This window comes from Bifidobacterium asteroides, from assembly GCF_003202695.1.
Lineage (GTDB): Bacteria > Actinomycetota > Actinomycetes > Actinomycetales > Bifidobacteriaceae > Bombiscardovia > Bombiscardovia asteroides_G.
In genome coordinates, this window is record NZ_QGLL01000006.1 from 115,343 (window position 1) to 173,013 (window position 57,671).

The following is a 57,671-nucleotide window of genomic DNA, read 5'->3' on the forward strand; positions in this document are numbered from 1 at the left end:
GAAGAAGCGCATGGCATGGCTCTTGGTGTGGCGCAGCACCTGCAGGCAGGTCTCGCGGGATTTGCCGCTGCGCATGCCCAACGTGCCATAGCAGACCGCATCGGCCTTGCTGGCCAGCCCGGCCAGGTCATCCGTGTATTCCAGATGATCCCAGGCCACATCAGGCTTGAAGACGTACTGGGGGATGCCCTCGGTCAGCTGGACCTCGACGGTGCTGGTGGGGTGGTCGTTGTGCTGCAGGACCGCATCGACCCCGGCCTTGTGAACAGCCTCCTCAAGCTCCCGGCCCAGGTCGTCCCGGCCCACGGCGCTGATGGCATAGCCTTCCGCTCCGTTCTTTGCGGCGTGATAGCTGAAGTTGACCGGTGCGCCTCCGGCCCGTTTGCCTGTTGGCAGGACGTCCCAAAGGATTTCGCCGATGCTGAGGACCACGGGTTTACTGGTCATGGTGTTCCTTTCCTGACGACGGGTGATGCGCCCGCCTTGTGCTTATTGATTTCACAGCTGTGCGACCCATGCTGGCCGGGTGCTCCAAAAATTGGCTGGCTGCTACCGCCGCAGCGCCGGTCAGTGTCGCATCTGCTGGAAGGCGGGAGAGCAGGATCTGCGTGTGCTCGCGCAGGCCAGGCAGGGCGCGCTGGGACACCATGGTCTGAACCCGTTCCAGCAGGCGGGTTCCGGCGGCGGCCACCATGTCTCCGATGATGATTTGGGCTGGATTGTAGGCGTTGACGATGGTCACACAGCCGTAACCCACGTAATCGGCTATCTGATCCACTAGGGTCCGTGCGGCTTTATGGCCCGAACGCGCCTGGTCGAACAGGCACGCGCAGGCTTTGGCGTGGGTCATGGCTTTGACTCCGGGGAACTGAATCTGCATATCCGGCTGACACATGCGGCGGTGGATGGCTACTGTCGAGCAGTAGCATTCCAGGCAGCCTCGGTTGCCGCATTCGCATGGCAGGCCGTTCAGATCGATGCTGACATGGCCGATCTCGGTGGCTGCTCCCTGGCTGCCGTCCACCAGGGCGCCTCTGTCAATGACTCCAAGCCCCACGCCTTCGCCCACCAGGAAGTAGGCTATGCTGGATGCGCTTATGCGGGGATCGAAGAGACTCTGGGCCAGCGCGCCGGCTCGGGCATCCTGCTCGATAAAGGTGGGTACGCGGAAGGCCTGGCCGAATTCATGGATGAAGTCCACGCCACGCCAGCCGGGCATGTTGGTGACCAGGGCGATGCGGCCGATCTCGCGCAGGTAAGGACCCGGCACGGCCATGCCTACGGCCACGATGGCAGGGTTTGTCTCCAGCCGTCTTCCCACTCGGGTTCTGACCTCGGCCACGGCTCCGGGGATGTCATCGGGGTCGACTGGGGGCAGCTCTTCCGAGTCCAGCAGGCGGCCGCTGATGTCGAAGAGTCCAATGCTGATCAGACTGCGGGCGAACTTGACTCCGATGACCTGGTAGCGGTCGGCGTTCAGGGTCAGGCCGATTGATCGACGGCCACCTTCTGAGTCCAGGCTGCCGGTCTCGCTGATCAGACCCAGGCTGATCAGACGGGCCACGAGCTTGCTCACTGCCGCCGGTGTCAGATTGAGTTCCCGGGCCATCTGTGCTCGCGAACTGGTGCCCCGCCGGTGCAGGTATTGGACGATGCGTGACTGGTTGAGCTCGGAGAGGGCCTTTGGCGTGCTGGCGTATGGGCTGCTTCGCATATCGGCCTCCTCCTTGAGCGCTACTGTCACGCGAACTTCGCATACTTCATCAACGGCGTTTATATATTAACATCGTTTAATCCCTGTGCAACTGGTTCGACACTGGTAAAGGAACTGATGGAGGATAGCCGTCGGCATTTGCCTATATCTGTAGCTGGATCTGTAGCTGGGGAGGGTTGTGCTTTGTGAAAGTAGGATGTGCCGACGAGAAGGGCCTCGACAAGCCCATGGCATCTGAGGATCTGACCGATCGAGTGCAGAGCGATCGACTGCTGGTCTTCGACTGTGCTGCTCCATACCCCATCCCGTAGGGCTTTGGACCGGGCGTACGCGCACCTATTGCGGACAAGCCCTGGCGATGGTGCAGACGGATCGGTCGGCCTGTGCAGGCGCCATTGCAGCTTGAGCTCAAGGCTTCAGACGGTAGTCATAGGGCTACCACTCAGATTCGCTTCATGAGTCTGCGCAAGCCCCATCTATATAATTTAACGAAATGATAAAAGCAATCTCTCTTTCTGCCCCTGTTGTTCGGCAGACAGAAACTGATTTCCTCCCCTGCGAACGCCGTAACGGCAAATGCATGAGACAAAGGAGCATTTCGGACGGGTCTGCGGGAGGGCGACAAGATTGAATACGAGGGCTGCCAGAGCATCAAGGAAGGCCTGGGCTTGCGCTACTACGACAAGAACAAGGCGGCGGCCGGCAAGCACATGAAGGACCGGCCGCGTTTCGCCGTGGCCTGGTGGCGCACCTTGTAACCAGGGTCTGGTGGATCCCTTCGGCGATCCCACCGTGCGAAGGCCCTGCTACCGCTACACCGATCCCATGGATCAGGCGCTGGCCAAGGTGGACTATGCCTTCGAGCTCTTCACCAATACGACTACGACGCAGCCATCACCATCAGCTTCCTGCACACTTACGATCTGCAGGATAATTTCAAGCTCAGCATCGAAGACAACCACGCCAACCGGGCCATGCATACCTAGCAGCATGAGGTCCGCGTGGCTCTCGATGCCGGATGCATGGATGTCTTTAAGGCAGAAGCATACATGTTGCACTTCATAGTCGGCATCCCTGCCTCCCTGGGCTGTTCATCCGCGAGAGCATGGCGCTTCCGGTTCGATGGCATTTGCGGCAACCGCTGAAATTGTGTGTCCCGGCCCCGGTATCATGGTCGCATGTGAACGTAAACAGTCAAGCCTGTGAAACGTTTGCTGCCAAGGCCACCGAGGAGGATGGAGTCGTCATGTTCATACCACGGTATTATGAGGATCCAGCTACGCTGCATGTGGGGACTGAGCCCAACCATGCCTACTGCGTGCCGGCTAGCGTCTCCTTGGACACGCGTGGCGATCGGCGCAGGGACTCTGACCGGTACCTGGACCTGGATGGGGATTGGGATTTTCGTTATTATGCCAGCATCGACCAGCTGGATGCCGATGTCCAGTCCGCCACCGAGACCAAGGACCCTGTCTTTTTCGAAGCCGACTACTGCCCTTCCAGGGATGCAGGACTAGGGGTATACAAACCAATCCATGTGCCAGGAGTCTGGCAGACTCAGGGCTACGACTACCCCCAGTACACCAACGTGCGCTATCCATTCCCCTTCGATCCGCCCAGAGTGCCTGCTGACAATCCCTGCGGCATCTACCTGCGCGACTTCGATTACGAGCCTGATTCCTCAGCGCCCCGGGCCCTGCTCAATTTCGAGGGGGTGGACTCCTGCTTCTATCTTTGGGTCAACGGGGATCTGATTGGCTACAGCCAGGTCTCGCATGCCACCAGCGAGTTCGACGTGACCGACCATCTGAGGCAGGGCCGTAACCAGCTGGCCGTCCTGGTGCTTAAGTGGTGCGACGGCAGCTATCTGGAGGACCAGGATAAGTTCCGTATGAGTGGCATCTTCCGCGATGTCTACATCCTGCGTCGACCTAAGGTGCGTTTGCGTGACTTGTTCGTCCACACCGACCTGGATGAGGGGCTGGAACATGCCAGTGTAACCCTGGACCTGGATCCGACCGGCGTATCAGGCCATGACGATGCCGCTCTAGACGTCCAGGCTCTGCTGACTGATCCCGATGGAGTTGAGGTAGCACGGGCCGAGCTTGCAGGTTGCAAGGGGCCTGCGCAATTGCTCATGGAGGTCGACCATCCCCGCCTCTGGAACGCCGAGGACCCTGAACTCTATCGGCTGACGCTGTCCACTAAAGCCAGTGCTCCTGGCTCCGGCGATTCGGATGAGGTTATCACCGAGTACATCGGTCTGCGCACCATCAGCCTGGACGGCCAGGTGGTCAAGGTCAACGGCAGCCCCATCAAGATCCATGGGGTCAACCGCCACGACGGGGATCCGCGCACCGGATTCGTCATCGACCAGGAGCAGATCATGCGTGACCTGACTCTGATGAAGGAGCACAACGTCAACGCCATTCGCACATCCCATTACCCCAACAGCCCCCAGTACTACGCCCTCTACGATCAGCTGGGCTTCTACCTGATCGCCGAGGCCGATCTGGAGGCCCATGGCATCGAAGGTCTTTACCACGGTCCGGATTGGAAGGAGCCCGATTACTGGAACGGTCGCATCGCTGACGAACCGCGCTTTACCGATGCCATCGTCGACCGGGTCCAACGCAGCCTGGAGCGGGACAAGAACCACCCTTCGATTCTGATCTGGTCCATGGGCAACGAAAGCGGCTATGGCTGCGGCATCGAGGCGGCGCTGGCCTGGACCAAGTCTCGGGACCCCTCCCGTCTGACCCACTACGAGTCGGCCATCCACGGCTCGCCCCGGGAGGATCTGGACTACAGCAATCTGGACATCACCTCGCGGATGTATCCCACCATCAAGCAAATCGAGGATTATTTCACGCCGGAGGGTCCTCATGGCATCAGCAGCCACGGGGACGACGGGGACGGAGGTCGTCGACCATACTTCCTATGCGAATACAGCCATGCCATGGGGCTGGGTCCCGGGGATCTGGAGGACTACTTCCAGGTCATTCAGGCGCATCCAGGGCTCCTGGGCGGCTGCATCTGGGAGTGGGCCGACCATGCCATCGACCAGGGCAGGGACCGCGAGGGCCATCGAATCTATGCCTACGGGGGGGACCACGGCGAGTACCCCCATGATGCCAACTTCTGCATGGATGGTCTGGTCTATCCCGACCGGCAGCCCCACACCGGCCTCAGGGAGTTCAAGAACGTCTTCCGGCCAGCCCGTCTTGTCGGCTACGATCCGCAGACCCGGCTGCTCACCCTCCATAACTATCTGGACTTCACCTTCCTGGATGATTACCTGAGCCTGAAGTGGATCCTTCTGTGTGATGGGGAGCCGGTGGCCTCCGGGTCGCCGGAACTGGATAGGGGAACCGGCCTGCACATCGCCCCCCATGCTGAGGGTACCGTAGGCTTGCCGCCCATGGATCCGCCCGAGCGCGGTCGTCTGACCCTGCTGGTGGAGTATGCCCTGGCCAAGGCCGATCCGGTGCTTGCCCAAGGGCATCCGCTAGGCTTCGATCAGCTTGAAGCCGCGGACATGGGAATGCCTGAACGCCCCAACGGCGTGGCCAGAGTCATCAGTGCCGATCCTGGCAACGGAGCCCGGGGCGCCCACCGGCCAGTGGTCAGGCAGACGGATGCCCGCTTCGATGTTGAAGGGTCTGACTGGCGCTACGTCTTCAACCGCCGCACCGGCATGGTGGAGTCCATGAGCATCGACAACCGTTCCCTGCTGACCGCCCCTATGGAGGTCAACCTCTGGCGGGCGCCCACCGATAACGATGCCACCATCAAGGAGGAATGGCGCAAGGCCGAATACGATCGGGCTAGCACTAGGGCTCTCTCCTGCCAGCTGCGGACTGATCAGAGCAAGGGGCTGACCACAATCAAGGCGGGGCTTTCCCTAGTGGCCCCCTACATTCAGCCCATGGGCAGCATCCTTGCCACCTGGACCCTGAGCGACCAAGGTGGGCTGGATCTGAGCATGGAGCTGCATCGGAATCCTGAGTTCCCCTACCTGCCTAGGTTTGGTCTGCGGCTCTTCCTGCCCCGGAGCCTTCAGCAGGTTACCTACTGCGGCTATGGGCCCTACGAGAGCTATCGGGACATGCATCGTGCCAGCCACTATGGTGTGTTCCATGACACCGCGTCAGGCATGGTCGAGCACTACCTGCGTCCCCAGGAGAACGGCTCCCGCTATGGCTGCGACTACGTCCTGGTGGAGGATGACCGCTCCCTGCTGCAGGCGGCGGGGGAAGGGCCGATCAGCTTCAATTGCTCCCCCTATACGCAGGAGGAGCTGACCGCCAAGGGGCATGACCATGAGCTTGAGGAATGCGGCTCGACCGTGCTCTGCTTGGACTATGCCACAAGCGGCATAGGCTCCAACAGCTGCGGACCTGAGCTGGATCCCGCCTACCGCTTGGACGAAACCGACCTGGTCTTCGGACTGCATCTGCGAGTCCGTTCCAAGTGAAACAGAGACTGGCGGGGTCTTTCATCCCCATCAGCGCAGATATTGCTGGTAGACCTGCTCGCATGGGGCTCGCGTCAGTGTGGTCTCGATGTCCACCGGCCAGCCGTGGGGGGCATATAGCCGTGATGGCCTGGGCGTTATCAGGCTCCGTCCGGCCCCAAGGGGGCAGCTCTTGTAGGCCTGCGTCGCTTCATCGATGATCCGCTGGATTTCTTCGAGAACTAAACCATCCGAAGAATCCGTGGGTCGGCGGTAGCTATATCAGCGCAGGCGGTAGTCCTTTCATTCATCGAATAGTTGTATAGCCCATATGATGATTGGCTTCGCCAAGGTTCAATGGTCAACCCGAGACTGGTCGGGATTGACTGGCAGCTCACTGCCATTGACCCTGAAGAGAGCGTGGGCATCTCCGCCATGCAGACGTTTCAGATAGGTTTGCGCTCGGGCCATGCGTTCCACAGTAGTCTGGGCCAGCGGGGCTGGAAGCCGATTGGGGTCGAACCAGCCGACTGACAGGCTCTCCTCGTCGCCCACAAAGGGGTTGGCATTGCCGCTGGGATCAGGTCGGCAGATGAACAGATGATCCATGTACATGGTCCGATCCCCATTGGCATAGGTGACCGCCTCCCGGGAGGATGTGACCGCCGCCAAGGCAGTGACGATCACATCCACCCCGGTCTCTTCCCTCACCTCGCGAATCACGGTGTCGGCCGGATCCTCGCCTGGCTCATTGATCCCGTAGACCAGGGCCCACTGTCCGGTGTCGGAGCGTCGGCCCAGCAGGACACGGCCCTGGTCATCGCGGACGAAGGCCGTCACGCCGTTCAGCCAGAGCAGGTCATGACCTATGGACTTGCGCAGTCTGAGGATGAAATCAGGGGTGGGCATAGTCAGTCCCGGTCCGGGTCGGCGAGCGCAGCCCGCTGTGCCATCCAGGCTTCCACATCCTCTACGGTCTTGGGGATGCCTGCGGACAGCCACTGGGGACCCTGCTCGGTCATGAGCACGTCGTCCTCCACGCGCACGCCGATGCCACGGAACTCCGGGGGCACCAGCAGGTCGTTCTCCTTGAAGTAGAGTCCAGGCTCGATGGTGAAGATCATTCCCGGGGTAATGGGTGCACCCTGGTAGGACTCGTAGCGGGCCTCGGCGCAGTCATGCACGTCCAGACCCAGGTGGTGGGCGCAGCCGCAGGCGTGCCAGCGACGGTGCTGCTGGCCCTGAGGGGAGAGGGACTCCTCCACGCTGACCTTGAGGATGCCCCACTCATGCAGGGTCTGCGCCAGCACACGCATGACGGCATGGTGGATGTCCGAGTAGGTGGCCCCGGGCTTGGCTGCCTCGAAGCCGGCCTGCTGGGCCTTGAGCACGGTCTGGTAGATCCGCTTCTGCAGGGGGCTGAAGGTGCCGCCCACGGGGAAGGTGCGGGTGATGTCGGCCGTGTAGAGGCTGTTGACCTCTACACCGGCGTCGATCAGGAGCAGATCGCCCTTCTGGACGGTTCCGTCATTGCGCATCCAGTGCAGGATGGGGGCGTGCTTGCCCGAGGCGATGATGGACCCGTAGCCTACGTCGTTGCCCTTCTCGCGTGCGTTGGCGTTGAAGACGCCCTCCAGCATCCGCTCGGAGCGGGGACGGCCCGTCACTTGCGGCAGATGGGTCAGAATTCGGTCGAATCCGTCCTTGGTGGCGGCGATGGCCTTGCGCATCTCGCCCACCTCGTAGGCGTCCTTGATCATGCGGGCTTCGGAGGTGAACTCCTCGAGCTTGTCGTCCGCCTCCTCATTGCGGTCCGGACCGCCGATGCCGTTGGCCTTGCGGGCGGCCTCCACCTGGTTGAGGACCTCCTGGTCGGCGGTTCGGATCACCCTCAGCTTGACCGCTCCCTGGTCCGGTCCCAGGTCCTTGGCGATGGCATCGGGGAAGGTGGCGATGTCCTTGGTGGGGATGCCGGTCATGACGGCCAGCTCCCGCAGCCCGGCCCGGGGGCCTACCCAGTATTCCCCGTACTGGGAGGACCGGTAGTAGTCGCGGGTGGACTGGTCGGCCCGGGGATGGACGAAGAGTTCAGGGGTATGAGTCAAGCCCTTGGCGGCCTCAGGACTGTCGGGGTCCACCGGGTCCAGAACCAGGATGGCTCCGGGCTCATAGTCCTCGCCCAGGCCCGTGTAGTAGGCGAAGGTGGTGTCTGGGCGGAAGGCGTAGTCGTTGTCATTGTTTCGCGTCTTGTAGGAGCCAGCGGGGATGACCAGCCGTTCGCCGGGGAAGCGCCGACCAAGCTCACGCAGGCGGCGCTCGGTGTATTTGCTGGACTCCAGAGGCTCGATCTGAGGCTCTTGGGCCTGCCACCCGGTGGTCATGAACTTCTGGAAGGAGGGGGAATTGGGACGCAGGGTGCGGTTGTTCACCCGGTCTTCCATGTTCTGCTCATCCAGATCCACATTCTTGGGATCGGCGTCTCCTTGTAGATGCTCCTGTGCGGATGCGGTCACGTCCAGCCTCCTTGAAATTCCGGTTCTGACTATGTTGGTTCCATGCTAGTGCGTTCTGCCGATGTGACAGTCAGCTGTTCTGGCCTTCAATCGGGGCTGGTCGCGCTTAGAATGGGCGGGAAGCATCCACCACCAGCAGGAGGCGAAGGCAGAATATGTCATTCGAGCACCCCAACAGCAAGGGTCAGGACATCCGTGATGTCGAGCGTGCCATCATGGCGCGTCCCGCAGAGCATGACAGCGCCAACCTGGACCTGGACAGGATGGGGATGATGCTGGACCTGCTGGGCCACCCCGAGCATAGCTTCCGGGTCATCCACGTCACCGGAACCAACGGCAAGGGGTCCACGGCGCGGATGGCCGAGGCTTTGGTTCGTGCCTACGGTCTGCGCACAGGGCTCTACACTTCGCCCCATCTGGAGCGGATCAACGAGCGCATCGCCATCGACGGTCAGGAGCTTTCCGACGAGGACTTTGTGGATCTCTACCAGCAGATTGAGGATTTCATTGCCATGGTGGATGACCGCTTTGCCCAGCAGGGCAGAGCTCCCATGAGCTTCTTCGAGGTTCTGACCGCCATGGCTGTCTGGGCCTTTGCAGATGCCCCGGTGGACGTGGCCATCGTCGAGGTGGGGATGGGCGGCCGTTGGGATGCCACCAACGTCCTCGATGGTGACGCTGCCATCATCGGGCCGGTGGACATGGATCATATGCAGTGGCTGGGGGATACGGTCGAGCAGATAGCAGGGGAGAAGGCCGGGATCATCAAGCCCAAGTCCACGGTCATCGTCGGCGCCCAGCCTCATGAGGAGGCCGTCCTGCCCATTATCGAGCAGGCCGTGCGCGAGCAGGGCTCTCCCACCCTGCTGAGGGACGGCAACGAGCTGGAGGTGGTCTCGCGCATGCCCGCAGTGGGCGGTCAGGTGGCTACGCTGCGCACGCCCCAGGGGCTCTACAAGGATGTTCCCATTGACAAGTTCGGCGAGCACCAGGCCCACAACGCCCTGGCAGCCCTGGCCGCGGCCGAGACGGTCATCCCCGTCAACGGGGCACTGGACCAGGATCTGGTGGCCGAGGCCCTAAGCCAGGTGCGCATCCCCGGACGGATCGAGCAGGTGCGCACCTCGCCCACCATCATCATCGATGGCGGGCATAACCTGAACGCGGCCCAGTCCCTGCGGGCGGCCATCGAGGAGAACTACGACTTCAGGCAGCTGGTGGGCGTGATTTCCATGATGGCAGACAAACAGGTGGAGGACTATCTGGGCCTGCTGGAGCCCGTACTGGACAGCGTTGTAGTCACCGAGAACTCCTGGAAGGGCCGGGTCATGCCGGCTGAGGATCTGGAGCGGGTCGCTGTGCGGGTCTTCGGGCCTGACCGGGTGGTCCGGCGTGACCGGATGCCCGATGCCATCCAGACGGCTGTCGATATGGTCGACAGCGAAGACCAGACCGGGGTGGGCTATGGACGCGGGGTGCTGATCTGCGGCAGCTTCGTTACCGCTGGGGATGCCCGCACACTGCTTGCTGAGCGTCCCAATCCCGACCTGGCCAAGCCTAAGGCGGAGCGCGCCTGATGTACCTTAAGGAGCTGACCCTCAAGGGCTTCAAATCCTTCGCCTCAGCCACCACCTTGCGCTTCGAGCCGGGCATCACCGCTGTGGTGGGCCCGAACGGATCAGGCAAATCCAACATCGTTGACGCTCTGGCCTGGGTCATGGGAGAGCAAGGGGCCAAGAGCCTGCGCGGCGGTTCCATGGAGGACGTCATCTTCGCGGGCACCTCTTCCAGACCTCCATTGGGACGGGCTCAGGTCACCCTGACCATCGACAACACCGACCGGACCTTGGACATCGACTACACCGAAGTGACCATCAGCCGGACCATCTACCGCAACGGCGGGTCCGAATACGCCATCAACGGCTCCGACTGCCGCCTGCTGGACATCCAGGAGCTGCTCAGCGACACCGGTCTTGGACAGCAGATGCACGTAATCGTCGGCCAGGGGCGGCTGGATGCCATCCTGCGGGCTGATCCGGCAGGTCATCGGGCCTTCATCGAGGAGGCGGCCGGCATCCTCAAGCATCGCAAGCGCAAGGAGCGTGCCCTGCACAAGCTGGCCAACACCGAGGCCAACCTGTCACGCTTGGATGACCTGATCGGCGAAATTCATCGGCAGTTGGGGCCGCTGGGCCGACAAGCCAAGGTCTCCCGTCGGGCTGACATGATCCAGGTCAGCCTGCGGGACGCTCAAGCCCGCATCCATGCCGACGACGCCCTGACCTCGCAGAAGAAGTTGGAGGATCTGCGCTCGAGGATGGTTCAGACCCGGGGGCTGCTGGCCCGGGGGCAGGAGGACCTGACTAGGGTCAAGCTGCGCATCGAACAGCTGGAGGGGCTGGATCGACAGTCCAGTCCGGCCCTGGACGCCGTCAACCAGCAATGGAACGACCTGACCAAGCTCGGTGAGCGTGCCGGGTCTCTGGCATCTTTGGCCAGGGAGCGTAGCCGTTCGTTGGAGGCTGGCATGGTGACCGATCAGGGCCAGGATCCCGGAGTGCTCAGGCGGCGGGCCGACGAGCTCAAGGGCCAGGCCGACCAGGAGGAGGGTCAGGTTGAAGCCGACCGTATCTCCTTGGATGGCTGTGTCCAAGCCCGTGCGGATCTGGAGCGGCGGCTGGCCGCTCACCGGCAGACCATGACCGAGCTGCGGCAGGCAGCCAGAAAGCGGCAGGCTCGACTGGGAGACCTAGCGCAGCTGGTGTCCAAGGAGGCATCGGCCCTGGATCTGTCCAAGCAGCGTGAGCATGATCTGGCTGGTCAGCAGGATCAGGCCAAGGAGGAGATGGAGAGGGCCCGAAGCCGGGTGCACGACTTGGATAGTCGGGAAGAGAGCCCTGACCGGGATGGCAGACAGGCTCTGGATCAGGCAGGTCAGGTCAGGGATCAGGCCCGCAGCAGGCTCAACGAACTTGAGGAGCGTGAGCGTCGAATCCAGTCCGATGCCATCTCGGCTCAGGCCAAGGCCGATGCTCTGGCGGACACGCTGGATCATCGTAGTGGCAGTGAGTCCTTAGCCCAGGACGAGGATCCTTCTCTATTGGGCGTGCTGACTGATTTCATTCGAGTGGAGGAGGGCTGGGAGGAGCCCTTGGCTCAGGCCCTGCACGACTATGCTTCGGCTCTGGTGGCCAAGGACGACCTGACGGTAGACCAGACCCTGGAGCGGGCCCGCCAGGATCGTCTGGGACGAGCGGCACTGATCTCGGCATCGGGCCCGCTCAAAGACTCATCCATAAGGGCTGGGGAGGGCCCCTGGCGCTCCGCTGCTGACTTGGTGGTCCTGCGGGAGCATCAGGCTGATTCCGATCGAGCTCAGGAGGTGCTGGCATCTGTCCGCTGTCTATTGGCTTCAACCGCTGCCGTCGACGATGCAGATCAGGCCCGCCATGCCCTGGCGGACGGATGGCAGCAGGCATTGACCCGCCTGGGAGATCTCTACGATCAGATAGGTGCTGTAGGCGGGTCTGCCCCTGCCACCAGCGATCTGGCGCTGACTGCGCGGCGGGATCGGGCCCTGGCGCAGGTGAAAGCCCTTCAAGAGGACTCCCGGTCCCTGCAGCCGCAGACAGAGGCAGCTCGTACCGCTCTTGAGCAGGCTGAGCAGAAGCTGCAGGAGGCGCGCAACTATTGCACCGAGGCTCGGGTCAAGGCCGAACAGGCCGCCCGGGAGCTGGCAGACGCCCGCAAGGAATCGGATCGAGCCCAGGCCGTAGTCAAGGATCTGGACAACCGGCTGGCCCAGGTGCGCGACCAGGTGCGCACCCACGAACTCAAACTAGAGGATCTCAAGGCCGGTCTGGCGCGAGCCCAGGAGGACAGCGGGTCTGATCCTGATGACCCGGAGGGCACGGAAGACCGACAGCATGAATTGGAGACGGCCTTGGACCAGGCCCGCGCCGCCGAGATGGAGGCCAAGCTGACCTGGACCGAGAGCGACCGAAGGCACGCATCCCTGCTGCGCCAGATTGATCTGCTGCGGGATCAGGCTGACCAGGCCGAACGCCGTCGTCAGCGAATAGCCGAAGAGAACCATCGTCGGAAGGCTGGCATGGCTTCTCTGGGGCTGATTGCGCTCAGGGCCGACCTGCTGGCCCAACTGATCAAGGGGAGGATGGAGCATGCGGCCCGCCGCCGTGATCAGCTCAGGGCCAATGCTTCCGCCCACGACAAGGAACTGACCGACCTGCGCGCCAGCAGGGACGCTCTGGAACCCAAGGTGGCCAGTCTGCGACAGGATGAGCACGGTCTGGATCTGGAGCGGGAGCGCCTGGCCGGTGAAGACGGCCGCCTGCGCCAGCGCATCCAGGATGACCTGGGCATGGAGCCGGAGGAGCTCATCCGCGAATACGGCCCTGATCGTCCGGTTCCTGTTCTGGATGACGAGGGCAATCCGGTGCCTCTGGACCAGAGTGCGAAAGACGAAGATGAAGATTCGTCAGCTTTCAAAACGGTGCCTTACCAGCGTGGGGAGCAGGAGAAGCGGCTGGCCAAGGCCAAGCGAGACCTGGCCGCCCTAGGCAAGGTCAACCCGCTGGCCACTGAGGAATACGAGGCCTTGGAGTCCCGCAACCGCTACCTGCACGAGCAGCGTCAGGATGTAACAGGGTCTCGGGACGATCTGATGGCCCTGGTCAAGGATCTGGATTCGACCATGGTCACGGTCTTCAAGGAGGCATTCGATGACACAGCACAAGCCTTCGAGCGCATCTTCGCCATCCTCTTCCCAGGAGGTCGAGGAAGGCTGCGGCTGGAGGATCCGGACGATCTGCTGACCACCGGCGTTCTGGTCGAGGCCAGCCCGGCTGGCAAAAAGGTCCGTCGGCTCTCACTGCTTTCGGGCGGTGAGCGGTCGCTGACGGCCTTGGCTTTGCTTCTGGCCATCTTTACGGCCCGCCCCAGTCCCTTCTATGTCATGGACGAGGTCGAGGCCGCCCTGGACGATGTGAACCTGACCAGGCTGCTCAAGGCCTTCGAACAGCTGCGCGAGCATGCCCAGCTGATCATCATCACCCACCAGCAAAGGACCATGGGCATCGCTGACGCCCTCTATGGGGTCACTATGCGAGGGGATGGGGTGACGGCTGTCATTTCCCAGCGGCTGAAGGATCCGGATCCTTCGGGTCGCGAAGAGCCCGAGCGCGATCAAGAGTGACCCGGGCCAGAACTGCTTGGGAGTCCACAATGGGCAGCTGCGGCATGGGATAGGCCTCGTTGAGCACTGATAGTTCGGTGCAGCCCAGCAGGATTGAGTCGCAGTGGTAGTCATCCAGGAAGGCATCGAGGACGCCCAGGTAGCGATCCCGGTCCAGACGGCCTTCCTTGACGTCGTCGTAGATCAAGGCGCTTACACGGTCCTGCAGGGCCTGGTCCGGATCCACCAGCAGATAGCCGGCCCTGTCGGCAGGGCCCTGGTAGATGGCGGCGTGACGGGATCCCTCGGTGCCCATGTACCCCATGCGCGGATGGGTTTGCGCCGGATATTGCTTATTCGCCCAGTCAATGGTGGCCTGAGGCATATCCAGAATGGGCACTGGGGTCAGGGCCTGGAGCCTAGGCAGTATCTGGTGGGCCGTGTTGCAGGCCATGACCATGAAGGAGGCGCCCATGGCTGTGGCCTGACGCACATCCTCGGCCAGATAGGGGAAGGGATCATCCTTGCTGCGGCCCAGAATGAACTCGGTGCGGTCGGGCACGGTGGCGTGATTGAAGACCACATAGTCCAGAAAGTCCTGATCCCTGCGTGCCCCGGTCATACGGTCCAGCACCCGGACGAAGCTTTCAGTGGCCAATGTACCCATGCCGCCCAGAACGACGAAGAAGTTTTTCATGCCAGTGTCCCCTTGTCACGGAAGTAGCGCCGGTAGCGACGCCGATAGATTGAGAACATGTGACGGATCAGCGCCCAGCGTTTGAAATTGAGATCATTGTTGTACTCCAGGGTGGTGCCCCAGTCCCCGCGCCGGATCATGGCCATGGCCTGTCGCTTGTCCTCGGAGTCTGCGCAGTATTTGCGGAAGATGTCCCTGGGAATCTCCATCCATAGACGGTGTCCGCGGCCGAAGACGGTGCGTCCGTTGAAGGGGGTGTCCAGGACCAGATCGTCCACAAAGCAGCGGGCCAAGTTGAAGCCGTTCAGGGTGACCACGTAGCTGCTGCGGCCTTGGCGCAGATTGATCTCGAAAAGCTTGTAGACGCCATCGCGCGGATCATACTTCATGTCGAAATTGGCTACGCCGCTGTAGTGGATGTCCTCGAGGAAGGCCTTGATCCGGTCGAAGATGTCCTGGTTGTAGTCGGGCATGATGGCCGCATAGTTGCCTATGGCTTCGGGCGTGGGATCCTCCAGCAGGGGATGGCCCAGGAACATCATGCGCACCCGGTGGTGACGGTCCACGTATGCATTGAGCACCCTCATGTTGTCATCGCCTCCGGGCACGAAGTCCTGGATGACCATCTGCGAAGTGTAACCGGCCTGGTAGGACCTGCGGATCATGGTGTCCAGCTCATCCGGGTCGCTGAATATAAAGGCCTTTTTTCTCCCGGGGAAATGGATGTTCAGCCACTCGTCGCTGTCGGCTGCCTTCATGGCCACCGGATAGTCGAAGGGCAGATTCCGGTGGCGGCCGGCTTTCACGTCCTGGGCGTCCACCGACACTGTCTTCGGGTGGGGCAGGTCATAGCGATCGCAGAGCTCGTAGAAGGAGGATTTGAGCGAGAGGGACCGATTCAGCTCCTGGTCGATGGCGTTGAAGGCGAATCGCTCCCGCAGAGACTCGCCGAACTTGTCCAGCAGGTTGGCATAGCTGTCCCCGCAGGGCAGAAGGAGCAGAGCGGCCCCTGGATGCTCCCGGTGATAGGCGTCAGCCCATTTATTCAGGGCGGGCACGAAGACCTTGGGATTGGTGAAGTCGGGAACCAGGTGCACGTCGAGGATCCGGCTGTACTTGGTGGGGGAGAGCTGGTAGTGGCCGAATACGGTGGATACCAGGCCGTAGGCCTCATGGAAGGCCCGCGCCATCCCGTAGGCGTTGATGTCGGTGCCCAGTATGACCGGTTGGAACTCTTTCATATCTCTGAAACCACCTACCATATGCTCGTGCACCCCATTCTGCCGTGGGGCATTCGGCTTTCCATATTAGGGAACAGTCGGGATCGTCAGCTGCGGGCTGTGCCTGTAGCTCCCAGGTCGTAGCTTTCCGTACCCAACAGACGTGCCACAATGTGGTCGTCGCCCTCATACGGCACGTGGCTGCCGTTCTTTTTGAACCAGCGTTCCTCACCCTTGCCGATGACCAAGGTGATTCGCAAACGATCCTCCGGCCTGCCAGGATCTCCCAGGGCCTGCTTTATGGCCTGGGCCCTGTCCGGCACAATACTGGCCTCCAGTTCCGGGTTGGTCACGAAGCCCAGCATCTGCCTGTCCACCTGGTTCGAGCTTTCTCCCTCCTCGTCGTCAGCGGTCAGGATCAGCCGGTCGACGCGGTCCTGTGCAGCGCTGACGATGCCCTTCCTGCGGTCGATGGCTTTGCCGCCTGCAGAGCCGGAGACCAGGGTGATCAGGGGTCTGCGATTGCCGTAGCGCTCGTTCACGAAGTCCAGCAGCGCCGTGACCGAGGCCTTGTTGTGGGCGTAATCGACATAGACCACCCGGTTGTCGGCCTTGAAGCGTTCCATTCTGCCGGCTATCCTCACCCTCTCCATGGCCTGGAGGACGTTTTCGTCAGGTTTCAGACCCAGCCGAATCAGCATGGCTAGGGCTGCGGCCGCGTTCAGGGCGTTGAAATCCCCATCCATGGACAGGCTGACAGGCATCGCGACTCCGCCCGAGGGCCCTATCAGATAGTCGTCGCCCCCTCCAGGAGCCTTGCGGACCAAGACGTCGTCATGCTTGGAACCATCGCCGAAGGTGGTCACTGGAATGCCGACGAGCTGGGCATCCTGACGGATCAGGTCGGCTCCGCAGGCTTCGGCTCCCAGGACCAGCTGCCGGCTGTTGTAGGTTATGCGGCGCTTGCAGTAGAAATAGTCCTCGAAGCTTGGATGTTCGATGGGGCTGATGTGGTCGGGGGATATGTTCAGGAATGCTCCCAGGTCAAATGTCAGCCCGTAGACGCGATCCACCTTGTAGGCCTGGGAGGAGACCTCCATGACCAGGTAGCGCATGCCGGCGTCTGCCGCCTGGCGCATCATGCGGAAGAGGTCCAGCGACTCGGGTGTGGTCAGCTTGGACTCCTGGTAATGGCGGCCGTCCAGACAGTTGTCCACTGAGGAGAGCAGGGCCGCTCGGCCTGCGGAGATCCTGCCCAGCATGGCGTGCAGGAAGTAAGCGGTGGTGGTCTTGCCCTTGGTGCCGGTGATTCCTACCAGGGTCAGCTGTTTCTGGGGGTAATCGTAAAAAGCGGCAGCGAGCAGGCTCATGGACTTGCGCACGTCGTTGACGATGATCCCTGGCGCCCTGGTGTGGGCGGACAAGTCCTCCTGGGCCACATAGGCAGCCGGTCCCTCGGGATCGCAGACATCCAGATATTCAGGCAGGAAGTGGCCCTTGCAGAAGAGCAGACTGCCAGGTCCAGCCTGGCGGGTGTCGTAGGTGATGTCAGTGAAGGGCTTGGATGACTGGGCGTTCTCTTGTGTGTTTAAAGTCCATTGATCGCTCTGGATTACCTCGCGTAGCTGACCATGTTCGCGCAGCAGCTCCAGGGTTGAAGCCATCGTCAGCGCCATGCTGTCTTCTCCCTTGTCTGTTGGTTGTCGCCTGAGCCGTCCCGACACGATTGGTGACCTGGATCGAGACCAGACCCAAGTCTAAACCGCCTTGAGGCCAAGGCAGGAGAATCCGGCGACCCTTGACTGAATGGACAAAAGCGGGCGGCGGGTCGGCCTCGGAGCCGAGCCTCAGAGCCAGGAGTCGGTGACTGGACGGCGGCCTTGGGAGAGCAGGTATTGGTTGAAGTGGTCCCGCCACTTGGCCTGTGCCTGCCGCTGCCAGTCCATAAGGGAGTCCATGGTGATTCGCGCCACCTGGGGGAAGAGGGTGGTCATGGGCTTGATCAGGTCCACGGCCGCCACGGTATCCGCCGTAGCATCATGGAAGTTTCCATGGGGGATGACACCATAATACTCGCTGGTCAGCTCCAAGGTGCGGCGGCCCGACCGGTGGGAGATCTCCCTGTCCAGGACCAGAGGGTCCACTACCAGCAGATCCCCCTCGCCCAGGGGCTTGACTGATCCTGAGCACCAGTGGGCTATGTCCCCGTCCAGCATATGCACGTCGAAGGGGGCGTTGTAGGCCAGCAGGGGGATGCGCTTGTCCTGGGCGCGGGCAATGAACCCGGCCATCTGCGCGGTGGCCAGCTCGGGTTCCATGCCCTCGGCGGCCAGCTGCTGGTCGGTGAATCCGTTGACCCGGCTGGCCCCTTTGCTGATATGCCGGTGCGGGTTGACAATCCAGGTGGCCACCACATCCCCTGAATAGCCCTTGGCCGGGTCGCGCAGAACCAGGCTGGCCGAGACGATGCCGTCCTTGCCTGGTTTGGTGCCCGTGGTCTCGGTGTCGAACCCCAGAAGCCAGGAGTCTCCTAGGCGAGTCGACCCCTCCTGTTGCGGGGCGGACTGAAGTGCCTGTTCCATGCTGGTGTGCGCAGTGTCTTCCATAAATGTGATTTCCTCTCAGTCATCATGGTAACCGAGGGCCGGCCGACTAGCGACCGGGTCGAAACCGTCACGGGCGAGGGGGGATGGCACAATAGGGAGTGTGGCAGATACCAGCGAGCTCGAAAGCAGAAAACGTCAATTCGAGGCCCTGGCCATGCCTGCGGTGGATGTGCTCTATCGCCAGGCCATGCGCCTGACCAACAACCCCGACGACGCCCAGGATCTGGTCCAGGACACCTTTGAGCGAGGATTCAAGGCCTTCGACCGCTTCCAGCCCGGCAGCAACTTTGAGGCTTGGATGACCACCATTGAGCGCAATGCCTATTTCAACCAGTACCACAAGGCCAAGCGGCGCCCGCAACGGGCCAACGACTCAACAGGCGAGTACAACGACTGGGACATCTATTCGGCCTCGGAGCATGGATCCGAGGGGCTCAAATCCGCCGAGCAGGAATACATGGAGACCTTTGCTCCCGAGGAGATCATGGCCGCCCTGGACCGGCTCAGTCCGGAACGTCGACGGGTCTTCATCGACGCAGCCATCGACGGCAAGAGCTATCAGCAAGTGGCCGACGAGGAGGGCATCAAGATCGGTACGGTCATGAGCCGGCTGAACCGGGCGCGATCACAGCTGCGCCAGGAGCTGGAGCGGTATGCCAAGGAGCGCGGCTACCAGCACGAGCACGAGGCTGTGGACAAGCCCTCAGCGGAACGTCATAGACCGGTTGAGGCCGGACCTAGTATAAAAAAATAGAGATCAGCAGCAAGGGGCATCGAGGGCCCCGAGGATCAAATATCAGGAAGCGGGCAGGAGCATGGACCGACGCGTGGAGATGAGTCACTACGCCTACGATGATGGAGGCGCTGTCAGGGTGACCCACACCAGCCTGCGCATCTATCAGGATGCCTCCTGCGTGAATCCCAGTGACTGCTTCGATCCGGAATCCTGCTGCGACGAGCGCGAGCGCATGGTCATCGAGGAGCTGCGTCGGTATCTGCGCCCTGAATGCGCACCGGAGTGTCTGCTGGATCGGCTCAGGCATATGTTCGATCAGATGGATGAACTGGAGCAGGGGACGCCGGATCGCAGTATGGACAAGTAGGTCCAGTCGGTTTCCTTGGCAGGTCAGGAGTCCTGTCAGACTATTGCAGAGATCATGGTCGTGCTTATGCAGCCATGGTTTTTATTTATATATGCAAGACCCCGGCACCATTGGTGCCGGGGCAGACGATCAGGTATTCGGCCTCTTGCCGTGGTTGGCGGCCTTCTTGCGGCGATCCCTGCGCTTGCGTCCGCGCATGCCCATGATTGGTCTCCTTTGCTACTGATAATCCGATAAACCTTGTCGATTATCGCACACCGGGCTGACTGTTGTCGACCAGCTAGGCCTTTCAGATCTGTTGCGCCCGGTATCCCACCTGGGTGGTGTAGACGGCAGCAGGCTGCAGAATGACCAGGTTCCGGCCTGTCCGGAAGGCATTGGCGTAGGCGGTCATGGGTTCCACGGCAACGCCGGCCGGGCGCATGTCGGCGTAGAAGCCGGTCCCAGTGCAGACCTGCCAGGAGGTGATGGTGTCATCGCCCCAGAGCTGAATGCGGATGCCGTCCGGCCTGGTGAACCAGGCCGAACAGGTCCCGTCGTCATCACGTTCCACATCGGTCCAGGCATCGTCGAAGGCTGCATCTTCACCCAGCACAGTGCCTTGACGCAGATCAGTTCGTCCCTGGACGGGTTCGGTGCCGGTAGGCAGCAGTCTGTCCGGATCGACCACCACATGGGTGCTGCAGGGGATGGTCAGGGTGCAGGGGGCGTTGTCCTTCTGGATCTGGTCGCCGATGCCCTGCTTGCCGTTGGACAGCCAGGGGTGGATGCCGAAGGCCCAGGGCGCGGCCTCGTCACCCAGATTCACGGCTCGGGTGGTCATGGTCAGCCCCAGGTCGTCCAGGGTGTAGGTAACAGTGACCACGACATCGAAGGGGTATCCGGCCATATCGGGCACCCGCCAGGATAGGCTGACGGAGTCCTCAGCCAGGACCTGCAAGTGCCAATAGGCGCGGTATCCGTAGCCGTGAATGGCGGTGCGCCGGTCGTGCTCGTCGATGGGCAGAGTGTAGGTGTGGCCCTGGAAGTCGTAGGTGCCGTCCTCGATGCGGTTAGGGAAGGGGACCAGGACGTTCCCGTTGCTGCATGGTACGGTTCCATCCGGGTCGAATGAGGCAAGCAGATCCTTTCCCCGGTATTTCAGGACACGCAGGATGGCTCCCAGCTCGGTCACCACTGCTTCGTAGTCCCCGTGACGGATGCTGTACTGCTGTCCGGTCCGGGGCACGGCCCCGCCCATCATCTTGTTCGTGTGCATGCTCCCACTTCCATAGTGCCGTTGATGCTTGGTACGCCACCATCCTAGCGCCTGAGCGGTCTTGGCTTCTTGGTGAAAGAGTGGCAGATGGGCTTCCGGGTTCCGCCCTGGCTTTCTACCATGGTATTGCAGCGTCCGGGACCGTCCGGATTGACATCGATAAGGAGCGGCAGTGTCAGGATTTCGGACCACCGTGTGCGAACAGCCGACCCAGCAGGGGCAGGGGCGCGTCGTCTTGGCTGATCCGCGCGGGTTCTGCGCAGGGGTGGACCGGGCCATCCAGACTGTGCAGACCATCCTGGATGCGGACAACCCCCACCAGGGACTGCCGCCGGTCTATGTGCGACGGCAAATAGTCCACAACCGGCATGTGGTCGAGGATCTGACCCAGCGAGGGGCCGTGTTCGTGGACGAACTGGACCAGATTCCCGAGCGGGCTGTTCGTGCCGGGGTGCCCGTGGTCTTCTCGGCTCATGGAATCGCTCCCTCGGTGGTCAAGGAGGCCCAGCGGCGGGGGATGCGCGTGGTTGACGCCTCATGCCCCCTGGTCAGCAAGGTCCACAGGGAGGTTCAGCGCTTCGTGCGGGACGGCTACTCGATCATCTATATAGGCCATCGGGGGCACGACGAGGCTATTGGAGTCATGGGGGAGGCCCCGGACCGGGTTCACCTGGTGGAGCATGAGGCCGATATCGACGCTTTGAACTTCGGGCCGGACACGCCGCTGGTCATGCTGACCCAGACCACCTTGAGCCTGGATGAGACCGCCGATCTGGCTACGGCCCTGCGTCTACGATTCCCCTGGATAGAGGAGCCGCCGGGATCCGACATCTGCTACGCCACGCAGAACAGGCAGCAGGCTGTCAAGATGGTGGCGGGCCAGGCGGACTGCATGATTGTAGTGGGGTCGGCCAACTCCTCCAACTCGGTGCGTTTGGTCGAGGTGGCCCGTCAGGCCCTGGAGGTCCGCTTTCCAGGTCAGGGCGGGCAAAGGGCTCATCGGGTAGACGATGCTGGTGAGCTCGATCCCGCCTGGCTGCAGAGCATGGATTCCGTGGGGCTCACTTCGGGTGCTTCGGTTCCCGAGCATCTGGTTCAGGCGGTGCTGGAGACCTTGGCCTCTCGGGGGTTCACCCAGGTGACTAGAGCCCGGGCAGTCGAGGAGCATATGCATTTCGTCCTGCCTGCCGCCCTGCGCTCTGCACGGGTGTCCAGGAAGGTTGGGCCAGCCACAGGGCTGACGAACTCTTCAGTCAGTGGCTAGAGGCGCGGTTTTGGCCTTGAGAACCCGTATCAGATCTTGCGGATCCAGTCCCAGGCTGATGCCGCGCTTGCCGCCGGAGACCATGATGGTGTCGAATTCCAGTGCGCCCTGGTCCAGCACGGTCATGTGTGCGGTGCGCTGGCCGAAAGGCGATATGCCACCCAGGACGTATCCGCTCTCCCGTTCGGCCTGGGCCTTGTCGGCCATGCGTGCCTTCTTGGCTCCTACGGCGGCTGCCAGGTGCTTGAGGTTCAGGTGGCCGGTCACCGGTACAATGCCGATGACCCGCTCCTTGCCCGTGTCAGCCATTAGGGTCTTGTAGACCATGCGCGGATCCAGGCCCAGCTTTTTGGCCGCCTCGATGCCGTACCCCTGGTCCATATGGTCGGCGCTGTGATGATACTCGTGAATGGTGAATGGAATCCCCAGACGATCCAGCTGGGCCATGGCCGGAGTCGCAGCCTCCGAGTCCGCCCTTTTCTTCTTGCTCATGACTCCATGCTAAGGTACTGACCGTTTACATAGGCTTTTAGGGGGTGTCTTTAGCGCCACTTGCGCGGAAAGGGTAGTCCATGACCGCAGTCAATGCCTGGCTGCTCGATGCGGTGACGGGCGGATGGGGGCTGGCCGTGCTTTTCCTGGCCGCCTTTTTGGATGCCCTGATCATTCCCATACCCACGGAGCTTATGGTCCTGGCCACGGCTTCAGCCTTTCGAGCTTCTGGTCGACCCCTGCCCGTATTGGTCTTCCTAGTATGCGCTTTAGCTTTTGCGGGCGGCGATGCCTGCACTTATGAGCTGGGGCGATTGGTCCCGCTGAATCGTCTGGCCGTCTTTCGCGGGGCAGCAGGCAAGGCAGTGACTTCCTGGGCTCACCGGGCTCTGCTGCGGGGAGGTGGCTTCTTCACGCTGGCCTCGCGTTTCGTGCCCTCGGGCCGGACTGTGGTCAATCTGACTGCCGGGGCGGCGCGGTATCCGCTGAGCCGTTACCTGCCCCTGGCTGCACTGGCCGGTCTGCTCTGGTCGATCTATATGTGGACCTTGGGATATCTGGCTGCCTCTTGGCTGGAAAACAATCCTCTGGCCGTCATGGCCATCGGTTTTCTGGCAGGCATGGTCGTCGGCCTGGTCTGCGACCTGGCCATGCGGGCGCTCACCCGGAGGCGCTGATCACAGCAAGGGGTCCGTCCCCCGTAGGGAACGGACCCCGTAATCGCTATATCCGGAAGAACCGGCTGGATGCTCAGTCGCCCAGTTCGGCGAAGTAGAGCAGGGTGCGGATCATGTTGCTGGTGAAGCCGTACTCGTTGTCGTAGAAGGCAACGGTGCGGACCAGCTGATCGTCCCCGTGGGTGTTGACATCGGTCTGCGTGGGATCGAAGATGCCGCCGTGGGTGTCGCCGATCACGTCGGAGGAGACAATGCCCTCGTCGTTGTAGCCGAAGTAGTCCTTGCCCTCGAAGGCCTTCTTGGCGGCGTCGTTGATCTCGTCGACGGTGACCTTCTTGTCCAGGACGCAGGTCAGCTCGGTGACGGAACCGGATGGAACGGCCACACGCTGCGCATGGCCCTGCAGCTTGCCGTCAACAGAGGGAACGACCTTGCCGATGGCCTTGGCGGCACCAGTGGAGTGCTCGATGGTGTTGATGGCGGCGGCGCGAGTGTTGCGCGGCTTGTTGCCCTTGGGGCCGTCCAGCAGCATCTGGGAGCCGGTGTAGGCATGGATGGTGGTCATATAGCCGATGCGGATGCCGAAGTTGTCATCCAGCATCTTGACCATAGCGGCCAGAGATCCGGTGGTGCAGGAACCGGCGGAGATGATCTTGTCGGAAGGCTTCAGGGTCTCCTGGTTGACGCCGTAGACCACGGTGGGCGTGGTGTCGTCCTTGGCAGGGGCGGAGATCAGAACCTTCTTGGCTCCGGCATTCAGGTGGGCCTGGGACTTCTCGGCCGAGGTGTAGAAGCCGGTGCACTCCAGCACGTAGTCGACGCCGTCGTTCTTCACCCATGGGATGTTATTGGCATCCTTCTCGGCGTAGACCGGGTACTCCTTGCCGTCCACCACGATGGCGGTGTCGGTGGAGGTGACCGAGACAGGGGTGCCGTCGTCGTGACGGAAGGTGCCCTGAGTGCTGTCGTACTTGAGCAGATAGGCCAGAATGGCCGGGGTGGTCAGATCGTTGATGGCGGCAACCTCGATGTTGGAGGCGTCGCCGCCACGGGCCTGGAGCTCAAAGATGCGCCGGAAGGCCAGACGACCGATACGTCCGAATCCGTTGATGCCAATCTTTACTGTCATTCAATTCTCCCTTGGAGATTGGCCGTATACAGCACAAAAATTACCGGACCGTATATGGCCGATTACTGATAACATCTCATAGTTTATAGAACCCTGTGTACTTATAGCAAGCGATTACACGGGTTGTGCCGAGGAAAAAACGAACAAAATTATTGGTAGGTTTTGTTGTTTGTTTGCACAACAAAACGATCAAGAATTGTGAGAATTTTCGTTCGTATCGGCCAGCCAATCCTCCCACTGCTGCTGACGGAATCCGACTAGGACATGCCGGCCATCCAGCAGGATGGGACGCTTGACCAGCATGCCATCGGTGGACAGCAGCTGCAGAGCTTGCTTCGTATCCATCTGCGGCAGGCGCTTGCTCAGCCCCTGGCTGCGATAGGCCTGACCCGAGGTATTGAAGAATCGTCGGATGGGCAGGCCGCTCATGTCCAGCCAGTCGGACAGTTCCTCCTGGGTGGGGCGGTACTCCTTGATGTCACGCTCGGTGAAGTCCACATTGTGATCACGCAGCCAGGCGCGGGCCTTGGCGCAGGTGGAACAGCGGCTGTAGCAGATGAAGAGCGGGTGTTCGACTGTCGGGATCGCTGATTGCGCGGTTGATGCTGCTGTCATAGGTCTTCCTTTCCGGATAGGGCTTGCAGGTCAAGCGGGCTCAGGCCAACCGCTGGGAGGGCCGGGTCTCCAAGGATCCCAGGTTGGCCTTGGGTTCCAGACTGGTGCTCCAGACTGGCGCGGGTGCTGAAGTGGGATAGGTGACGAACACCGTTCCCTGCTTCAGGGCTATGTGGGCCGGTCTGCCGGGCAGGAACTCGTTGCTGACGCCGTTCACCTGCTGGTTGGTCATGGTCATGTCGTCCGTCTGGTATTTGAGGCCCTGTTCGACTACGCCCAGAGCCTGGTCGTCGGCCGACAGGACGGAGACCATGGACCTGGGCGGGCATTCCCAGGCGGGAAAATCCAGACTTCCGGAGCCAAGGGCCGTGACCAGCATTCCCTGGCCCCAGAGTTCGGCCCGGCCTCCGCTGGCGGCAATCAGATGGATCAGATTCAGGTTGGCCAGCGTATGATCCATGCGTCCGCCCAAGCCGCCATATATAAGGAATTGTCGGCAACCGCGCTGCCAGCCAACCTTGACTGCTGCCAGCAGGTCCGTATCGTCCTTTTCAGCAGGCAGGACGCGTCGAGGGATGTCGGTGCGCAGCCTTCGGCTGCCAGCGGGCAGGGAGTCGAAGTCCCCCACGACCAGGACGGGCTCGTCCCCGTGCTCCAGAGCCGGCTCAAGTCCACCGTCCGCCGCGATAACCAGGGCCTGTCCGCCGCGAGTCGTCTCTTTTCCAAAGTACTGGCCGGCGCCCCAAATCCGGCAGAGCGGCGCTTGACCCGCTTGGCTCGTACGGTCCGGCTGACCGACATCCTGCATAAGATTCTTCTTTCTGCGCTCGTCCTTTGGAGGCGCCTCCATCATCCCAGACCAGCCAGACTGACCAGGAAGGCCAGCCAACCCTGGACCAGGGCCATGTAGGTCAGGGTGCCGCAGGCAATGCTGACCATCATGTTCCGCCAGTGTAGGTGGACTAGGGTCGTGACCAGCAGAGCCAGTGCCTCATAGATCCCGTGGTCGCCTCCGACCAGGTTGGTGTGCCTGAGCGAATAGACCACCAGCAGACCCATGACAGCGGCTGGCAGCAGACGTCCCAGCCTGGTCACCAGTGCCGGCGGCCGACGCCCCTCCGGCCAGATTATGAAGGGCAGGAATCTGGTGGCCATGGTTCCCAGGACCACAATGCCTATGGTGATCAGTTGCTGTGCAGTGGTCATGAGGTCTCCTTGCGGCTGCGGAAGTCCAGCAGGATAAAGACGATCAGTATGACCGTCATGGATGGAATGATGAATCGATCGGGTCCGAAGACCAGCAGGCAGGCCAGCGAGGCCAGCAGACCAATCATGGCCGGCAGGCGGGCTTCAGCCTGCCGCCACTGCTCCAGAAAGAGGACTAGGAACATGGCGGTCAGCACGAAATCCAGCCCCCTGGTGTCGAAGTTCGCCAGGTTGCCCAGCACAGCGCCCAAAGTGGCGCCTCCAACCCAGTAGATCTGGTTGAGCAGGGTGACGAAGAACAGGTACCAGCCCTTGTCGGTTCCTGCCGGGTGAGGCTCAGCGGATTCCAGAGCGAAGGTCTCATCGCACATGCCGAAGATCAGGTAAGGCTTCTTACGGCCCGTTCCTCGAAAGACCGGCAGCATGGCCAGGCCGTAGAAGAGGTGCCGCGCATTGACCATTAGGGTCAGCATCAGTGCGCCCCAGGGGTTGAAGGTGGACATGAGCAGATCCACGGTCACGAACTCCATGGATCCGGCGTAGATCAAGGCGCTCATAGCCAGCGGATAGATCACCGGGAATCCGCGGCTGGTCATCAAAAAACCGTAGGAGATCCCCAGCACCAGGAATCCGGCCATGATGGGCAGGGTCCGGGGAAAGGCCGCAGCCAGAGAGCCCAGAATGGTCCCGGAGGGCTTCGCATCTTCATCTGCGTCTTCCTGCGCTGGCTGCATGATCTGCCTCCTGGCTTCGATTTGGAGATGGTCACATGATAATCGCCTCTTGCGGTGCAGGAGCAGGCTGGTCGACAATGTGAGAAGGCTGTTAAGACGCGACAGGGGCGGAATAGGTGCTCTTCGGCCCATGTTGAGCCCAGTGAAAGGCGCTGGTATGTGAGGAGGGATCATGGACGAGAACAAGATTTCGACCAGCAACCCGGCCACAGTCGTCCTGGCGGGGGGATGCTTCTGGGGCATTGAGCGGTTCTTCCAGGAGGTGGACGGGATCATCGACACCCAGGTGGGATATGCCCAGTCCACAGTGCCCGACCCCAGCTATGAGCAGGTCTGCAGCGGTGTCACCGATGCCGTGGAGAGCGTGCGGCTGACCTACGATCCTCAGATGGTCAGTCTGCGAACACTGACCCTGCTTCTGCTGGATCTGATTGACCCCTTCTCGGTGGATCGGCAGGGCAACGACCGAGGCAGGCAGTATCGCAGCGGCCTCTATTGGGATCCCGAGCATCGCGAGCAGGAGGAGCCCGTCTTTCGTCGCGCCTTGGAGGAGCTGGAGCGCAGGACCGGCCGTCAACCCGCTGTGCAAGTGGAGGCTCTGATCAACTTCTATCCGGCTGAGCAGTCCCACCAGGACTATCTGCTCAAGCATCCCGACGGATATTGTCACATCCCTTTGGATGCCATTGCCAACGCTGCCTCCCGCCAGCGCTACATCGAGCGCATCTGGTCCCTGGACCCTGAAAGCTACGAGGTGACTCAGCATTCGGCTACCGAACGGCCCTTCGCCAACGCCTACGACGGAGAGTTCCGCCCGGGCATCTATGTGGACGTTGTCAGCGGGCAGCCGCTCTTCTCCTCGGCCGACAAGTATGACTCGGGCTGTGGCTGGCCGGCTTTCACCAAGCCCATTGACCCTCAACTGCTGGTCAACCGCAAGGACTACAAGTTGCTGGGCCGGCCTCGGATCGAGGTACGGACGGCACAGACCGGCATCCATCTGGGGCATGTCTTCGACGATGGCCCGGCTGACCGTGGCGGGCAGCGCTACTGCATGAACTCCGCCGCCCTACGTTTCGTGCCGCGGGACCGGATGGAGGCAGAGGGCTACGGAGACTACCTGCCCCTAGTGGACGCGGCAGCACGCTGACAGTTCTGCTTTCGGCGGCATGCCGGAGTCTCCAGTCCATGGGAGTTCCGGTCTAGTCCACGCATAAGGTCCTCTTGTTTTTTTCTGCTGTCCATTTGGTCTATTGTGGGCTGATGGTGGACCAATAAGGAGCTAGGCCAATGTGCGGGATTGCTGGGTTCGTTAACGACGCCTCTGCCGAGGAAAAGACGACCGTGCTTAAGCGGATGACGGACATCATCGCTCACCGTGGCCCTGATAACGAGGGTCATTTCGTCGACGGACGGGTGGCCTTGGGCTTTCGGCGCCTCAGCATTATCGATTTGCAGGGCGGAGACCAGCCCATCTTCAACGAGGATTCCTCCATGGCCATCACCATGAACGGGGAGATCTACAACTACCGCGAACTGCGCCGCCAACTGATCGATCTGGGCCACAGTTTCTCCACCGAGTCGGACACCGAGGTCATTCTGCACGGCTACGAGCAGTGGAGTCACCAGGTGGTCAACCACCTACGTGGCATGTTCGCTTTCGTCATCTGGGACCGCGGCCGCGGCGAGCTCTTCGGAGCCCGGGATCACTTCGGCATCAAGCCCTTCTATTACGCCCAGATGGGCGGCACCTTTATGTATGCTTCGGAGATCAAGAGCCTCCTGCAGCATCCGGACTTCCGCAAGGAGCTCAACACCCAGGCCCTGCGTCCCTACATGACCTTCCAGTACTCGGCGCTCCCCGAAACCTTTTTCAAGGGAGTATTCAAACTTCCCGAGGGCCATTGGTTCACCTTCCGGGACGGGAAGATGGACATACACCAGTATTACGACCCGGCATTCGGAGAGAGCAAGCAGAATCTGAGGGACTTGGTCGACTCAGTCGACCAGACTGTCCAGGATTCGATCAAGGCCCACCAGGTAGCCGATGTGGAGGTAGGCTCCTTTCTCTCTTCAGGGGTGGACTCCAGCTATGTCGCAGCCCTAGCACGCCCCCGTCATACCTACTCGATCGGCTTCGGCAAGGGGACCTACAACGAGTCCGACCAGGCAGGCGAGCTGGCATCCATACTCAAGCTCAACAACACCGCTGAGTCCTTGGACGGCGACCAGGCCTTCAGCTACTTCCCGCAGATCCAGTGGTACATGGACGAACCAGACTCGAATCCTTCCTGCGTGCCGCTCTTCTTCCTTTCCGAGCTGGCCAGCCGAGACCTGCGCGTAGTCCTGAGCGGGGAGGGCGCCGACGAGCTCTTCGCTGGCTACATAGACTACGGTGTGCATACGCGCTCGCGCATCATCAAGGACGTCACCCGCCTTCTGGGCCGATTGCCCCGCAAGGCCCGGTACGCTATTGGACGCTGGGCCAAGGGCAAGCACTTCCACGGGGCCTGGCACCTGTATGCCAGCCTGGCTCCTGCCGAGGAGAACTTCATCGGTCAGGCAAAGGTCTTTGACGAGGACGAGGCCGGCAGACTGCTCAAGCCGGCTTATCGCAAGGCTCCACGGGTCTACGAGATCACAGGAAGGATATATTCCCGTCTCAAGGGGCGCAGCCTGTCCGAGATCAAGAAGAAGCAGTATCTGGATATGCATCAGTGGATGCCCGGGGATATCCTGCTCAAGGCCGACAAGATGACCATGGCCCACTCCTTGGAGCTGCGGGTTCCCCTCCTGGATCGCAAGCTGATGGATGTGGCTGAGAAGGTGCCTACCAAATACCTGATTACTGATCAGAACACCAAGTTCATCTTCCGCAAGGCTGCAGACCGCCATATTCCCAGGGAGTGGTCCTCCAGGGAGAAGCTGGGCTTCCCCGTGCCCATCCGGGACTGGCTGCATCAGAAGCGTTATTATAAGCTGATCCGTAGCTTGTTCGAGCAGGAGTGGGTGGGCGAGTTCTTTGACCAGGAGGCTCTGCTGCGCATGCTGGACGACAACTATGCCAAGCGCAACGACGCCCGCCGCAAGATCTGGACTGTCTACTCCTTCCTGACCTGGTATGACGTCTATTTCATACACGACGGGACCAAGCCAGATTTGCTGGATCTTCAAGCCTAGCGGTCTGTCTTGAGGGCTGTGCTATACTGCTACACGGCTTGAGAAATCAAGAAAGCGGATGATCCCACCTGGGAGCCTTCCATGGCTTCGGGTTCGACCTGCGTCGATGACGGCTGGCCGTCATCATTAAGATGCAGACATTGGCGGTTTCAGCGCCATACGGCTGTGACGGTCATATTCGAAACCCATGGGTCCTTCGCCTGGCAGTGGATGTTGTGGTATTTGAGAAGGAGTCATCATTAGCGACGAACCAAGGATTAACGACGATATACGAGTGTCTCAGGTACGCCTGATCGGGCCCAACGGCGAGCAGGTGGGAATCATTGCGACCTCCGTCGCCCTCAACCTGGCCAAGGAGGCCAATCTTGACTTGGTCGAGGTTGCGCCCAAGGCCAAGCCTCCGGTCGCCAAGCTTATTGATTACGGCAAGTTCAAATACAACGAGAAGATCAAGGCTCGTGAGGCGCGCCGCAATCAGAGCATGTCGGAGATCAAGGAGATCCGTTTCAGACTGAAGATCGACGACCATGACTTCGAGGTCAAGGAGGGGCATGTGCGCCGCTTCCTGTCTGCAGGAGACAAGGTCAAGGTCACTATCATGCTGCGTGGGCGCGAGCAGTCCCGGCCCATCGGCGGCGTGGAGCTCCTGCGCAAGCTGGCTGACGATGTCGCGGATCTAGGCTCCATTGAATTCGCCCCCAAGCAGGAGGGGCGTAACATCATCATGACACTGTCGCCCAAGGGCAAAAAGGTCCACACCCAGTCCGAGCAGCGTCGGCGTGGCGGCCAGGCCCGTGCTGAGCGCAAAGCCCGTCAGGCGGCTCATCTGGCTGCCAAGGCTGACGAAAAGGAGACTGCGCGCACTGTCCAAGAACACGCGGGATCCAGCAATACTTCTCCCAAGCAGATGAAATCCAAGGAGGGCAGCAATGCCGAAGATGAAAAGTAACTCCGCCGCATCCAAGCGCGTCCGGACCACGGGTTCGGGCAAGCTCATGCACGCCGGGACCGGTATGCGCCACAATCTGGAGCACAAGTCGGCCAAGAAGCGTCGTCACCTGTCCACTGACGAGGTGCTCGCTCCGACCCAGTCCAAGAACATGAAGAGGATGCTGGCCCGCTGAGCGGGCGCTGTCGCGTCGAGTGAGATTTTAGAAAGCTGAGGAATATCTATGGCACGAGTCAAGCGGGCTGTCAACGCGCATAAGAAGCGTCGGGTCGTCCTGGAGCGGGCATCAGGCTACCGTGGCCAGCGCTCCCGTCTCTACCGCAAGGCTAAGGAGCAGCTGCTTCATTCATATACATACAACTTCCGGGACCGCAAGGCCCGCAAGGGCGACTTCCGCAAGCTGTGGATCCAGCGCATCAACGCCGGATGCCGCGCCCAGGGAATCACCTACAACCGCTTCATCCAGGGGCTGCGCCTGGCCGGGATCGAGCTGGACCGCCGCGCCCTGGCTGACCTGGCCGTCAACGACATCGACACCTTCAACGCCATCGTGGCCGAGGCCAAGAAGGCCCTGCCTGCCGATGTGAACGCTCCGGTCGCTGCCTGAGTCAGCGAAGCCAGGCAGCGCATTGTAAGAACCTCGCCTTTAGCGAGGTTCTTTGCATAGTTGACCATTGCTCAGGGGGACGGTAAGTTGATTGACGACAATGATGCCGGGAGCTGCTATGAACGATGATCAAAGCATAGATGCATCAGCTGCATCGGCAGAATCGGCAGGTCAGGCCAACCCATCACAAAGCGGTGGCACCTCTAAGCTGACCAAAATCAATCAGTCGCGCCCCATTCTTCGGTCCAGGATTTTTCTCTATGTCACGGAGTTCTTCTCGGGAATGGCCGTCATGGCCGCCGAGCTGGGTGCCTCTCGTCTGTTGGCTCCATACTTCTCGTCCTCCCAGATCGTTTGGACCATCATCATCGGGACCATCATGATCGCCCTGGCCTTGGGCGCCGTCGTCGGTGGGCGCTGGGCCGACAGGAACCCCGACCCTGACAGGCTCTACCTGTGCATTATGGCCGCTGCCGTCTGGATAGCCCTGATCCCCCTGGTAGGCAAGTATCTGATTATTCTGATCTCGGGGCTGCTGATCGTGGCCGTCTCTGCAAATTTCCTGGTCCTGGCGGCATTCATCTCCTGCCTGATCATCTTTGTTCCGCCCCTCTTCCTCCTGGGCACCATCACCCCCGGCCTGGTCAAGAGCGCCACTGTCTCCTTGGACGACAATGCTTCGGTGGTCGGTCGGCTCAGCGCCTGCAACACCGTAGGCTCCATCCTGGGCACCTTCCTACCTACTTTCGTGACCATTCCAGCCGTGGGGACCTTCGTCACCTTTCTGATCTTCTCCGGAATACTTCTTCTGGTGGCCTTGGTCTACTTTCTTTTCTCCCATGTGCACCGCTTGATCTGCTTCATGGCCACGGCGGCCTTTGTGGTCTCGGCCGTCCTGTCGCCGATGACGGGGTTCGCCTTCTGGCAGAAGGGTCTGGCCTATGAAGGCGAGTCCATTTACAACTATCTGCAGGTCAAAACCCTGGCGGACAGAACCATCCTTTCCACCAACGTCCTTTTTGGCGTCCAGTCAGTGACCATGAAGCATCCCGGGATGACCGGCATGTACTACGACACGGCTCTGGCGGCACCGCTCATGGCTGAACAGGCCCGCTCTGCCCTGATCCTGGGGATGGGGACCGGAACCTACGCTCGGCAGCTGAAGCGGTACTATCCTCGGATGGCCATCCAAGGGGTGGAAATCGACCGGACCATCAGCGACCTGGCCCTCACATATTTCGATCAGCCTGCTGACATTCCGGTTTCCACCTATGATGGTCGGGCCTGGCTGGCAGCCAATAGCCAGCGCTACGATCTGATCATGGTCGATGCCTATCAGGACATCACCATTCCCTTTCAGATGAGCTCAACTGAGTTCTTCGACCTGGTCAGGGATCACCTGAATCCTGGCGGGGTCATGGTGGTCAACATGAACATGATCGACGACGGTCAGGGGTCCATCAATGCAGCCCTGACGAGTACCATCACCAGGGTCTTCGGAGCCAATGCAATCCTGACGGCCGACGTGCCTCAGACCACCAATCGCGAGCTTTTTGCACGTCACCCGACTTCAGGGAAGTCTTCGGTCTCAGGAGGAGGGGACAAGAAGGAGCCTATGAGGGATTATCCGGGTTCTGACCTTCTGGCGGAGGCTGCCGCCAGGGTCAGCCCTGATCCGGATTTGTCGGACATGATGGAGAAGGTTAGCTCGCGTCTGAGCGCGGTTCAAGATTCTAAGGGGAGAATATTGACCGATGACAATGCGCCTGTGGAGCTGCTGGGCATGCACGCAATTGACGGAATCATCACCAGGGAGGCCGGCCCATATCGACGCATTCTTCAGCAAAAAGGAATCCAGGGGCTGATCAAGGAGATCTCTTAAGCGATCCGTCTTTATGCCAAGCGCGTTGGAGGCAGGGAAGAGGGGCAGAGCGTTAGAATGTGGCCTGAGACCAGCACTGATGAACAGAACCGGAGGTTGAGCGGGAGTGGACGGCAAAGGCCTTTCGTCATCGTCCGATCAGCAGGATGGACTGACTGAACTGCTGGATCAGTTCCTGGCCTATACCGGCCTGGAGCGGGGTCTCGCCCCTGCCACGGTCAAGGCCTATCGTTCCGATCTGAGCATGTACGTCAGCTGGCTGTCCGGTCGTGGCATCACCTGTCTTGAGCAGATCCAAACCGCCGATGTGGAGGGTTTTCTGGCCCATCTGGCTGGTGAGAGTCCAGCCAGTCGCTCACGAAGGATGGCTGCGGTCCATGAGTGGCATCGGTTCGCTCTCAAGCAGGGGGTGACCGACCAGGATGTCTCCCGTACCGTCAAGGCTCCCAAGGGCACCTCGGCCCTGCCGGATGTGCTGGACGTGGAACAGGTGGCCCGGTTGCTGGATGTGGCCGCCATGGGCGGGTCCAAGGATCCTGTGGTCCTGCGAGACAAAGCCCTGCTGGAGTTCATGTACGCCACCGGTTGCCGGGTCTCGGAGGCCGTGGGCGCCGATCTGGAAGACGTGGACCTGCACGAGCGGGTGGTCCGTCTGACCGGCAAAGGCGACAAGCAGCGTCTGGTGCCTATAGGCTCCTACGCCTGCCAGGCCATGGAGGCCTACTTGAATATGGGGCGGCCCAGCCTCTGCGATCGAGCCGCCAAGGGTAGGGAGCTGCGGGCCGTTTTCCTGAACAAACGAGGCAAGCGGCTGACCAGACAAACCGTCTGGCAGGTGGTCAGGGATGCCGGCCGCCGGGCAGGTCTGAATAGACCCCTGCATCCTCATACCTTGCGGCACTCGTTTGCCACTCATCTGCTGGAGGGAGGAGCCGATGTGCGCTCTGTCCAGGAGCTGTTGGGCCATGCCTCGGTGACCACGACGCAGATATACACACACGTCAGCCCTCAGGCCTTGATCGAGACCTACCAGACGGCCCATCCCCGTGCCCGTTGACCCGCCAACCCGCGAATGCGGTCGGAAACTTGATAGGGTAGAGGCATGCCTACGGATTTGTTAGGGCGCGAATATGAGACGTTCGTTGCCCCGGAGCCTTTGAAACAGCACGGCCCGGCCCGTGTCCTTGCTATGTGCAACCAGAAGGGCGGCGTGGGCAAGACCACATCATCCATCAACATCGCTGGAGCCCTGTGCCAGTATGGACGACGCGTTCTGATCGTGGACTTTGACCCCCAGGGCGCGGCTACCGTGGGTCTGGGCATCAACGCCAACAGCGTGGACAACACCATTTACACCGCCATGTTCGATTCGTCCCTGGATGTCCACAAGGTGGTCCGGCACACTCGTTTTGACGGTCTGGACATTATCCCGGCCAATATCGATCTGTCGGCCGCTGAGATTCAGCTGGTCACGGAGGTCGGTCGAGAGCAGGCCCTGTCGGCCGCCATTCGGCCTCTGCGTCAGGAGTATGACGTCATCATCATCGACTGCCAGCCCTCGCTTGGACTGCTGACGGTCAATGCACTGACTGCTGCGGACGGGGTCATCATTCCCGTCGCGGCTGAGTTCTTCGCCTTGCGCGGTGTGGCCCTGCTCATGCAATCCATTGAGAAGGTCCGTAGCCGCATCAACCCCGACCTGCAGATCTATGGGGTATTGGTCACCATGTACACCAAGACCCTGCATTCTGACGAGGTGCTTCAGCGTATCTATGAGGCCTTCAAGGACAAGGTCCTGCACTCCATCATCAGCCGGTCCATCAAGCTGCCCGACGCCACGGTGGCCGGCGAGCCCATCACCATGTTCGCCCCCGAGCATAAGACCGCCAAGGAGTATCGGGAGGTCGCCCGGGAGCTGATCGACCGCGGCATCGTGGCGTGAGGGGATCAACGGACGGCTTCGCCGTCGACCTGGATGTCTACCAGGGACCCTTCGATCTGCTGCTGGGCATGCTGGCCAACCGAAAGCTTTCCCTGACGGAGGTCTCGCTAGCCTCCATCACCGGGGAGTTCCTGGGCTATGTACGCACATTGGACTTCAGTCAGGGACTGGACCAGGCCAGCGCCTTCCTGGACGTGGCCTCGGTTCTGGTGGAGGCCAAGAGCGCCGCTCTGCTGCCTGTGGAGGACGAGTCCATGCGCGACCAGGCCTCAATGGACGCCCTCCGGGAGCGTGATCTGCTCTTCGCCAGACTCCTGCAGTACAGGGCCTTCAAGCAGGCAGGGCAGGACTTCCGGGCCAGGCTGGCCGCCAACTCCGGCCGCTATCCGCATCCCGGCCATCTGGAGCCTCAGCTGGCTCATCTGCTGCCTGATCTGGTCTGGACGCTGAAACCGGAGGACCTGGCCCTGCTCTGCGCTAATGCTCTGGTCAACGCTCCCGCCTCCCAGGTTCGTCTGGATCAGCTGCATGTGCCACTGGTAGATCTGAACAAGGAGGCCGACCAGGTTCGCCGGGCCCTCCTGGCGCAGCCCGGTCACCCGGTGGCCTTCGCCGATCTGGTCGCTTCCTCAAAGGGTCGAGCGCAGGTGGTGGCCAGATTTCTGGCCGTGCTGATCTTCTTCCGGCAGGAGCTGATCCAGTATCATCAGGATGGTCCCTATCAGCCGCTCTATCTACGCTGGGTAGGGCCGACCCGGAAGTCGGAAACGGCCTTGATCAGTGAGGGGGACTTCGCATGAGCCAATCATCGGCTCCTGACACCCGTCCCGAGTACGTGGACTTCGACGTGCAGGACTTTCCCGGTGGACTCTCTTCCTGCCTGGAAGCCATACTGGTTGCCACGGATCGGCCGCTGACTGCAGAGGACTTCTCCCGGGTGCTGGCCGTGGATGCTGACCAGGTCAGTGCCGCCTTGGAATCGATGGCCGAGTTCTATAGCGATCGAGGATTTGAATTGCGTCGGACTGCCCGGGGCTGGCAGCTGACCAGCCGGGCCGCCTACCAGCCTGTCGTGGCAGCCTTCGTCAAGGATGGACAGACGGCTCGGCTCTCCCAAGCAGCCCTGGAGGCCCTGGCCATCGTGGCCTATCGCCAGCCCATGACCCGAGCCCAGGTGGGACAGATCCGCGGGGTCAACTCGGACGGGGTCATCCGGGCTCTGTTGGTGCGCGGCCTGGTCCGCGAGGAGGGCTTTGACGAGCAGACCCACGCCGCGCTGCTGGTCACCACTGACCTCTTCCTGGAGCGGATGGGCCTGCAATCCTTGGAGGACCTCCCATCCCTAGCCCCCTTCCTGCCCGATGAGGACTCGGCTCTGGCTGAGGCCCGCCAGGAGCTGTCCGACCAGCTTCAGTCTCCGGATCCGGCTCAGGGTTCGCCCAAGGGCGTGGAGCAGTGATCGTCTGTCATCCAAAGCGGTTACACTTGTCTCTGTTTGTCCAATTCCGGGACCGTGCCATCCGACAGAAGGACGGTAGCGGGCATGAGGAAGCATTCACGAGAATGAGGTTTTGATGGCGGTACGCGGCGATATACGAAATGTGGCGATTGTGGCACACGTTGATCACGGCAAAACCACTCTGGTCAATGCCATGCTGCAGCAGTCGCACGTCTTCTCGGAGCGGGAGGAGGTGCCCGACCGGGTCATGGATTCCAACGACCTGGAGAGGGAGAAGGGCATCACCATCCTGGCCAAGAACACCGCCGTCAAGTACACAGGTCCTCTATCCGCCAAACTGGGCGAGCCCGATGGCATCACCATCAACGTGGTGGATACCCCGGGCCACGCTGACTTCGGCGGCGAGGTGGAGCGCGGCATCTCCATGGTCGACGGGGTGGTCCTGCTGGTGGATGCATCAGAGGGCCCCCTGCCCCAGACCCGATTTGTCCTGCGCAAGGCCCTTGAGGCCAAGCTGCCGGTCATTCTGGTCATCAACAAGACTGATCGGCCCGATGCCCGCATCTCCGAGGTGGTCTCAGAGTCCACCGATCTGCTTCTTGGCCTGGCCCAGGACGTGAGCGAGGAAGGAGTGGATCTGGACCTGGATTCCCTCTTGGATCTGCCAGTGATCTACTGCGCAGCCAAGGCCGGCAAGGCCTCTGTGAATCAGCCAGCTGATGGAGCCGTGCCTGACAACGACGATCTGGAGCCACTTTTCGAAGCCATTCTGAACAATATTCCCGCCCCGGTGTACGAGGAGGGTGCGCCCCTGCAGGCCCATGTGACCAACATCGACGCCTCCGACTATCTGGGGCGTCTGGGCCTAGTGCGCATCTACAACGGCACCCTGACCAAGGGCCGCCAGTACGGCCTGTCGCGCGTGGACGGGTCCATAGAGAACTTCAAGCTGACCGAGATTCTGCGGACCAAGGGCCTGCAGCGCTTCCCCGTGGATGAGGCAGGCCCTGGCGACATCGTGGCAGTAGCTGGCGTTGAGGACATCATGATCGGCGAGACCATCGTCGACCAGGACGATCCCCGCCCTCTGCCTTTGATCCATGTTGACGACCCGGCTGTCTCCATGACCTTCGGCACCAATGATTCGCCCCTGGCTGGCACTGAGGGCAAGGACCACAAGCTGACCGCTCGCATGCTCAAGGATCGCCTGGACCGCGAGCTGATCGGCAATGTCTCCATCAAGGTGCTGCCCACCGACCGGCCCGACGCTTGGGAGGTACAAGGTCGTGGCGAGCTGGCACTAGCCATCCTGGCCGAGCAGATGCGCCGTGAGGGATACGAACTGACTGTGGGCCGCCCCCAGGTGGTCACCAAGACCATTGACGGCAAGCTTCAGGAGCCCATGGAGTCCGACACCATCGACGTGCCCGAGGAATACATGGGCGCAGTCACCCAGCTCATGGCCGATCGCAAGGGCCGCATGGAGACCATGACCAACCATGGTTCCGGCTGGGTCAGGATGCAGTTCACGGTGCCTTCCCGTGGCCTTCTGGGCTTCCGCACTGCTCTGCTGACCGCCACCCGCGGCACCGGCATCTCCTCGTCGATCTCCGCCGGCTACGCTCCCTGGGCAGGCGACATCAAGACCCGGCAGAACGGATCCATGGTCTCCGATCGCTCGGGCAAGGCCAGCCCCTATGCCATGCAGAAGCTTCAGGCCCGGGGAGACTTCTTCGTCAAGCCCCAGTCGCCCGTCTACGAGGGGCAGATCGTGGGCATCAACAACAAACCCGGCGATTTGGACATCAACATCACCCTGGAGAAGCACATGACCAATATGCGTTCCTCCACAGCCGACGTGCTGGAGACCCTGACCCCGCCTATCGACATGAGCCTGGAGGAGTCTCTGGACTTCGCCAACGATGACGAGTGCGTGGAGGTGACCCCCGAGTCCATCCGTGTGCGCAAGATCATCCTGGACAGGGATGCCTGGTACAAGTGGAACGCCCGTCAGCGCAGGGCCAACAAGAAGTAATCTTCTCTCATCATCAGACTAGTCCGACCCGGCCGTCCCGCGGTGACCGGGTCGGACTAGTCTTGAACCCATGAAGAGACAGGTTTCGACATCCGAGGATCAGATTTCCTCCCATTTGATGAAGGAGGTCGGCAAGGCAAGCCCCTTCCGTTGCCTGCTGAGCCTGCCCATCGGTCTGGCGGTGGGCGTGCTGGGGACCCTGGTTCAGCGTTCCGGAGCCGCTCAGGGTCTGCCCTGGGGCATGATCCTGGCCTATCTGCTGGTGGCTCTGGCCTCCTGGTGGGTTCGTTGCGATAGCGGCACCATGGGGCTGGCCTTGCATCTGGTGGCCTCGACGGTCATCGTCTGGCTGCTCTCCATGCGGGGGCCGGGCGGCGATGTTCTCATGCCCTATGCCAATTTCCCCGCATTCTTTGCCAAGTATGCGGTCTTCCTCTGGATGGGCGGGCTGATCCTGATCCAGACCCTCGCCATCTGCCTGCCGGCCTCCTGGTTTGCTGATGGCCCTCTGCGTCGTGAAGGGCGATCAGCATGAGCCGGGATCCATCAGAAAGGTCTGGGACTCTACCTGACCGGATCCTTCTGCACTTCTTGGGTCCCAAGGGGACTTTCACCCATCAGGCCGCCCTTGAGGCCGCCAGTCTCGTGGAGACGAGGCTGGGCTGCAAGGCTGGCTTGCGACCCTGCCCAGATGCGGCTTCCATCGTGGCCGCCGTGGAAGAGGGCCGAGGCTGGGGAGTGCTGGCCTGGGAAAACAACGTAGAGGGCCATGTGGTACCCAATATGGATGCCCTGATTGACGCTCAAGCGGCAGCGGGCTTCGGCATGGTCCGCCTGCCCATCGTTTTCGATGCCTTCGTCCGGGCCGACCATGGCCCCCTGCGCCAGGTCGGCGCCCACCCCCACGGACTGGCCCAGTGCAAGGGCTTCATCAAAGAGACCGGCCTCAATCCTGTGACGGCCAACTCCAATGCTGCGGCCTGCCGTGATCTGGGCCCTGACCAGGTGGCTCTGGGCCCACGCATCTGCGGGAGCCTTTATGGACTGAAGACCTACCGGCGGGAGGTGCAGGACTATCAGGGAGCCCGAACCGACTTCCTCCTGCTGGCTCCTCGGGATCAGGCCGCCTGGCTGGCGCGCCGCCTGGCGCCGGGCGGGGATTTCGAATCCATCGTCACCTTTATTCCCTTGAATACCGGGCCGGGCGTGCTGGCCGACCTGCTGGACCGCCTGCGCGATGCGGGCCTGAACATGACCTCATTCATGTCTCGTCCCATCAAGGGGCACGACGGGACCTACAGCTTCGTAGCCAGCATCGATGCCGCACCCTGGCAGAGGGGTCTGCATCAGGTGTTGGCCGACCTGTTGGGCAGGGGGGACTGGCTGAAGACCCTAGCGGTCCATCCGCGCACACCGCATCCAGCCCCGCCCATTCGCGAGTGGATGCTGCCCAGAGCAGGGGCCTTCCGGGGTGAGGACCCCGATTGCGAGACGATCAGCAAGGAGTTGTTATGGTAGATGGATCCGTGCCTTTCGTGCCCATGGACCTGTCCGGACCCGAGCACATGCACCCGATGGCGGGTATGGCCGCCTCGCCGGTGCTAACTTCGGCCCACAAGATCGCTGTGGCGGGACTGGGACTGATCGGCGGGTCGTTGGCTCGTCGCCTGGCTGCCCGGGGCCGGTTCGTGATGGCATGGAACCATAACGACCGCCCCTACGAGCAGGCCCGCAGCCAGGGGATCCACTGCGTGGGCACTCTGGAGGAGCTGGCCAAGGGCAAGCCCGACGTGCTGGTGCTGGCCACACCCCTGCGTGCTATGCCTGACGTGCTTCAGGCCCTGGCTCCTGTACTGACTCGGGGCACCATCCTGACCGATGTGGGCAGTGTCAAGGGTCCGGTCCGTCGTCAGGTTGAGCAGGCCGGTCTGGCCGATCGCTATGTAGGTGCCCATCCCATGGCAGGCAGCGAGGGTTCAGGCTATAAGGATTCGGACCCGGCTCTTTTGGAAGGCGCCCTCTGGGCCCTCTGCGTTGATGAGCACACGGATTACAGCTGCTTTTTGACTGTGGCTGACATGGTCACCCAGGGGCTGGGCAACCGCCTGATCGCCTTGGACGATGCCACTCATGACCGTGCTGCGGCACTGATCTCGCATATGCCCCATGTGGTGGCGACTGCCTTGGCCGACATGCTGGCGACATCGCCTGACCGCCGGGTGGCTTCGGCTCTGGCAGCCGGGTCCTGGCGGGACATGACCCGGGTAGCCCTGACCGACCCGGAGCGGACCCGGGCCATGGTGGAGGAGAACGCCGACCACGTGGCTGACCTTTTGGATACCCTGGTCGAAAATCTGCAGGGCATGGCTTCTCTCCTGCGGGACCACGAGTCGGAAGCCGACGCAAATCGTCGGGACTTCTTCCTCCAGGCTGATCCCTTCCGGCGCTACAAGGCCGCCCTAGGTGATCAGGAACAGATTCCCTCCACCGACCTTGAACTGGACCCGCAGAAGGGCAATTGGCGGCAGGAGCTGCTTGAATCGGCCCTGCGGGGCGAGCAGGTATCGGCCTTCCTGACCACCAGTCGGGCCCGGGTGTTGCATCCTCCGATCATCGATTGAGATCCGGAGGGTCCGAGCGGGGCGAACGGCGTTCCGGGACCGGCTTCAGAGCCACCATGTCTTCCGCTTGGAGTTTCACGCGCTCTCCGGGACGTGAGCCATTGGCCGCTGGGTCCCTGTCCAAAATCAGCCGCTGTCCATCCCAGTCGACCACATGGCCCACGTAGTCTCGGAACTTGGGCCTTCCGTCTTCCGGGTCCGGCCCAAGGGCAATCCTGACCACCAGCCGCGCTCCGGTCGGTATGGTTGCTGGCAAGCGCATGGCTATCCACCTCCCGGGTCAGTATCGCCTGCGGCTTCGACGATGGCGAAAGGGCCTAGACTGTATTGCACATGTTGCGTGGATATGCAGCACAGCGAAGCGAAGGGAGAGCCAGCAGTGGATCAGGATCTGCAGGACTTCACCGACTATCTTTCCCGGGTGGCAGGCAAGAGTCCCAATACCGTGCGGTCCTACCGGGCCGATCTGGCGGGCTTCCTGCATCTGATGCACCTGCATGGCATCGATGACCCCTCGCAGATCGACCTGGCCACCATCAGGTCCTGGCTGGCCCACGAGGCATCGACCCACGCCCGCTCCACCATGGCCCGGAAGACTGCCGCACTGAGGTCCTTCTTCGGCTGGCTCAGCCGGCATGGCCGGATCAAGACCGATCCCACCCTGGCCCTGAGCAGTCCTAAGCAGTCCGAGCACCTTCCTCGGATTCTGACGCATGACCAGGCCAACACTCTGATGGATACGGTTGACCAGGATCCGGTCGAGCCCCGTGAGGACCAGGACGTTCAGGCGGCATTGCAGGTGCGTGACGCGGCCATGCTGGAGCTGCTTTACGCGACAGGCATGCGTGTGGCCGAGCTCTGCGGACTGGACCTGGAGGATGTGAACCGGCACAGCCGCACTGTAAAGGTCCTGGGCAAGGGGTCCAAGGAGCGCGTCCTGCCCTATGGCCTGCCCGCAGATCGTGCTCTGGACCGCTGGCTAGGGGAGGGGAGGCCGCTCCTGACGGGCGCAACAGTCAAGTCGGCCCGTAAACCAGGTCAGGCCCTCTTCCTGGGTCAGCAAGGCGGCAGAGTTGGCCAGAGGCAGGTCCGCAAGGTTGTTCATCAGGCAGCTAGTCGGGCCGGGGTGCCCGACATCGCCCCCCATGCTCTGCGTCACTCGGCCGCCACGCATATGCTGGATGGGGGAGCCGACCTGCGCGAAGTTCAGGAGATGCTGGGCCACTCCTCCCTGCGGACCACCCAGCGTTACACCCACGTTTCCATCGAGCAGCTGCGGGCCCGGTACAGACAGGCTTTTCCGAGAGCCTGAGACCGGCAAATGAGACGAGGCTTGCCTTGCGAAACATCTTCGTACCAGAATATGGCGTATTGTGGCTTACACGTCAGCCAGGGATCTTTGAGGTTCGGTCATCCTAGCGTCCCCGGTTGCAGACGTGACGTTGACACTCAATGAATATATGGATTAAGGGAAAGGGAGCAGCGATGAAGAAGGGTTCACAGCTTACGCTCGTGTCCGCGGTCATTTGCGCCTTGGCGCTTTTGGCCAGCGGCTGCGGCAGTGGTTCGGACACCAAGGGCGCACAGCAATCGTCCAGCAGCCAGTCAGGCAATAACACCGTCGTTTCGATTCGTGGATGCGAGCCGGCCAAGCCGCTCATTCCCAGCAATACTGTGGAGAGCTGCGGCGGGCTGGTCGTGGATGCCATTAATGCCAAGCTGGTCTGGTTCGATGACCATGGCAAGGCCCACAATGATCTGGCCTCGGAAATCAAGGCCGATGACGACATGACCCAGTACAAGGTCACCTTGGTCGATGGGCGCAAGTTCTCGGACGGCACTCCCATCACAGCCAAGTCCTTCACGAGGGCCTGGTCCTGGGCGGCCAATGTGAACAACGGCCAGCTAGGCTCCAGCTTCTTCTCCAACATCAAGGGCTATGACGATCTGCAGAAGCAGGGCGTGTCTGCCGATGCTCAGCTGTCCGGGCTGAAAGTCGTGGATGACAAGACCTTCACCGTGGATCTGAGCTCGCCATCCTCCACCTTCCCCATCCAGGTGGGCTACACTTCCTTCGCGCCACTGCCCGACTCCTTCTACAAGGACACCAAGGCCTTCGGCGAGAACCCCGTCAGCTCGGGCCCTTATAAGCTCGATTCCTGGCAGCACAACACCATGGTCAAGCTCCGCAGGAACACCACCTACAAGGGTGATGTCAAGATCCAGAACGGTGGCGTCGACTACAAGATCTACACCGATGTCGGCTCGGCCTACGCCGATGTGCAGGCAGGCAATCTGGATGCAATCGATACCATCCCTACTTCGGCCCAGAAGACCTTCATGAAAGACAGTCTCGTCAAGGGCTATAACGAGCCCGGTTCCGTCCTGCAGATGTTCACCATCCCCACCACCATGGAGCACTTCGGCCAGGACGAGGAGGGCCACCTGCGCCGTCAGGCCATCTCCATGGCTCTGGATCGCAAGATGCTGATCGACAAGGTTCTGGGCGGTCTGGGCGTGCAACCCACTGACTTCACTGCACCGACCATCCCTGGTTACTCCAAGAACCTTAAGGGTTCCGATAACCTGAAGTACGATGCCAAGAAGGCCAAGGATGCCTGGGCCAAGGCCGATGCCATCAGCAAGTGGCCGGCTGACAAGAGCTTCCAGCTGGTCTACAACGCCGATGGGGGTGCCAAGGACTTCTATGACGGCATGGCCAACTCCATCAAGAACACGCTAGGGATCAATGCCGTGGCCACTCCTGTGCCCACCTTCAGCGAGTTCCGTGGCAACGTCAACAAGCGCGCCTACAAGGATGCGGCCTTCCGGTCGGCCTGGTCGCCCGACTACCCCTCGCCCGAGAGCTACCTGCTGAGCAACTTCGCCAGCTCGGCGGCCGATGGCAACGGGTCCAACGATGGCGATTACAAGAACCCCAAGTTCGACGACCTGCTGAAGCAGGCTGCCAAGGCCAAGAACACCGACGAGGCCAACAAGCTTTTCCAGCAGGCCGAGGAGATCCTCCTGCAGGATATGCCTGCGGTTCCGCTCTACTACTCCAACAACAAAGGTGCGTCAGCCAAGAATGTGCAGGGACTGGCCATTCGCTGGGACGGCCAAGCGAACCTTGCGGAGTTGTCCAAGAAGCAGTGATGATCGTGCCGGAAACGGCATAATCCGTCGTCACCGACCCGGCCGAATCCGCAACAAAGCGGATTCGTGCCCGGGTCTTATGCACTGGCGGCGGATTTGGGAAATCAACCAAAGGAAAGAGCAGTATATATGAAGAAGCAATCGGCCCTGACCATTGCTGGCGCCGGAATGTGCGTCATGGCGCTCACGCTTGGCGCCTGCGGCGGATCCGGCGGATCCAATTCCTCTGCCAAGGAGACCAGCGACGGCAGCTCGGATGCCGTCATCTCGGTCTTCAACCCGGAGCCGGCCAATCCACTCATCCCCAGCATGACCAACGAGGTGGGCGGCGGCAACCCCATCGACGTCATGTTCTCCAAGCTGGTCCGCTTCGACGACAAGGGCAAGCCAGCCAACGAGATTGCCAAGCAGATCAAGGCCAACGACGACAACACCCAGTACACCGTGACCATCAACGACGGCTGGAAGTTCTCGGATGGCACCCCGGTAACCGCACAGTCCTTCACCAAGGCTTGGTCCTGGGCGTCAAGCATTGCCAACAAGCAGTTGGGCTCCAGCTTCTTCGCCAACATCAAGGGGTATGACGATCTGCAGAAGGAAGGCACCCCTAGCGATGCCCAGCTGTCCGGCCTCAAGGTCATCGACGACAAGACCTTCACCGTGGATCTGAGCTCGCCATCCTCCACCTTCCCCATCCAGGTGGGCTACACCGCCTTTGCGCCGCTGCCCGAGTCCTTCTACAAGGACACCAAGGCCTTTGGCGAGAAGCCGGTGACCGTGGGGCCCTACAAGTTCCAGTCCTGGGAGCACAACAAGGCCATAAAGGTCGTCAAGGACCCCGCTTACAAGGGCGGTATCAAGGTCAAGAACGGTGGTGTGGAGTTCCGCTCCTACACTGATGCCACCGCAGCCTACCGGGACGTGCAGGCCGGTAACCTGGATGTGCTGGACACCCTGCCTGCTTCTGCTCGCAAGACCTTCCAGGCCGACAACACGGTCCAGGCCATCAACGACCCGGGCTCGGTCATCCAGATGTTCACCATCCCGACCTATATGAAGCATTTCGGCCAGGATCAGGAGGGCAAGCTCCGTCGCCAGGCCATCTCCATGTCCATCGACCGGCCGACTATCATCAAGAAGGTGCTGTCCGGAACCGCCAAGGAGGTCCACGACTTCACCGCCCCCGTCATCCCCGGCTACTCAACCAGCATCAAGGGATCCGACGTGCTCAAGTACGATCCGTCCAAGGCCAAGGAGCTCTGGGCTGAGGCCAACAAGCTCTCCCCTTGGGGCGAGGGCGACACCTTCAAGATCGCCTTCAACGCCGACGGCGCCCACAAGGAGATCTACGACGCCGTCACCAACTCCATCAAGAACGCCCTGGGCATCCAGGCTGCGGGCAATCCTCTGCCCACCTTCACCGAATTCCGCTCCAACGTGCAGAACCGCAAGTTCACCGACTCGGCTTTCCGCTCCGGCTGGCAGCCTGACTACCCTTCGCCCGAGAGCTACCTGTCCAGCAACTTCGCCAGCTCGGCCGCCAACGGCAACGGGTCCAACGACGGCGACTACAAGAACCCCGAGTTCGACGACCTGATGGACAAGGCAGCTTCCGCCAAGAACATCGACGAGGCCAACAAGATCTACCAGCAGTCCGAGGAGCTGCTCTTCCGCGACCTGCCCGCAGTTCCGCTCTACTACCAGAACTCCAACGGCGTGGCTGCCAAGAACATCAAGGGATTCTCCTTCAATTGGAAGGGTGTCCCTGCCTACTACAACATCAGCAAGTGAAATGACGGGAGTCTGAATCCCGCACCTGAACACTGACACCGCCCGGGCCGGCGCGGAAGGATTCATTCCGTGCCGGCCGCGGTGTCTCTACACCCCTGTTGAGGTGTGCTGGTAGACTCAAACAAGAATTTTTGCGGCGACCCTGATCCTCATGCCGATCCCGGTCGCGGATGACAAAGGAGAATAGCCGATGGGAAAATATCTTCTGCGACGTATTCTGCAGATGATCCCCGTCGTTCTCGGCACGACACTGCTGATATACGCGCTGGTCTTCGCGCTTCCTGGCGACCCTGTGGCCGCCATGTTCGGGGACAAGCCGGTCAACCAGGCCGTTGCCGCACAGATACGTTCGGAATACAATCTCGACAAGCCCTTCATCGTGCAGTACGTGCTCTTCCTGAAGAACGCGCTGACGCTGAACTTCGGCAATACCTTCGCCGGTCAGCCTGTGATCAGCGTGATCGGCAGGGCCTTCCCGGTGACCATCAAGCTGGCCCTGATGGCTTTCGTCTTCGAGGGCATCTTCGGCGTGATCTTTGGCATCATCGGCGGCCTGACCAAGGGCAAGTGGTCGGACAACATCATCCTGGTCCTCTCCCTGCTGCTGATTTCGGTGCCTACTTTCGTCACCGGCTTCATCCTGCAGTACCTGTTCGGCGTCAAATGGCATTTGCTGCCTGCTACAGCCGGGGCCAATCCAGGCTTCATTGATCTGCTCATGCCGGCTGTTGTACTGGGGTCGGTATCCATGGCCTCCATCATCCGTCTGACCAGGACGGAGATCACCTCCAACATCTCCGAGGATTATGTGCGCACAGCTCGGGCCAAGGGTATGAGCAACCGTTCCGTCATCGTGCGGCACGTGCTGCGCAACTCCCTGATCCCTGTGGTCACCTACCTGGGCGCCGACATCGGCGGACTCATGGGCGGAGCTATGATCACCGAGCGCATCTTCAACATCCAGGGCGTGGGTAACACCCTCTACCAGGCCATCCTGCGGGGCGAAGGCACCCTGGTGGTCTCCATCGTGACCATTCTGGTCCTGATCTTCGTCATCACCAGCCTCCTGGTCGACCTGCTCTATGCAGTGCTCGATCCGCGGATCCGGTATGCGTGAGGGAGAGGGACCGACTATGAGTGAAACGGCAATGAACGAGTCAAGCGAACAGAACGAAAGCCAGGCCCGCGTATACTTCCCTGACCCCTTGCCGGGGCAGGAGCGGTTCGTGGCCCCTATCGACGAGACGCCCCTTCGCGAAGTGGACTCGGTGGATGAGGACGTGCCACCTACCAGCATGTGGGCCGACGCCTGGAAGACCCTGAGGCGCAACCCGCTCTTCATCATCTCCGCAATCCTGGTGATCGTGGTCATCCTGGTGGCCCTCTTTCCCAACCTCTTCGCCAAGCAGGACCCTATGGCCTGCAACCTGTCCAACTCCGTGGAGCCAGGTCGGCCGGGGCACCCCTTCGGCTTCGACCTTCAGGGCTGTGACGTCTACAGCCGCGTTATCCACGGGGCCCGGACCTCGGTGGCCATCGGCATCATGACCACCATCCTGGTTACCGTCTTCGGCGGACTCATCGGCGCAATCGCTGGATTCTTCGGTGGCTGGGTCGACGCAGTGCTCAGCCGCATCACCGACATCTTCTTCGCCATCCCCATGATCCTGGGCGCCATCGTGCTCCTGCAGATGTTCCGTACCTCCACCTCACTGTGGAAGATCATCCTGACCCTGACCCTCTTCGGCTGGGTCAACATGGCGCGTATCACCCGAAGCGCCGTCCTGGAGGCCAAAAATCTGGAATTTAATACTGCATCCACGGCCCTGGGCTCCACGCCTCTGCGCAACCTCTTCCGGCATATCCTGCCCAACTCCCTGGCCCCGGTCATCGTCATGGCCACTATGTCGCTGGGCACCTACATCGTCTCTGAGGCCACGCTGAGCTTCCTGGGCATCGGCCTGCCCTCCACCGTGGTCTCCTGGGGCGGGGACATCTCGACGGCCCAGACCCTCCTGAACACCAATCCCTCGGTCCTCTTCTATCCCTCCGCAGCCCTGGCCATCACTGTGCTGGCCTTCATCATGATGGGCGACGCGGTCAAGGATGCATTGGATCCCAAGAGCAGAACGGCCTGAGCGGAGGAAGCATGACTGAAGCAGACAAGAACATGACCACCAATCAGGAGCAGCAGCCTCTGCTCGACGTACGGGACCTCCAGGTGGACTTCACCGCCGACGGGCGCACAGTCCACGCGGTTCGCGACGCCTCCTTCAACGTCTATCCCGGCCAGTGGGTGGCCATCGTGGGGGAGTCCGGCTCGGGCAAGTCCACATCAGCCATGGCTGTGCTGGGGCTTCTGCCCGGCACCGGCAAGGTGACCGGCGGCAGCATCCGGCTCAAGGGCCGCGAGCTGGTGGGCCTGAACCACAAGGGCTACGAGGCGCTGCGCGGTTCCCAGGTGGGCCTGGTCCCGCAGGACCCCATGAGCAATCTGAACCCAGTCTGGCGGATCGGTTCCCAGGTCAAGGAGGCGCTGACCGCCAACCATATGGATGTCTCCAAAGAGAAGCGTTCCCGGCTGGCCAAGGCCCTGGCTGGTGACGAAGAGGTGACGGTAAAGAAGTCCGACGACGAGCTCTTCATCTCCTCCAAGGATCTGTCTGGCCTGCTCGAGGCTGCCCGTAAGGCCCTGAGCGATGCCGGGGTCGCCGACGTGGACAAGACCATGGAGGCCATGAAGGCCGAGTGGGATGTGGGCTCGGAGACTCGCTGGGGCGTAGCCAAGTCCCTGATTGACGCCGGCGTGGATGACGACAAGGCCTGGACGCTGGCCAAAGAGCACGTGACCGGATCGGACATGAACGACCGGATTGCCGGCCTGCTATCCGAAGCCGGATTGCCTGAGGCCGCAACCAGGGCCCGGCAGTATCCGCATGAGTTCTCCGGCGGTATGCGTCAGCGCGCCCTGATCGCTATCGGTTTGGCATCCCGTCCTGACCTGCTGATTGCGGACGAGCCCACCAGCGCCCTGGATGTAACTGTCCAGAAGCGGATTCTGGACCACCTGCGCGGCTTGACCGAATCTCTGGGCACTGCTGTGCTTTTCATCACCCACGATCTGGGTCTGGCCGCTGAACGAGCCCAGCACATCGTGGTTATGTACCGAGGCCAGGTAGTGGAGTCCGGACCCAGTCTGGAGGTCCTGCAGCACCCCCAGCACCCCTACACCAAGCGGCTGGTCCAGGCTGCGCCCTCGCTGGCCTCCCAGCGCATCATCTCCGCCAAGCAGCGCGGCCAGGATGCCGAGGGCCTGCTGGAACACCAAGTCAAGGGCGAGAGCACCCTGGAGCGCAGCGAGCACGTCATCACCGTGGAGCACCTGACCCGCGAGTTCAGGCTGCCCCGTCGCAAGGAAATGTTCAAGGCCGTGGACGACGTCTCCTTCTCGGTCAAGCGGGGGACCACCCTGGCCATTGTGGGGGAGTCCGGCTCAGGCAAGTCCACTGTGGCCAACATGGTCCTGCACCTGCTCAAGCCCACCTCGGGCCGAGTGACTTACGAGGGCCAGGACATCGCCGGCTTCGGCAGCCATCAGCTCATGGAGTTCCGTCGGCACGTGCAGCCGGTCTTCCAGAACCCTTACGGCTCCCTGGACCCTATGTACTCCATCTACCGCTCCATCGAGGAGCCTTTGCGCATCCACAAGATCGGCAACGCCAAGTCCCGGCAGCAGCGAGTCAAGGAGCTGTTGGACATGGTGGAGATGCCCGAGTCGGTCATGGGGCGCTACCCCAACGAGCTCTCCGGCGGTCAGCGTCAGCGCATCGCCATCGCACGGGCCATGGCCCTGAATCCGGATGTGATCATCTGTGACGAGGCCGTCTCCGCTCTGGATGTGCTGGTCCAGGACCAGGTGCTGCGGCTGCTCAATGACCTGCAGGCTGAGCAAGGTCTGAGCTATCTGTTCATCACCCACGATCTGGCTGTGGTCAGGCAGATCGCCGACGAGGTGGTGGTCATGCAGCACGGTCGGCTGGTGGAGCACGCTACCACCGACGAGGTCTTCGATCACCCGCAGCGTCAGTACACCAAGGATCTGCTGGACGCCATCCCCGGCGGCCGGCTGCGCCTGGGTCTGGACTAGGTATCCTTTGCACAGGCTCACAAGGAAATGAGGCATCATGGGATTGTTCGGTTTCGGCAGGAAACACGCCAAGCAGCAGACCGAGGGGGATGCTGAGGATCAAGAGGACCAGTCCAAAGGGCTCCACGAGTCCGAGAGCACTGAGGAATCCGCTGCAGAATCCGACCAGACTCTCCAGGCGGACCGCGACGAGTCGGCTGCGGAGCAGGATGAAGCCGAACAGAGCGGGAAGGGACCCTGGGACAGCATGGACCCCCAAGCCCCCGACACCGATGAGTATCTGGACATCGGCGCTCTGATGCTGCCCTTCCTGCAGGGCAGCGAGCTAAGGCTCAAGGCCAACTCGCAGACAGGCGACGTGCTGGGAGCCACCATCACCTATGGGTCCTCCAGCCTGGAACTGGAGCCCTTCGCGGCCCCCAAGTCGCTAGGCTTGTGGGACGAGGTCCGGGCTGACCTGCTGAAGGCCAATTCCGCCTGCAAGGAGGTGGACGGCGTCTTCGGCAAGGAGCTTACCCTGCCTGTCAAAGTCAAGGGCAGGAACCTGCTGACCCGGGTGGTGGGCATCGACGGACCCCGCTGGATGCTGCGAGGCATCTTCTCCGGCCCGGCGGCCAAGGGCGGCAAGGAGAAGGATGTGCTCGACGGCTACCTGGCCGACCTGGTAGTGAGCCGTGGCGATGAGCCTCTGGCCCCACGTGACCTGGTTCCCATGCACGCGCCTCTTACCCCCAATCAGCGCCGCGGACAGGACGAAGACCAGGTGTCCAAGGACGAGCAAGCTGCTAAGATTCCCGATAGGCCGGAGGGCCCCTTCGATTCGGATCAGCAGACCGAGGTGAAGACCACACTGTCGCGCGGACCCATGTTCTCGGAGATCCGCTAAGGCTGTGAAGCAGAAGCATTCCGGGCTGGCGGCGCTGGCCGACGATGATTTTTCCGTCATGGAGGTCATCGGCGGATGGCGTGGCATCGTCGAATCTTTGCTGCCAGGACTGGTATTTCTGGTTTTCTTCCTGGTGACCGGCCGTCTGGGCCTGACTGTGGCGGTTTCGGCGGCCCTGGCCCTGGCGCAGCTTTTAATTCGTCTGGTCCAGCGGCAGTCCTTCCTAGGGGCGCTGACCGGTCTGCTTTCGGTGGGCATCTGCCTGGTGGCTGCATGGCTGACCCGGGATGCTCGCAACTATTATCTGCCCGGATTTCTGACCAACGGATTCTGGATTATTGTTCTTGGGGCCTCGCTGTTGGCGCGGATGCCCGGCATAGGCTTGCTGGTGGAGTATCTGCGCCGACCTGTCGGGTCAGGCTGGAGACAATGGCTGGCTTCCTGGCGCAGTGAACCGGATCTGGTCCAGGCCTATACTCAGACCACCCTTGTCTGGATCGCCATCTTTGCGTTGCGCCTGCTGGTTCAGGTGCCGCTCTACCTGGCTGGTTTCGTCGGGTTTCTCGGCGCCGCACGCCTGATTCTGGGACTGCCCCTGTTTGCTCTGGGCATCTGGATCAGCTGGCTGCTGATCGGCGGCCCCTACCATCGTCGCCAGGCTGATCAGAAGGTCCACGTCGATCATGACTGAGACCAAGGTTCGTCTGCGTATCGAACGTTATGCTGACCAGGGCCGTTGCGTGAGCCACCTGGAGGATGGCCGAGTGGTCTTCGTCCGCTTCGCCCTTCCCGGGGAGCTGGTGGATGTCCTACTGGATGAGCCTCACGACCGGACCAGCAGATTCGCCACGGGCGAGGTCACCAAGGTGCTGGAGGCCAGCCCTGACCGTCGTGAACTCGTCTGGCCCCTGGCTGGCCCGCTTGCCTGGGGAGGAGGCTTGGGCGGCGCCGATCTGATTCATGTGAGTCTGCCCGGTCAGCTTACCTGGAAGGCTGATCTGATTGGTCAGCAGATGGCCCGCCTGGGCGGGGTGGACATCCAGGTGCCGGTAGCCCGGGTTCCAGGCGATGAGGAGCTGGGCGGTCTGCACTGGAGGACCAGAATCGAGCTGGTGGCCGACGACCAAGGCCGTCCCTCCATGCGTCGGCGTGGATCGCATGACCGTCTGCCGATTCAGACCATGCCCCTGGCTACTCAGGAGCTGCTGGATCTGGCTGACGAACTGGACATCTGGGAGGGCGGTCTGCCCGCGGGAGCCCGCATTCGCCTGGCCGTACCCCAGCCGCGGGATGGGGGACCGGTCGGCGGCAACTTCGCCCTGCTGGTGGATGGCCATCTGAGTCAGGGGAGTCGCCTGCTGACAGAGCGTCTGGAGGCCGGGGCAGGACCTGAGTACCAGGTTCGGGCTGACGGATTTTGGCAGATCCACCGTAAGGCACCAGTCGTGCTGACCAAGGCGGTCATGGACCAGGCTAGGCTGGCCCTGGATGGGGTGACCGAACCGGTCATCTGGGACCTCTACTGCGGATCAGGGCTCTTCACCCTGCCTCTGGCTGCTCTGGCTGACGGACGGACCCGGCTGCTGGCTGTGGAGGGGTCCGCCGGAGCCATTGCCAGTGCAAAAAACAACGTAAAGCGTGCCGGACTGGACCGGGTGGTCCTGCGTCGAGGGGACGTGGCCAAGGTTCTGGCCGGCGGTGCTCCCAGGGGGCTGGGCCATCCCGATCTGATCCTGCTGGATCCGCCCAGGGCCGGCGCCAAAGCTGCGGTTTGCCGACTGCTGGCCGCCAGCGGGGCCGGGACCATCATCTATGTGGCCTGCGATCCGACCAGCTTAGCCAGGGATACAGCCACCCTGATCTCTCTGGGCTACAGCCCAAAGCACCTTGAGGCCTTCGATATCTACCCGATGACCCACCATGTGGAGACCGTGGCAGTTTTCACCCGCAATGCAGGAAGACAGCACTGACATGAGCCGCCCAGAACGGGTCTTGACGGTGTACAGGCGGCTGGCGTGTCTGCTGCTGACGGTCGCTCTGCTGGCAGGCATGCCCATGCTGACTGGCTGCGCTCCCAAGGACAGGGCCGTGGGCGACTCCTGGCATGAGGGTACAGTGCCCCATGACGGTGTGGATCGGTCTGATACTTTGGTGGCTTTGATTGGCTGTCCGAAGAAGGGTGACAAGGACCCAGACGCCGGTCTTGACAGTCGCATCCTGTCATCGTTGCAGGCGGAGCGCATGAAGGGCTATTTTTCCTCAGCTCAGTCCACCAGCGATCAGCAGGATGGCGTGCAGGATGCCATTAACCGCGGGGCTAGCCTGATTCTGATACGCCAACCTGGAGCCGGCGACTGGACCCCCGCCCTTAAAGCGGCGCGGAAGGCAGGCATCCCTGTGGTAGAGTTCGCTCAAAGCGGCAAGGCTTGGACTCCTGACCCGGGTAGGCTTTACTATGCGGCCACGGTCCACCCGGTGGATCCTGCAGGGAATCCGCACGCGCCCTTGCTGGCCGACGCCCTGCAGACCATTGTGGACGACGGACCGCATGCCAGGATCATGGCCGTGCGCTTCAGCGCCGACCGAGAGGGGACCGAGGATGAGCACAGGCAGTGAGCAAGAATCGACAGTGGGCACAGGCTTTCCGAACACTGACCGGCCGGGGCTGAGCTCACAGGAGGCGGAGCAGCTGAAGGCCCGGGGCCTGGTCAACGTCTCCCAGGACCAAACCTCCCGCAGCCTAGGCCAAATCATCCGCGACAACGTCTTCACCCTTTTCAACGGGATCATTCTGACCGCCATGGTGGTGGTCCTGCTGACTGGCCAGTGGAAGGACGCGGTCTTCGGCTTGATCATCATCATCAACACTGGCATCGGCGTGGCCACCGAGCTCAAGGCCAAGCACACCCTGGATGGGCTGTCCATCCTGGTGGCTTCCGACTACACGGTACGCAGGGATGGGCGCAACCTGACCGTGCCCCACGATGCCATCGTCAAGGGGGACCTGCTCTGGATCCGCTCTGGGGACCAGGTGCCCGCCGATGCGCAGATCATCGATACCTACGGCCTGGAGCTGGACGAATCCATGCTGACCGGCGAGTCGCGCACGGTCAGACACAAGCCGGGGGATCAGGTCTACTCGGGATCCACAGCCGTCTCGGGCATGGCTCTGGCCCAGGTGACCGCCGTGGGGGCTGACTCCTATGCCGCCACGCTGACAGCCAAGGCCAAGGTCTACAAGAAGGTCCACTCCGACCTGAACGAGGGCATCAACACCATCCTCAAGGTCATGACCGTGGTGGTCATTCCCCTCTGTCTGCTGCTCATCTTCACTCAGATGCGGACCGTAGGCGGCTTTCAGACGGCGCTGACCACTGGGGCCTGGCGGCAGGCCGTGGTGTCTGCCGTGGCCGGGGTCGTGGGCATGATTCCCGAGGGTCTGGTCCTGCTGACCTCCCTGAACTTCGCCCTGGCTGCTATCCGCCTGGCCCGGCACCAGACCCTGGTCCAGCAGATGGAGTCAGTGGAGACCCTGGCCCGGGTGGATGCCTTGAATCTGGACAAGACCGGCACCATCACGGACGGGGGCATCGTCTACGACGGCCTGCATCCGCTGGCCGAAGACCTGCCGGCTCAGCAGCTGCGGCAGGCCCTGGTGGATGTCTGCGCGGAGGAGGGCCCCAACGCCACCGGCCGTGCCATCCTCAAGGGGATGGATGATCTGCGCCCGGGCAGGGCCGTCAGCCGTCTACCTTTCTCGTCTGCCCGTAAATGGAGCGCTGTGGCCGACCAGTCCGGGCGAATCTGGTACTTCGGCGCCCCGGAGGTACTCCTGGCATCCCAAGTAGGCAGATGGCCTAAGGTGGACAAGCAGGTGGCTGACCTGGCCGATCGTGGCTACCGTGTGCTGATGCTGGCGGCCCCCAATGGGTATCCGAGCACCGACCAGCCTGACTACTTCACCAGCAGCCCCGAACTGCCTGGGAGTCTGAAGCCTCTGGCTCTGATCACCTGTTCAGAGCGCATTCGCGACGACGCTGCCGAGACTCTGGCCTGGTTCCGCCAACAGGGTGTGCGCTGCCGGGTCATCTCAGGCGACAATCCGGCTACTGTGGCGGCCATCGCCAACAAGGTGGGCCTGACCGGCGACCGGGCGCCTCGGGCCATGGATGCCCGTCAGCTGCCCGAGGATACGGCGGCCCTGGCCGAGGTCCTGGAGGACGTCGACGTGCTGGGCCGGGTCCTGCCCGACCAGAAGAAGGCCATCGTTCAGGCCCTGCATCTGAAGGGCCACACGGTGGCTATGACCGGCGACGGAGTCAATGACTCCCTGGCCCTGAAGGAGGCGGATCTGGGCATCGCCATGGGCAATGCGGCAGCCGCCACCAAGGCCGTGGCCCAGCTGGTCCTAGTGGATTCGCGCTTCTCGCATCTGCCAGACGTTGTGGCCCGGGGTCGGCAGGTCATGGCCAACATGGAGCGGGTGGCCGGCCTCTTCCTGGTCAAGACCGTCTACTCGGCCCTGATCTCCCTAGGGGTGGTCCTGACCGGCATCCCCTTCCCCTACCTGCCCCGGCACATCACCTACATCGGTGCTTTGACCATAGGCACGCCGGCCTTCTTCCTGGCGTTGGCCCCCAACACCAGGCGCTACCGGCCCGGCTTCCTGCGGCGGGTGGTCACCTTCGCCCTGCCCTCGGGCATCGCCACAGCCCTGATCGTGCTGGCGGCGGCCTGGAGCTTGCCCGGCCTGCTTGGCATGGATCTGGCCCGGCCTGGCGATCTGGAGCGCTGGCGGTCGGTCTGCGCCATCGTTCTCTTCTGCATGGGCGTGCTGGTCCTGACCCAGGTGGCCCGGCCCCTGCGTTCCTGGAGGGGCCTGCTGGTCCTCTTCTTTGCTGCAGCCGGGGTGATCGGAGCCCTCATCCCTATAGTGGCGCGGTTCTTCGCCATAAGCCTGCCCACAGGTCCGGCCCTGGCCGCCACCGCGGCCTTCGCCCTAGTGGGAGCTGTGCTCATGGTCCTGGCGGTTCTGGGTTATCCGGCATGTGCACGTTACATCCGTCAGGTAACACATCGGCGCTAAGAATGAACCGCAAAAGCACAGATAAGCGTCGCTGACGGCTTGGGGTTCTCCCGCCGCCGGTCCACATGGGCGCAAGGGCCAATCCTCAGCGTCCAAGGAAGGGGTGGTGCATGTCAGAATCCGCACAGAATACCGGCCGTTCCAAGCTCAAGGTGGGCTCCGAGGAGTTCGAATACTACCGGATCAGCGATCTGCCGGGAATCGGCCACCTGCCCTATAGTCTGCGCATCTTGGCTGAGAATCTGCTGCGCCACCAGAACGGGACCACGGTGACCCGGGACCAGCTGGATAGGCTTCTGGCCTGGGACCCCAAGGCCCAGCCCGACAGAGAGATCCAGTTCACCCCTGCCCGAGTGCTTATGCAGGACTTCACCGGCGTACCCTGCATGGTCGACTTGGCCACCATGCGCGATGCCGTCAAGGCCATGGGTGACGACCCCTCACTGGTCAACCCGCTCATCCCCGCGCAGATGGTCATCGACCACTCCGTCCAGGTGGACAGCTCGGGCGCGCCCGGCGCCCTGGAACACAACATGGACCTGGAATACCAGCGCAATAGTGAGCGTTACCGCTTCTTACGCTGGAGTCAGCAGGCCTTCAGGAACTTCCGCGTGGTGCCTCCGGGCACCGGCATCATTCACCAGGTCAACCTGGAGTACCTGGCCCAGGTGGTCATGCGCAGGGACAGGACCCGGGGGAAAAACCCAGCCTTGGTCTACCCGGACTCCTGCGTCGGCACTGATTCCCACACCACCATGGTCAACGGCCTGGGCGTGCTGGGCTGGGGCGTGGGCGGCATTGAGGCCGAGGCGGCCATGCTGGGCCAGCCTATCTCCATGCTGGTGCCCCAGGTCTTGGGCTTCAAGCTGACCGGATCCATCCCTGAGGGAGTCACCGCCACCGACGTGGTGCTGACTGTGACCCAGATGCTGCGCGAGGTGGGCGTGGTGGGCCAGTTCGTGGAGTTCCATGGCAAGGGACTGGCCCAGGTCCCCTTGGCCAACCGGGCCACCCTGGGCAACATGAGCCCCGAGTTCGGCTCCACCTGCGCC

Annotated in this window: 50 protein-coding genes and 1 pseudogene (2 of these 51 running past the window's edge); 34 read left to right on the plus strand and 17 right to left on the minus strand. The window is 61.8% G+C overall.

The genetic code is table 11. The features are described from left to right. Window positions 1-447: the 5' end (the start) of a carbohydrate kinase family protein gene (locus DKK75_RS02465; protein ID WP_110451889.1), read on the minus strand. Its footprint begins 453 nt before the window's first position; 447 of the gene's 900 nt are visible here — the first part of the coding sequence; it begins with the start codon at window positions 445-447; its stop codon lies beyond the left edge, outside the window. Next, the gene (locus tag DKK75_RS02470; protein WP_110451890.1) at window positions 437-1,714 is read right to left on the minus strand and encodes an ROK family transcriptional regulator; all 1,278 of its coding nucleotides are present in this window, start codon (window positions 1,712-1,714) and stop codon (window positions 437-439) included. The genes DKK75_RS02465 and DKK75_RS02470 overlap by 11 nt, the downstream gene beginning before the upstream one ends. Before the next feature lie 608 nt (window positions 1,715-2,322). Here DKK75_RS02470 and DKK75_RS08250 point away from each other — a divergent pair. Both DKK75_RS08250 and DKK75_RS02480 read left to right on the plus strand, forming a co-directional pair. Next, a pseudogene (locus tag DKK75_RS08250) lies at window positions 2,323-2,584 on the plus strand (xylose isomerase); the annotation flags it as partial. Window positions 2,585-2,894: 310 nt separating this feature from the next. Beyond that, window positions 2,895-6,191, plus strand: coding sequence for a glycoside hydrolase family 2 TIM barrel-domain containing protein (locus tag DKK75_RS02480; protein ID WP_445337700.1), 3,297 nt, complete (start codon window positions 2,895-2,897; stop codon window positions 6,189-6,191). A gap of 333 nt (window positions 6,192-6,524) precedes the next feature. Here DKK75_RS02480 and DKK75_RS02485 read toward each other — a convergent pair whose 3' ends face one another. Then, the gene (locus DKK75_RS02485) at window positions 6,525-7,079 is read right to left on the minus strand and encodes an NUDIX hydrolase (protein WP_110451892.1); all 555 of its coding nucleotides are present in this window, start codon (window positions 7,077-7,079) and stop codon (window positions 6,525-6,527) included. Between the two features lie 2 nt (window positions 7,080-7,081). Then, window positions 7,082-8,632, minus strand: a complete 1,551-nt coding sequence (locus tag DKK75_RS02490) for an aminopeptidase P family protein (protein ID WP_258333155.1) — start codon at window positions 8,630-8,632, stop codon at window positions 7,082-7,084. A 206-nt stretch (window positions 8,633-8,838) separates the two neighbouring features. Between DKK75_RS02490 and DKK75_RS02495 the strand changes: the two genes are divergently transcribed. After that, a complete protein-coding gene (locus DKK75_RS02495; RefSeq protein WP_110451894.1) occupies window positions 8,839-10,260 on the plus strand; it encodes a bifunctional folylpolyglutamate synthase/dihydrofolate synthase in 1,422 nt (473 codons plus the stop codon). After that, entirely contained in the window at window positions 10,260-13,898 is a 3,639-nt protein-coding gene (gene smc / locus DKK75_RS02500) for a chromosome segregation protein SMC (RefSeq protein WP_110451895.1), read from the plus strand. Before DKK75_RS02495 ends, smc begins: the two co-directional genes overlap by 1 nt. Here smc and DKK75_RS02505 read toward each other — a convergent pair. From DKK75_RS02505 to DKK75_RS02520, 4 genes are all read right to left on the minus strand, one after another. Next, a complete protein-coding gene (locus DKK75_RS02505) occupies window positions 13,831-14,574 on the minus strand; it encodes an aspartate/glutamate racemase family protein (protein ID WP_110451896.1) in 744 nt (247 codons plus the stop codon). The genes smc and DKK75_RS02505 overlap by 68 nt on opposite strands. After that, window positions 14,571-15,815, minus strand: a complete 1,245-nt coding sequence (locus tag DKK75_RS02510; RefSeq protein WP_110452276.1) for a carboxylate--amine ligase — start codon at window positions 15,813-15,815, stop codon at window positions 14,571-14,573. Before DKK75_RS02510 ends, DKK75_RS02505 begins: the two co-directional genes overlap by 4 nt. 86 nt (window positions 15,816-15,901) lie before the next feature. Next, window positions 15,902-17,470, minus strand: coding sequence for a Mur ligase family protein (locus DKK75_RS02515; RefSeq protein ID WP_110451897.1), 1,569 nt, complete (start codon window positions 17,468-17,470; stop codon window positions 15,902-15,904). A 171-nt stretch (window positions 17,471-17,641) separates the two neighbouring features. Next, window positions 17,642-18,400 carry an exonuclease domain-containing protein gene (locus DKK75_RS02520; protein WP_110451898.1) on the minus strand — a complete coding sequence of 253 codons (759 nt, stop codon included), beginning with the start codon at window positions 18,398-18,400 and terminating at the stop codon, window positions 17,642-17,644. Window positions 18,401-18,554: 154 nt separating this feature from the next. Here DKK75_RS02520 and DKK75_RS02525 point away from each other — a divergent pair, with 154 nt between their 5' ends. Together DKK75_RS02525 and DKK75_RS02530 are read left to right on the plus strand one after the other, a co-directional pair. Then, entirely contained in the window at window positions 18,555-19,154 is a 600-nt protein-coding gene (locus DKK75_RS02525) for a sigma-70 family RNA polymerase sigma factor (protein ID WP_110452277.1), read from the plus strand. Between the two features lie 61 nt (window positions 19,155-19,215). Further along, window positions 19,216-19,503: a hypothetical protein gene (locus DKK75_RS02530; protein WP_258333124.1), complete on the plus strand. Its 288-nt coding sequence runs from the start codon at window positions 19,216-19,218 to the stop codon at window positions 19,501-19,503. Window positions 19,504-19,632: 129 nt separating this feature from the next. On the opposite strand, the gene DKK75_RS08355 is transcribed toward DKK75_RS02530, so the two are convergent. After that, window positions 19,633-19,707: a 50S ribosomal protein bL37 gene (locus DKK75_RS08355; protein ID WP_099327425.1), complete on the minus strand. Its 75-nt coding sequence runs from the start codon at window positions 19,705-19,707 to the stop codon at window positions 19,633-19,635. Between the two features lie 85 nt (window positions 19,708-19,792). Next, window positions 19,793-20,761 (minus strand): aldose 1-epimerase family protein, encoded by a 969-nt coding sequence (locus DKK75_RS02535; protein ID WP_110451899.1) that lies wholly within the window; start codon window positions 20,759-20,761, stop codon window positions 19,793-19,795. 172 nt (window positions 20,762-20,933) lie between these two features. Between DKK75_RS02535 and DKK75_RS02540 the strand changes: the two genes are divergently transcribed. Then, entirely contained in the window at window positions 20,934-22,025 is a 1,092-nt protein-coding gene (locus DKK75_RS02540) for a 4-hydroxy-3-methylbut-2-enyl diphosphate reductase (RefSeq protein WP_110451900.1), read from the plus strand. Here DKK75_RS02540 and ybaK read toward each other — a convergent pair. After that, window positions 22,011-22,517, minus strand: a complete 507-nt coding sequence (gene ybaK / locus DKK75_RS02545; RefSeq protein WP_110451901.1) for a Cys-tRNA(Pro) deacylase — start codon at window positions 22,515-22,517, stop codon at window positions 22,011-22,013. The two genes, DKK75_RS02540 and ybaK, sit on opposite strands and share 15 nt — an antisense overlap. 80 nt (window positions 22,518-22,597) lie before the next feature. Here ybaK and DKK75_RS02550 point away from each other — a divergent pair, with 80 nt between their 5' ends. Next, the gene (locus DKK75_RS02550) at window positions 22,598-23,194 is read left to right on the plus strand and encodes a DedA family protein (protein WP_110451902.1); all 597 of its coding nucleotides are present in this window, start codon (window positions 22,598-22,600) and stop codon (window positions 23,192-23,194) included. A 73-nt stretch (window positions 23,195-23,267) separates the two neighbouring features. On the opposite strand, the gene gap is transcribed toward DKK75_RS02550, so the two are convergent. The 5 genes from gap to DKK75_RS02575 form a co-directional block, all read right to left on the minus strand. Next, on the minus strand, window positions 23,268-24,323 hold the full coding sequence (gene gap / locus DKK75_RS02555) for a type I glyceraldehyde-3-phosphate dehydrogenase (protein WP_110451903.1): 1,056 nt from the start codon (window positions 24,321-24,323) through the stop codon (window positions 23,268-23,270). 189 nt (window positions 24,324-24,512) lie between these two features. Beyond that, complete coding sequence (locus tag DKK75_RS02560) at window positions 24,513-24,938, minus strand: arsenate reductase family protein (protein WP_110451904.1); 426 nt, start codon at window positions 24,936-24,938, stop codon at window positions 24,513-24,515. A gap of 40 nt (window positions 24,939-24,978) precedes the next feature. Beyond that, the gene (locus DKK75_RS02565) at window positions 24,979-25,746 is read right to left on the minus strand and encodes a thiamine diphosphokinase (protein WP_181414427.1); all 768 of its coding nucleotides are present in this window, start codon (window positions 25,744-25,746) and stop codon (window positions 24,979-24,981) included. Between the two features lie 41 nt (window positions 25,747-25,787). Next, a complete protein-coding gene (locus DKK75_RS02570) occupies window positions 25,788-26,144 on the minus strand; it encodes a branched-chain amino acid transporter permease (RefSeq protein ID WP_110451906.1) in 357 nt (118 codons plus the stop codon). Continuing rightward, window positions 26,141-26,878 (minus strand): AzlC family ABC transporter permease, encoded by a 738-nt coding sequence (locus tag DKK75_RS02575; RefSeq protein WP_181414428.1) that lies wholly within the window; start codon window positions 26,876-26,878, stop codon window positions 26,141-26,143. Before DKK75_RS02575 ends, DKK75_RS02570 begins: the two co-directional genes overlap by 4 nt. A 169-nt stretch (window positions 26,879-27,047) precedes the next feature. On the opposite strand from DKK75_RS02575, the gene msrB reads away from it, so the two are divergent. From msrB to DKK75_RS02645, 14 genes are all read left to right on the plus strand, one after another. After that, entirely contained in the window at window positions 27,048-28,028 is a 981-nt protein-coding gene (msrB, locus tag DKK75_RS02580; RefSeq protein WP_375314995.1) for a peptide-methionine (R)-S-oxide reductase MsrB, read from the plus strand. A gap of 140 nt (window positions 28,029-28,168) precedes the next feature. Continuing rightward, window positions 28,169-30,058, plus strand: a complete 1,890-nt coding sequence (asnB, locus tag DKK75_RS02585; protein ID WP_110451908.1) for an asparagine synthase (glutamine-hydrolyzing) — start codon at window positions 28,169-28,171, stop codon at window positions 30,056-30,058. Window positions 30,059-30,293: 235 nt separating this feature from the next. After that, window positions 30,294-31,007, plus strand: a complete 714-nt coding sequence (gene infC, locus DKK75_RS02590; protein ID WP_110451909.1) for a translation initiation factor IF-3 — start codon at window positions 30,294-30,296, stop codon at window positions 31,005-31,007. Continuing rightward, window positions 30,988-31,182 carry a 50S ribosomal protein L35 gene (rpmI, locus tag DKK75_RS02595; protein ID WP_015021617.1) on the plus strand — a complete coding sequence of 65 codons (195 nt, stop codon included), beginning with the start codon at window positions 30,988-30,990 and terminating at the stop codon, window positions 31,180-31,182. The genes infC and rpmI overlap by 20 nt, the downstream gene beginning before the upstream one ends. 48 nt (window positions 31,183-31,230) lie before the next feature. Then, the gene (gene rplT / locus DKK75_RS02600; RefSeq protein WP_110451910.1) at window positions 31,231-31,614 is read left to right on the plus strand and encodes a 50S ribosomal protein L20; all 384 of its coding nucleotides are present in this window, start codon (window positions 31,231-31,233) and stop codon (window positions 31,612-31,614) included. A 118-nt stretch (window positions 31,615-31,732) separates the two neighbouring features. Continuing rightward, window positions 31,733-33,496, plus strand: coding sequence for a spermidine synthase (locus DKK75_RS02605; protein WP_258333125.1), 1,764 nt, complete (start codon window positions 31,733-31,735; stop codon window positions 33,494-33,496). Between the two features lie 106 nt (window positions 33,497-33,602). Further along, the gene (xerD, locus tag DKK75_RS02610) at window positions 33,603-34,553 is read left to right on the plus strand and encodes a site-specific tyrosine recombinase XerD (protein ID WP_181414429.1); all 951 of its coding nucleotides are present in this window, start codon (window positions 33,603-33,605) and stop codon (window positions 34,551-34,553) included. A 45-nt stretch (window positions 34,554-34,598) separates the two neighbouring features. Continuing rightward, window positions 34,599-35,438: a ParA family protein gene (locus tag DKK75_RS02615; protein WP_110451911.1), complete on the plus strand. Its 840-nt coding sequence runs from the start codon at window positions 34,599-34,601 to the stop codon at window positions 35,436-35,438. After that, window positions 35,435-36,238 carry a segregation and condensation protein A gene (locus DKK75_RS02620; RefSeq protein WP_110451912.1) on the plus strand — a complete coding sequence of 268 codons (804 nt, stop codon included), beginning with the start codon at window positions 35,435-35,437 and terminating at the stop codon, window positions 36,236-36,238. Before DKK75_RS02615 ends, DKK75_RS02620 begins: the two co-directional genes overlap by 4 nt. Further along, entirely contained in the window at window positions 36,235-36,897 is a 663-nt protein-coding gene (gene scpB, locus DKK75_RS02625; RefSeq protein WP_110451913.1) for an SMC-Scp complex subunit ScpB, read from the plus strand. The genes DKK75_RS02620 and scpB overlap by 4 nt, the downstream gene beginning before the upstream one ends. Window positions 36,898-37,012: 115 nt before the next feature. Continuing rightward, complete coding sequence (gene typA / locus DKK75_RS02630) at window positions 37,013-38,932, plus strand: translational GTPase TypA (protein ID WP_110451914.1); 1,920 nt, start codon at window positions 37,013-37,015, stop codon at window positions 38,930-38,932. Between the two features lie 70 nt (window positions 38,933-39,002). After that, the gene (locus tag DKK75_RS02635) at window positions 39,003-39,467 is read left to right on the plus strand and encodes a hypothetical protein (protein ID WP_110451915.1); all 465 of its coding nucleotides are present in this window, start codon (window positions 39,003-39,005) and stop codon (window positions 39,465-39,467) included. Next, a complete protein-coding gene (locus DKK75_RS02640; RefSeq protein ID WP_110451916.1) occupies window positions 39,464-40,450 on the plus strand; it encodes a prephenate dehydratase domain-containing protein in 987 nt (328 codons plus the stop codon). The genes DKK75_RS02635 and DKK75_RS02640 overlap by 4 nt, the downstream gene beginning before the upstream one ends. Before the next feature lie 65 nt (window positions 40,451-40,515). Further along, window positions 40,516-41,553 carry a prephenate dehydrogenase gene (locus DKK75_RS02645; protein ID WP_181414458.1) on the plus strand — a complete coding sequence of 346 codons (1,038 nt, stop codon included), beginning with the start codon at window positions 40,516-40,518 and terminating at the stop codon, window positions 41,551-41,553. On the opposite strand, the gene DKK75_RS02650 is transcribed toward DKK75_RS02645, so the two are convergent. After that, window positions 41,543-41,815: a DUF6725 family protein gene (locus DKK75_RS02650; RefSeq protein WP_110451917.1), complete on the minus strand. Its 273-nt coding sequence runs from the start codon at window positions 41,813-41,815 to the stop codon at window positions 41,543-41,545. The two genes, DKK75_RS02645 and DKK75_RS02650, sit on opposite strands and share 11 nt — an antisense overlap. 84 nt (window positions 41,816-41,899) lie before the next feature. Between DKK75_RS02650 and DKK75_RS02655 the strand changes: the two genes are divergently transcribed. The 12 genes from DKK75_RS02655 to acnA all read left to right on the plus strand — a co-directional run. Further along, entirely contained in the window at window positions 41,900-42,865 is a 966-nt protein-coding gene (locus tag DKK75_RS02655) for a tyrosine recombinase XerC (RefSeq protein WP_375314988.1), read from the plus strand. A gap of 173 nt (window positions 42,866-43,038) precedes the next feature. Next, a complete protein-coding gene (locus tag DKK75_RS02660; protein WP_110451919.1) occupies window positions 43,039-44,709 on the plus strand; it encodes a peptide ABC transporter substrate-binding protein in 1,671 nt (556 codons plus the stop codon). A gap of 129 nt (window positions 44,710-44,838) precedes the next feature. Continuing rightward, on the plus strand, window positions 44,839-46,500 hold the full coding sequence (locus DKK75_RS02665) for a peptide ABC transporter substrate-binding protein (protein WP_110451920.1): 1,662 nt from the start codon (window positions 44,839-44,841) through the stop codon (window positions 46,498-46,500). 190 nt (window positions 46,501-46,690) lie between these two features. Beyond that, on the plus strand, window positions 46,691-47,617 hold the full coding sequence (locus DKK75_RS02670) for an ABC transporter permease (RefSeq protein ID WP_015021632.1): 927 nt from the start codon (window positions 46,691-46,693) through the stop codon (window positions 47,615-47,617). 31 nt (window positions 47,618-47,648) lie between these two features. Further along, window positions 47,649-48,638 (plus strand): ABC transporter permease, encoded by a 990-nt coding sequence (locus tag DKK75_RS02675; protein ID WP_181414459.1) that lies wholly within the window; start codon window positions 47,649-47,651, stop codon window positions 48,636-48,638. An 11-nt stretch (window positions 48,639-48,649) separates the two neighbouring features. Beyond that, a complete protein-coding gene (locus DKK75_RS02680; protein ID WP_110451922.1) occupies window positions 48,650-50,647 on the plus strand; it encodes a dipeptide ABC transporter ATP-binding protein in 1,998 nt (665 codons plus the stop codon). A 37-nt stretch (window positions 50,648-50,684) separates the two neighbouring features. Further along, the gene (locus DKK75_RS02685; protein ID WP_110451923.1) at window positions 50,685-51,533 is read left to right on the plus strand and encodes a DUF3710 domain-containing protein; all 849 of its coding nucleotides are present in this window, start codon (window positions 50,685-50,687) and stop codon (window positions 51,531-51,533) included. Between the two features lie 4 nt (window positions 51,534-51,537). Then, entirely contained in the window at window positions 51,538-52,224 is a 687-nt protein-coding gene (locus DKK75_RS02690) for a DUF3159 domain-containing protein (RefSeq protein ID WP_110451924.1), read from the plus strand. After that, on the plus strand, window positions 52,217-53,503 hold the full coding sequence (locus DKK75_RS02695; RefSeq protein ID WP_110451925.1) for a class I SAM-dependent RNA methyltransferase: 1,287 nt from the start codon (window positions 52,217-52,219) through the stop codon (window positions 53,501-53,503). Before DKK75_RS02690 ends, DKK75_RS02695 begins: the two co-directional genes overlap by 8 nt. Window position 53,504: 1 nt before the next feature. After that, complete coding sequence (locus tag DKK75_RS02700) at window positions 53,505-54,149, plus strand: substrate-binding domain-containing protein (protein WP_181414430.1); 645 nt, start codon at window positions 53,505-53,507, stop codon at window positions 54,147-54,149. Continuing rightward, complete coding sequence (locus tag DKK75_RS02705) at window positions 54,133-56,619, plus strand: HAD-IC family P-type ATPase (RefSeq protein ID WP_110451927.1); 2,487 nt, start codon at window positions 54,133-54,135, stop codon at window positions 56,617-56,619. The genes DKK75_RS02700 and DKK75_RS02705 overlap by 17 nt, the downstream gene beginning before the upstream one ends. Window positions 56,620-56,729: 110 nt before the next feature. Further along, a protein-coding gene (acnA, locus tag DKK75_RS02710) for an aconitate hydratase AcnA (protein WP_110451928.1) crosses the window boundary here: on the plus strand, window positions 56,730-57,671 show its 5' end (the start). 1,785 nt of this gene lie beyond the right edge of the window; 942 of the gene's 2,727 nt are visible here — the first part of the coding sequence; its start codon is at window positions 56,730-56,732; its stop codon lies beyond the right edge, outside the window.

Bases quoted from the DNA above. Each gene is read 5' to 3' on its own strand.
- DKK75_RS02470 (WP_110451890.1), bottom strand. From the start codon at position 1,714: ATGCGAAGCAGCCCATACGCCAGCACGCCAAAGGCCCTCTCCGAGCTC.
- DKK75_RS02485 (WP_110451892.1), bottom strand. From the start codon at position 7,079: ATGCCCACCCCTGATTTCATCCTCAGACTGCGCAAGTCCATAGGTCAT.
- DKK75_RS02495 (WP_110451894.1), top strand. From the start codon at position 8,839: ATGTCATTCGAGCACCCCAACAGCAAGGGTCAGGACATCCGTGATGTC.
- smc (WP_110451895.1), top strand. From the start codon at position 10,260: ATGTACCTTAAGGAGCTGACCCTCAAGGGCTTCAAATCCTTCGCCTCA.
- DKK75_RS02505 (WP_110451896.1), bottom strand. From the start codon at position 14,574: ATGAAAAACTTCTTCGTCGTTCTGGGCGGCATGGGTACATTGGCCACT.
- DKK75_RS02510 (WP_110452276.1), bottom strand. From the start codon at position 15,815: ATGAAAGAGTTCCAACCGGTCATACTGGGCACCGACATCAACGCCTAC.
- DKK75_RS02515 (WP_110451897.1), bottom strand. From the start codon at position 17,470: ATGGCGCTGACGATGGCTTCAACCCTGGAGCTGCTGCGCGAACATGGT.
- DKK75_RS02520 (WP_110451898.1), bottom strand. From the start codon at position 18,400: ATGGAAGACACTGCGCACACCAGCATGGAACAGGCACTTCAGTCCGCC.
- DKK75_RS02525 (WP_110452277.1), top strand. From the start codon at position 18,555: ATGCCTGCGGTGGATGTGCTCTATCGCCAGGCCATGCGCCTGACCAAC.
- DKK75_RS02530 (WP_258333124.1), top strand. From the start codon at position 19,216: ATGGACCGACGCGTGGAGATGAGTCACTACGCCTACGATGATGGAGGC.
- DKK75_RS02535 (WP_110451899.1), bottom strand. From the start codon at position 20,761: ATGCACACGAACAAGATGATGGGCGGGGCCGTGCCCCGGACCGGACAG.
- ybaK (WP_110451901.1), bottom strand. From the start codon at position 22,517: ATGAGCAAGAAGAAAAGGGCGGACTCGGAGGCTGCGACTCCGGCCATG.
- DKK75_RS02550 (WP_110451902.1), top strand. From the start codon at position 22,598: ATGACCGCAGTCAATGCCTGGCTGCTCGATGCGGTGACGGGCGGATGG.
- gap (WP_110451903.1), bottom strand. From the start codon at position 24,323: ATGACAGTAAAGATTGGCATCAACGGATTCGGACGTATCGGTCGTCTG.
- DKK75_RS02560 (WP_110451904.1), bottom strand. From the start codon at position 24,938: ATGACAGCAGCATCAACCGCGCAATCAGCGATCCCGACAGTCGAACAC.
- DKK75_RS02565 (WP_181414427.1), bottom strand. From the start codon at position 25,746: ATGCAGGATGTCGGTCAGCCGGACCGTACGAGCCAAGCGGGTCAAGCG.
- DKK75_RS02570 (WP_110451906.1), bottom strand. From the start codon at position 26,144: ATGACCACTGCACAGCAACTGATCACCATAGGCATTGTGGTCCTGGGA.
- DKK75_RS02575 (WP_181414428.1), bottom strand. From the start codon at position 26,878: ATGCAGCCAGCGCAGGAAGACGCAGATGAAGATGCGAAGCCCTCCGGG.
- asnB (WP_110451908.1), top strand. From the start codon at position 28,169: ATGTGCGGGATTGCTGGGTTCGTTAACGACGCCTCTGCCGAGGAAAAG.
- rpmI (WP_015021617.1), top strand. From the start codon at position 30,988: ATGCCGAAGATGAAAAGTAACTCCGCCGCATCCAAGCGCGTCCGGACC.
- rplT (WP_110451910.1), top strand. From the start codon at position 31,231: ATGGCACGAGTCAAGCGGGCTGTCAACGCGCATAAGAAGCGTCGGGTC.
- DKK75_RS02605 (WP_258333125.1), top strand. From the start codon at position 31,733: ATGAACGATGATCAAAGCATAGATGCATCAGCTGCATCGGCAGAATCG.
- DKK75_RS02615 (WP_110451911.1), top strand. From the start codon at position 34,599: ATGCCTACGGATTTGTTAGGGCGCGAATATGAGACGTTCGTTGCCCCG.
- scpB (WP_110451913.1), top strand. From the start codon at position 36,235: ATGAGCCAATCATCGGCTCCTGACACCCGTCCCGAGTACGTGGACTTC.
- typA (WP_110451914.1), top strand. From the start codon at position 37,013: ATGGCGGTACGCGGCGATATACGAAATGTGGCGATTGTGGCACACGTT.
- DKK75_RS02635 (WP_110451915.1), top strand. From the start codon at position 39,003: ATGAAGAGACAGGTTTCGACATCCGAGGATCAGATTTCCTCCCATTTG.
- DKK75_RS02640 (WP_110451916.1), top strand. From the start codon at position 39,464: ATGAGCCGGGATCCATCAGAAAGGTCTGGGACTCTACCTGACCGGATC.
- DKK75_RS02645 (WP_181414458.1), top strand. From the start codon at position 40,516: ATGGCCGCCTCGCCGGTGCTAACTTCGGCCCACAAGATCGCTGTGGCG.
- DKK75_RS02650 (WP_110451917.1), bottom strand. From the start codon at position 41,815: ATGCGCTTGCCAGCAACCATACCGACCGGAGCGCGGCTGGTGGTCAGG.
- DKK75_RS02655 (WP_375314988.1), top strand. From the start codon at position 41,900: ATGCAGCACAGCGAAGCGAAGGGAGAGCCAGCAGTGGATCAGGATCTG.
- DKK75_RS02660 (WP_110451919.1), top strand. From the start codon at position 43,039: ATGAAGAAGGGTTCACAGCTTACGCTCGTGTCCGCGGTCATTTGCGCC.
- DKK75_RS02665 (WP_110451920.1), top strand. From the start codon at position 44,839: ATGAAGAAGCAATCGGCCCTGACCATTGCTGGCGCCGGAATGTGCGTC.
- DKK75_RS02670 (WP_015021632.1), top strand. From the start codon at position 46,691: ATGGGAAAATATCTTCTGCGACGTATTCTGCAGATGATCCCCGTCGTT.
- DKK75_RS02675 (WP_181414459.1), top strand. From the start codon at position 47,649: ATGAACGAGTCAAGCGAACAGAACGAAAGCCAGGCCCGCGTATACTTC.
- DKK75_RS02680 (WP_110451922.1), top strand. From the start codon at position 48,650: ATGACTGAAGCAGACAAGAACATGACCACCAATCAGGAGCAGCAGCCT.
- DKK75_RS02685 (WP_110451923.1), top strand. From the start codon at position 50,685: ATGGGATTGTTCGGTTTCGGCAGGAAACACGCCAAGCAGCAGACCGAG.
- DKK75_RS02695 (WP_110451925.1), top strand. From the start codon at position 52,217: ATGACTGAGACCAAGGTTCGTCTGCGTATCGAACGTTATGCTGACCAG.
- DKK75_RS02700 (WP_181414430.1), top strand. From the start codon at position 53,505: ATGAGCCGCCCAGAACGGGTCTTGACGGTGTACAGGCGGCTGGCGTGT.
- DKK75_RS02705 (WP_110451927.1), top strand. From the start codon at position 54,133: ATGAGCACAGGCAGTGAGCAAGAATCGACAGTGGGCACAGGCTTTCCG.